Here is a 57,671-nt window from a genome sequence, read left to right as displayed (position 1 = left end):
CGGCTATCTGAGGCGAAGACTCAAGATCAACTAAAAAGCCCGTACCCGCTTCGTCCACCATCGCCTCATAAGCACCCGTCCGGCTGGCGATAATCGCTGTTCCGGACACCATGGCTTCTATGGGAACCAGGCCGAAGCCTTCATAACGGGCCGGCGCGCAGACGATGTCGAGTTGGCTATATAGAAGTGGCATTTGATCTGAACTGACTTCATCCAGAAAAAACACACGCTCCAGAACACCGGCCGCCGCCAGCTTTTCCCTGAGCCGGCGCGCAAACCCCTGGTATTGGGACGTCACTTTCCCGGCGATGACAGCACAGGCGTCTGGATGATTCGGCAAGGTTGCACAAAGCGCATTAACAAACAGGTCGGTGCCTTTCTCGGGTCGCACCCGCCCTACTATGCCCAGACGTAAGGTGTATGTGTTCCATGGTTGAGCCTGGTTGTTCTCGCTGGCAGAGCCATCTAACTCAAACCGCTCGATGTCTACACCATGCGGCACCACCGCCGCTATATTCTCCAGGCAATCGGCGGCCCGGTCACTGGTTGCGATAACGGCATCCATACGGGCGATCAATTGCCTCGGGTACCAACTATGGCGGCGAATGGCAGCGCTGGTAAACACCAGCTTTACCGGCATTCTCAATACATCCCGGGCCAGGATTCCCCAGAGCATTTCATTATTGCGGCGCACATGCCAGATGCGAAACGGTCGTCCAACGGGTGGGCGGGCCATTTCGCGGAAGCCTTTCCACAATGACCGGGCTGCCACATTACCCTCGGAGCGGCGAGCCAGAAACATCAGTTGATAGCGTTCGTCCAGTTTTGGTAGTACAGCACGAATAGACGCACTTACCCCGGTTATACGATGGTGCAGATCCGATAGAACCAGATCGCAGGATCTGGCCGCAGAATTACCCTCGGTGCGCTTTGGCAAGGTATTCCTCCGATTGCATTTCCTGCAAGCGACTGACAGTGCGTCTGAATTCAAACCCCAGCCGCCCGTCCTGATACAGGGACTCTATGTCCGATTCCGCACTCATCAGCAATTTGACCTGGCGATCATAAAATTCGTCCACCAGATTGATAAAGCGCCGGGCCTTGTCATCATTCTTGCCGTGAAACACAGGAACATTACTGATCAGCACTGCATGGAAGCACTGAGCGATTTCAATATAGTCGTTCTGGCTTCTCGGGCCGTCACACAGAGCATCAAAATCAAACCAGACGACATCCTCGCACAGTCGCTGAGTTTTTATATTCCGCCCCAGGACATCAAGCGTCTGCTGTTCTTCAACCTCTTCCAGGTCCGGTGCCAACTTTTCGAAACTGGACGCCAGCGACGCCTCTGCGTCGTCGTTGGCGGGTGTGTGGAAAATTTTCACCTGGGTCAGGGTGCGCAAGCGGTAATCAATACCACCGTCGACATTCATTACCTGTGTATGCTTCTTGACCAGATCAATGGCAGGAAGGAACAAGGCTCGCTGCAAACCGTCCTTATAGAGTCCATCCGGTTCAATATTGGACGTGGCAACCAGCGTCACACCGCGCTTGAACAACGCCCGCAGTAGGTTGGCGAGAATCATCGCATCGCCGATGTCGGAGACAAAAAACTCGTCAAAACACAGGACGCGAGCCTCACGACTGATTTCTTCTGCCACCCCCTCAAGCGGATTGGCCTGCCCGCGATGATCCTTCAACCCCCGATGCACGCGCCGCATAAAGTGGTGAAAATGCAAGCGCCGTTTGTCATCAAACGGCAGGGTGTCGAAAAAGGTATCCATCAAATACGTTTTGCCACGACCCACACCACCCCAAAAATACAGGCCGGTAACCGGTTCGTTTTGCTTGCGAAACAAGCGAACCAGGCGTCCGCTGAGGCTGGCTTCATCAGCTCGTTGAGCTACCAATTGGTCGTAAAGTTGCTGCAATGCCTTGACGGCTTCCTCCTGAGCCGGATCATGGGAGAAGCTCTCTTTATTCAGATCGGCCTGATAACGCGTCCAGGGTGTGCTCATCCGGTGCTCCGGGCAGGGTATGGAGGGGACGGAATTTTACGGGAACCATTTGCACAATCAATGACTGACAGGCACAAATGTTTCTCGCACCATGCATTTTTAAAGGCTTTATACTGACATCACTGCCCGCCAGGGCAGCACGACAGACACCTCGCTTTATCTATACTATGTCTGAGAAGAGGCTTAATGGAGAACACAATGCTGCAACTGGACTGGATCACCTTTATCGTCATTATCGTCATTGCGCTGTTCGCCGGTGCGGTGTTAAACCGCTTCTGGGGCAAGGCGCAGGGAGAGGATACGAATGGCCTGAAGCGTCAGCTGGAGGATCTAAAGCGTCAACATCAGAGCTACCAGATTAACGTGACTGAGCACTTTAGTCGCACCACCGAGCTGATTGACAATTTGAACCAGAGTTATGCCAGCATCCGGGACCACCTGAATCAGGGTGCCGATCAGCTGGTTGCACCGGAGTACCGCCTGGAATCAGCCCGAGCCGACGGCGAAGACCTTCAGGATCTGGCCCCCCAGCCTTCCCGCAGCACCGATGAGTTTGACATGCCCAGAGACTACGCCACCAAGACGCCCAAAGACATCGGCATGCTATCGGAGTCTTTCGGTTTTACCCGGGTGGACGAAGCCGCCGTCGCCGAGGACGCCCAGCCTGATACTCAAAAAGAATCTCCATCTAAAAAGTCGCGATAGATCTATTCCCAAATGATCTTAAAAGCCTGACAACAATAACAAAAAGCTTTGTTATAGTTCGCCCAGATCATTTCTGTACTGGACGGACTATGTCACACGACGTATTTACGCATCTCAAACAGCTTGAAGCTGAGAGCATTCACATCATCCGCGAGGTCGCTGCCGAGTTTGACAACCCGGTCATGCTGTATTCCATTGGCAAAGATTCCGCGGTCATGCTGCACCTGGCCCGCAAAGCCTTCTTTCCAGGCCGTCTGCCATTCAAGCTTATGCATGTCGATACCGGCTGGAAATTCAAAGAGATGTATGAATTCCGGGATCGGTTGGTCGAGGAGTATGAGCTCGATCTGATCGTTCATCGCAATGAAGACGGCGTGCGTCAGGGCATTAACCCGTTCGATCACGGCAGTGCCAAACACACCGACATCATGAAAACCCAGGCGCTCAAGCAGGCCCTGGACCTGCATCGTTTTGATGCCGCCTTTGGCGGTGCACGGCGCGATGAGGAAAAATCGCGGGCAAAGGAACGGGTCTATTCGTTCCGTGACCGCAACCATCGCTGGGACCCAAAGAACCAGCGGCCGGAACTGTGGAATATCTACAACGGTAAAATAAACCGGGGCGAGAGCATTCGGGTGTTTCCGTTGTCCAACTGGACCGAGCTGGATATCTGGCAGTACATCCATCTGGAGTCCATCCCCATCGTTCCTCTGTATTACTCAGCTGAACGTCCCGTTGTCGAACGCGATGGCATGCTGCTGAACGTCAACGACGACCGTATGAAATTGCGCCCCGGTGAAGAAGTTCAGCACAAACATGTGCGCTTCAGGACGCTGGGCTGCTATCCGTTGACCGGGGCAGTGGAATCGACGGCGACCACCCTGCCCGAGATCATTCAGGAAATGTTGCTGACCACCACCAGCGAACGCCAGGGCCGCGCCATCGACCACGATTCATCGGGTTCCATGGAGAAGAAAAAGCAAGAAGGCTATTTCTGATTCATCCGACCGATTTTGTTTGAGCGCCAACAGGCAACACCGGCGCAACGCATGAGGAACACAGACCAATGGCACACCAGTCAGATTTGATTGCTCAAGACATTGATGAGTATCTGAAACAACACGAACAGAAAGAGCTGCTGCGTTTTCTAACCTGCGGCAGCGTCGACGATGGCAAGTCCACCCTGATCGGGCGACTGCTGCACGACTCGAAAATGATCTATGAAGATCAATTGGCGGCAATCGAAAAAGACAGCCGCAAGTCTGGCACCACCGGCGAAAAAATTGATCTGGCTCTGCTGGTTGATGGCCTGCAGGCGGAGCGCGAGCAAGGCATCACCATTGATGTAGCTTACCGCTATTTCTCGACCAACAAGCGCAAATTCATCATTGCCGATACCCCTGGGCACGAACAGTACACGCGCAATATGGCGACCGGTGCCTCGACCAGTGATCTCGCGATCATCCTGATCGATGCTCGCTACGGAGTGCAGACGCAAACCCGCCGGCACAGCTACATTGCCAGCCTGCTGGGCCTGAAGCATGTGATCGTGGCCGTCAACAAAATGGATTTGGTCGAATTCAGTCAGGCACGCTTTGAAGAAATCCAAGCGGACTACCTGGCGTTTTCCGAGCAATTGAACTTGCCCGATATTCGCTTTGTGCCGATATCAGCACTCGACGGCGACAACGTAGTCACGCTGAGTGAGCGATCTCCCTGGTACCCGGGGCCTACATTGATCGAACTGCTGGAAACCCTTGAGATTAATCGCGACAGCGACCAAAGTCAGTTCCGGTTGCCAGTGCAGTATGTTAACCGTCCCGACCTCAACTTTCGGGGTTTTGCCGGTACTGTGGCATCAGGCGAAATCAAACCCGGCGATCAGGTCAGCGTACTACCGAGCGGCCTGTCGTCAACCGTTGAACGGATCGTGACCTTCGATGGTGACCTGACCCGGGCACACGCCGGCCAGGCCATCACACTGACGCTGACGGATGAAATCGACATCAGCCGCGGCGACATGCTGGTCGGTGCGAACCAGTCTCCCCTGGTCGCCCAGGCGTTTCAGGCCAAGCTGGTGTGGATGCACGACGATGCCATGGTGCCTGGTCGCCAGTATGACTTCAAAGTCGGCGCCCAAACCGCCACTGGCCAGTTTACCCGACTGGATCGTCAGATCGACGTGAACAGTTTGAATACAATAGCAACCGAGACCTTGCCCCTGAACGGCATTGGCGACGTCAGACTGCAACTGAACAAGACCATCGTTGCCGACCCGTACCGTAGCCATCGGGCGACGGGTGCGTTTATTGTGATTGACCGGCTGAGCAACATCACCGTCGGTGCTGGCATGATCGAAAGCGCGGCTGAAGTGTCAGACAGCCACCCGGTCAGTGAAACAGAGCGTCGGGCTCGCTACCGTCAGCAACCGGTTTCGCTGGTGTTGTCCGTCGACAACGCTGCCGAACAGGCCGTTAAAATCGAACGTGCTCTGTTCGATCTGGGCCATGTCAGCGTCATTATCCGGCCCGAGGATGCGCTGGCGGTGGCACCCTACCTGGAAGCGGCCGGTTTAATCGCCATCATCGCCGGTGAATCGGAAGCGCCTTTCGGCATCAAGATCAAGGACGCCAACCCCAGAGCGGTGATTGCGCTGTTGCGCGAAGAAGGTTTAATCGAAGACTAAACCTTGCGCGGGCTGCCGGGTTTCGCCGGCATCCCGCTCGGTCACGCCCTCGTTAAACCGGGATCGGCAAATCGATGAATTCGACAGAGAGCCCAAACCGCTGCGCGAGGTGCAAACCCAGCGCAGCGGGCCCGCCCCGCTCCGTCGCATGGTGACCTGCAGCAAAGTAATGGACGCCACTCTCACGGGCCAGATGCACCGTCGGCTCACTGATCTCACCAGACACAAACGCGTCAACACCCGCATCTATCGCCTGTTGCAGAAACCCCTGCGCCGCGCCGGTACACCAGGCGATGGTTTCAATCGGGTCTTCAGATTCACCAATGTGCAACACATCAAACTCCAGTGCCCCGGCCAGTTTCTGGCGCAGGCTCGCGCCGGTGTGTTCGCCGTCTACCTCACCCAGCATCACCAGGCTGTTATCAATCTGTCCGGTGACATTCCAGCCCATCAAGCGCGCCAGTTGAGTGTTGTTGCCGACCTCTGGATGCGCATCCAGCGGCAAATGGTAGGCATATAGATTGATATTGTTCGCCAGCAACGCGGCCAACCGATTACGTTTGATACCGGTCAGCGCCGCGGACTCCCCTTTCCAGAAGTAGCCATGATGAACCAGAATGGCATCGGCCTGACGATCGATGGCTTCATCGATCAGACGCTGGCTGGCCGTTACTCCGGTTACCAGACGACGGATGTCAGTCTTGCCCTCAACTTGCAGGCCATTAGGGCAATAATCGCTGAACTGCGGCACAGCCAGGTAGTCGTTCAGGTAGTCAGTCAGTTCGTCTCGGTGCAAGGTCATATCGATCAACTCTGCCGGGTAAAAAACGGACAGTCAGTGTACACCAATTCGATCAATCCGCTGAGCGAGCCCAGAGCTCGATGGATTCAGCAGACAGCGATAACGTCCAGCCCTGAACATCACAAAGCGCACCTTCCCCCGGCCTGGTGCTGCCAGTCGCACGACAGTGGCACCAGCGAATCAGACTGGAATCAGGCGGTCAGTAAATGCTGCTCCAGCGCCGCCAGCAAACGCTGATTCTCTGCATCAAAGGAGACCGTGATGCGCAAGCAATCCGCCAACAAGGGGTGGCTGCCATCGAGTTTTTTGATCAGAATGCCAGTCTCTTTCAACGCAGCATGCAGCGCCGCTGCGCGACCAGGCTCGGTACGCACCAGCAAAAAGTTTGCCTGACTGTCGAAGACTGTCAGACCCGGCAACGCTGCCAGCTGCTGCTGCAACAGACGGCGCTGACGCGTCAGTTCAGCGGTCTGATGTTCGAAAACATCAAAGTGGTCCAACGCAAAACGCGCCGATATTTGCGTCAGGTTATTGATGTTATAGGGCAACCGCAGCTTGTTAATCTGCTCAAGCCAGGCCGGGTCGCCGACCAGGATGCCGAGCCGTAATCCGGCCAGTCCAACCTTGGAGAGCGTTCGCATGATCAGCAGATTCGGATAATCGTCGAGCCAGCTCAGATAATCCGCATCGGTAAAGGCGGTGTAGGCTTCATCCATCACCACCAGGCCGGGTGTCGCTTCAATAATACGGCGCAGCTTTTCATCACCCCAGAGGTTACCGGTCGGATTGTTGGGCTGGGCAAGAAAAACCACCGCCGGTTGCTCGCGTTCAATGCGGCTGAGCATTAGCTCAAGGTCGAGTTCAAAGGCCGCCGTCAGTGGCACGCCGACATAGTCCATGCCCACAAAACGCGCAATCATCCGGTACATAACAAAGCTGGGTTCCGGCGCCAGCACCATACGATTCGCGCCGGAAACCGCCATGGCAATCAACTGAATCAGTTCGTCGGAGCCGTTACCAAGCAGAATGTCCCAGCTTGGGTCAATCTTCAAAACGGTACGCAGTGCGGTCTTGACCTCGGGTGCATCCGGATGGGGATACCGGTTCAGCTGAGCATTCGCCAAAGCCTCGTGCCACTGTGCCGTCAGCGAATCAGGCCAACCATAGGGGTTTTCCATGGCATCCAGTTTCAACATGCCGGTCGAATCTGGTACCGGATAGGCCGCCAGGCTTGCTATCTCGGGGCGAATCCAGTGATGAATCTGAGCATCTACCTGATCACGAACATCAGTCATTCACGCGCTTCTCCGCACTGCGGGCGTGAGCAGTCAGCAACTCGCCGCGAGCCAACACTGAGGCAACTGCACCCAGGGTTTTGGCTCCCTCAGCAGAGACGCCGATAATGGAGCTGCGTTTTTGAAAATCGTAAACACCCAGAGGCGAAAAGAACCGCGCTGTACCGCTGGTCGGCAAGACGTGGTTAGGCCCAGCACAGTAATCGCCCAGTGCTTCCGGTGTGTGACGCCCCAGAAAGATGGCGCCTGCATGGCGTATGCGGGGCAGCCAGGCTTGCGGATTTTCAATTGACAGTTCCAGGTGCTCGGGTGCAATGCGATTAATCAGCGCGACTGCGTCGTCCAGCGCATCAACTTTAATAAAGGCCCCGCGCGCGTTCAGCGAATCGCGAATAATATCGGCCCGCTCCAATGTCGGTAGCAGACGCCGAATGGCCGCTTCAACCGAGTCGAGATAGGTTGCGTCCTGACTGATCAGAATGGCCTGGGCATCCGGGTCGTGTTCGGCTTGAGAGAACAGATCGAGTGCTATCCACTCAGGGTCGGTTTTGCCATCACATACCACCAAAATTTCACTCGGACCGGCGATCATGTCGATACCCACTTTGCCAAACACCTGCTTCTTGGCGGTGGCGACAAAGATATTCCCCGGGCCGACAATTTTATCAACCGCAGGAACTGTGTCTGTCCCGTAGGCCAGCGCGGCGATGGCCTGAGCACCGCCCATCAGGAATACACGGTCTATTTTGGCAACGTGCGCAGCACCCAAAACGAAGTCATTAACCTGACCATCCGGTGCTGGCGTGGCCATTACCACTTCCGGCACGCCAGCCACTTTGGCAGGCATCGCATTCATGATCACAGACGACGCCAGCGGCGCTGTTCCGCCCGGTACGTAAATGCCCACCCGGTCCATCGCGGTGATTTGCTGACCCAGCAAGGTGCCATCCGCTTCGGTATAGCTCCAGCTCTCACTGAGCTGCCGCTGGTGATAAGACTCAACGCGCTCAGCGGCAATCCTGAGAGCTTGCTGCTGTTCGGCCGGCAATCGATTATAACCAGCCTCAATAGCGGCTGTGTCCAGCACCAGATCAGCCGCAGTGGAAACATCAAAGCGGTCGAATCGGCGAGAGTATTCCAGCAATGCCTCGTCACCCCGATGTCGGATTTGATCGATCACGGTGGCGACGGTTTGCTGCACGTCAGTGTCTGAAACAGACTCCCACGACAACAAGGCATCCAGTTTCTGGTTAAATTGACCGGCAGACGCCTCCAGGCGCCGTAACGTGATCTCGGACATGCGGTTCAAGCCTCTTGAGTTTTACCGACTTACCTACTCCACAGCACAGAGGCTGCAGCGGTCGCCCCGGATTATCAGGTCCGGACGACTGACGATTGCACGGCAGCGGCCAGGGTTTCAATAATGGGGTTGATGCGATCGTCTTTCAATTTGAGCGCCAGACGGCTGGCCACCAAACGACTGCTAATATCGGCAATATGCTCTTCAACCACCAGGCCATTAGCCTTCAGGGTGTTGCCGGTATCAACAATATCGACAATGCAATCGGCCAGTTTCATGATCGGGGCCAGTTCCATACCGCCGTAAAGTTTGATCAGATCCACCTGACGGCCCTGCTCTGAAAAGTACTGCTTGGCCACTCGCACAAACTTGGTTGCCACCTTCATTCGGCCGTTGACCTCAGGGGCATCCTTCAGCCGTGCGGTCATCAGCCGGCAACGCGCAATGTGCAGATCCAGCACCTCGTACATCTCTTCAGCACCGTGTTCCATCAGAACATCCTTGCCCGCCACTCCCAGATCAGCCACGCCATATTCCACATAGGTCGGTACATCTGTGGCACGAATCAGGATGAACTGCACATCGGGCCGGGTGGTCTCGAAGATCAGCTTGCGCGAGGTATTCATATCCTCGAGCGGCTCGATACCGGCGGCTGCGAACAACGGCAGGGTTTCCTTGAGAATGCGCCCCTTGGACAGGGCGATGGTAATGATATCCGACGGAGACGATTGACGGTTTTGCACTGCGTTGTCCTGTTTTTTGGATCCCGATTCTCGGCGTCAGAGCCCACAGCCGATTACGTCTGCTGCGGGCCCTGGTGGGGCAGGCGGTTTAGCCCGCGACCCGTTTAATAGTTGCCCCAAGTTGCTGCAACTTCTCTTCAATGCACTCATAACCCCGGTCAATGTGGTAGATCCGGTCGACCAGGGTTTCACCCTCGGCGACCAGACCAGCCAACACCAGCGATGCTGAGGCCCGCAAGTCGGTTGCCATAACCGGCGCTCCGGTCAGCTTGGCGCACCCGGTAATGACCACCGTATTGCCTTTGATCCGGGCATTAGCGCCCATCCGCTCCAGCTCATTGATGTGCATGAAACGGTTCTCGAACACCGTTTCTTCAACCGTTCCTACGCCATCGGCGATGGCGTTCAGCGCCGTGAACTGGGCCTGCATATCCGTTGGAAAGGCCGGGTATGGTGCCGTAGTGATGTTCACGGCCTTGACGCGCTGGCCGTGCATGTCCAGCACGATCCAGTCGTCGCCCTGGGTGATCTCGGCACCCGCTTCGCGCAGCTTGATCAGCACTGAATCCAGGGTGTCGGGATCGACATCACGCAGCTTCACTCGACCACCGGTAATGGCGGCGGCAACCAGATAAGTCCCGGCTTCGATGCGATCAGGCAACACGGAATAATCCGCTTCGTGCAGGCGCTCGACCCCCACCACCGTAATGGTGTCGGTGCCGGCACCGCTGATGTTGGCTCCCATGGCCATGAGGCACTGGGCAAGATCCACCACTTCCGGTTCTTTGGCGGCATTTTCGATCACGGAGGTCCCGTCGGCCAGGGCTGCGGCCATCAGGATATTTTCGGTACCGGTCACAGTAACCGTATCAAAGAAAATACGCGCGCCCTTCAGGCGGCCATTCGACCGAGCCTTAATATAGCCATCGGCCACGTCAATATCAGCACCCATGGCTTCAAGCCCGCGAATATGGAGGTCTACCGGTCTGCTGCCAATGGCACAGCCACCGGGCAATGAGACATTCGCTTCACCAAAGTGCGCCAGCAAAGGCCCCAGAACCAGAATCGACGCCCGCATGGTCTTCACCAGCTCATAGGGCGCCGTACAGTTTTTGATATTGCCAGCGCAGACCTCGACGCTCATGTCTTCGCCGACGGTGACATCAACGCCCATGCACCCGAGCAGCTCGATCATGGTGGTAATGTCGTTTAGGTGCGGCAGGTTGCGGACTGTAACCGGTTCTTTTGTTAGCAGCGTGGCGGCGATGATCGGCAATGCCGCATTCTTGGCCCCGGAGACGCGAATTTCGCCATTCAGGCGGCCACCGCCGGTAATCAACAATTTATCCACGACTCACTTCTCCTGGTCGGACCATTCTTCTGAGGTAAACAGTGCCATGGACACTGCATGAATGTCGCCCGACGTGATTTTTTCATTCAACACCCCGTAGACCCGCTGCTGACGCTGGACCGGGCGCTTGCCGGAAAACGCATCATCAATGACCCGGACCGTGAATTTGGCGCCTCCCCCATCGACTTCGACAGTTGCGCCGGGAAAAGCGGCGGCGAGCAAGGCCTTAACTTCGTCTGCGGACATGGTACTTCCTGCTTGGGTATGAATTTATTAAGGGGCGAGGATTATACGGAAAACGCAACCAAATCGAAATGACCTATCCCTCAAAACAAGGGCCGGCCTGAAATGGCCGGCCCTTGTTTATTGAAACTGATCCTCGTTAAAGGTTTCTGCTGTGGTGCGCTCCCATTCATCGATGGTCGCGTCCAGGTCCCCACCGGTATCGCGGTATATCTGATCAAACTGTGTCTTGAACGTCACGCCCAGGTTTACACCGTTTACGATCACATTTTGCATTCGCCAGTCATCGGCTTCACGACTGTAGTAAACGCTCTGGACCATAGGGTATTCCTGACCGTCCGGAGAGATCACGTTCAGATTCACCCGAGTATTGCGAACCGTATTTTCGCTTTCATTCTCACCGGGCAGCAATTCAACCTCGAATGAGCCAAAATTATACAACCCGCCCGCATAGGTATTGATCATGCTTCGCTTGAACACTTGAAGAAAGCGGACTTTCTGCGCCTGAGTAGACGATTCCAGCAATTCATTACCCATAATTCGACTGACGATAACGGTATAACCAATCAAAGGGTCCAAAACCCCTCCAACCTCCGCCAGATACGCCTGCCGATCCCCGCCGCCGCCTTCCTCGTTGTACTTTTTAACCACTTCCAGCACCGCATTAACGCCGTCCATAACGCTCTGCCCGGCAGGTTTGCTGGGTGTAAATGCTTGTGCCTGGCTAGCTGCCAAAACCACACCAACCAAGATGAATCCGCGTATCGCACCAACTATGTTCATAAAAAGGCTCCTTTTGTCCTTTATATTACCAACCTACAGCTTAGGCCTGAATACTGCCTGAATCGACCCCCCATCAGTCATAACCCTGTGTAAATAAAGAAAAAATTAACACTGCACCAGGCGGGCGTCGCCACTTTAGACTGGCAACTGATGTGGTATTCTATCGGTTTGATGACCGTGACCTAACCGTGTCCGACCTGACCAGGCAGCCCAAATAAGATGAAACCGCACGTTAACTATCTAACATCAGCACGTCGCACACTCGACCTTGAGATCGAAGCCCTGCGGGGCCTGACAGAACATCTTGATAGCGCCTTTGAACAAGCCTGTGAGCGGGTACTGGCCTGTAAGGGACGGGTAGTGGTCACGGGCATGGGCAAATCAGGGCATATTGGCAACAAACTGGCGGCCACCCTGGCCAGCACTGGCACACCGGCTTTTTTTGTTCATCCGGGCGAAGCGAGCCATGGTGACATGGGTATGATTACTGAACAGGATGTGGTCATTGCGCTGTCAAATTCCGGCGAAGTAGCCGAAGTAGTCACTCTGATTCCCTTAATCAAGCGGCTCGGTGCCAGCCTGATCGGTATGACCGGTAACCCCAACAGCACCCTCGGCCGTTCGGCCGACGCGCATATATACTGCGGTGTCGAGCAGGAAGCCTGCCCGCTCAATCTGGCACCGACTTCCTCCACTACAGCAGCTCTGGTCATGGGCGATGCCCTGGCCATCGCCTTGCTCGAAGCCAGAGGCTTTACCGCCGATGACTTCGCGTTTTCCCACCCCGGAGGTAGCCTGGGCCGTAAATTGTTGCTGAAAATTGGCGACATCATGCATACCGGCCCGGAAATCCCCGTGGTGGAGCCGGACACTCTGTTACGCGATGCGCTGTTGGAAATGACCCGTAAAGGCCTGGGTATGACGACCATCATCAGCGCCGAAGGGGACTTGCTGGGCGTATTTACCGATGGTGACCTGCGCCGCACCTTGGATCAGGGTATCGACATTCTGACCACGCCCATCCGCGCCGTCATGCACAGTGGCGCCTATACCATGCATCCAGAGCAGTTAGCTGCCCAGGCGTTGTATGAAATGGAAGAGCGCAAAATCACCTCACTGGTCATCGTTAACGCCGGTAAAACAGCTGGCGTTATTCACCTGCACGACATCCTTCGTGCCGGGGTTGCCTGATGGCTGGCCGGCGTCGCAGCCTGATCGTTGCCGCTAGCCTGGGGCTGATTGCCCTGGCGATCTGGTGGCAAACGGATCGGGAGCAGTCGCCCGGCCAGGCAAGGCTGGAGCTGCCCGAAAATGCGCCGGACCTTTATATTGAACGCCCGGACCAAACCCGATTCGATGCCGGGGGCCAGCCCGAATTACGGGCGCAGGCCACAACTCTCGCCTATTATGAAAACAATGGCGAAAGCCTGATGACAGCACCGGTGATGACGATTCTGACCAATCCGGACCAGCCCTGGCAGATTACCTCCGATCACGCCACCCTGTTTAACGACGGCAGCGTCAATTTTGAACAGAATGTTGAAGTGACCGAACAACAAGCCGTCGGGGGCATGCAGTTATACACGGACTGGTTGAGGGTCGAGCAGAATGGCCGCTTCGTCACAACGCCCAGGCCTGTTAAACTGCTACAACCTGGCCAGGAAGCCCGAGGTGTCGGTATGGACGCCATTCTGACCGGGGACGATTCCGACATAACGCTCAAATCAGAGGTATCGATTCGCTATGACGCGAACTGAGACAGCCTGGCCACTTGCTTACCCCTTTGTACGGTCGATGGTACTGGTGCTGACCTGTCTGGTCTGCCAGACAGCCTGGGCACTGCCCGGAGATCGCGATCAACCAATGACCATTACCGCCGACGAAGGCAACTTCAAAAGCAATCGCGGTGAGGCGACGTTCACTGGCAACGTCTATCTGAAACAGGGAACCCTCGAAGTATGGGCCAATACCCTCAATGTACGGCGCGATCCTGAAACCGGCGACATCACCTTTCTGGAAGCCATAGGCGAACCGGCGCGCTATCAGGAGCTGCCCAGTGAAGAGGATGGCCTGATTGAAGTACGCGGCAAGCGCATTGAGTACAGACCCGAAGAAGACCTGATCATCACCGAAGGCGAAGGCCACCTGACTCAGTCAGGTAGCGACATCGAAGCCGACTACATTCGCTATAACCTGCTCGATGAGTCCCTGGACGTGCGATCCCAGCGCAGTACCAACAACAATAAAGACGCACCTCAGGCCACCTGGACGCTGCAACCCGGAGCGATGGACTGAATGGCCCTGCTGGAAGCAAGAAACCTGGCAAAGAGCTACAAAAAGCGGCCCGTCGTGCGCGACGTTAGCCTCAGTGTTGAAAAAGGTCAGATCGTAGGCTTGCTAGGCCCCAACGGCGCGGGTAAAACCACCTGTTTCTATATGATTGTCGGTCTTGTGCCAGCCGACAACGGCGACGTTCTGATCGGTGACAAAAGCGTCACCCGGCTGCCCATGCATGCCCGGGCCCGACATGGCATCGGATACCTGCCCCAGGAAGCCTCCGTCTTTCGCAAACTGACGGTACAGGACAATATTCTCGGCGTTCTGCAAACCCGCAAAGATCTGTCCCGAGCCCAGCAGAAACAACAGCTGGAGTCTTTGCTCGGTGAATTTAACATTACCCATATTCGTGACAGCCAGGGTATGGCATTGTCGGGGGGTGAACGGCGACGTGTCGAAATCGCCCGGGCCCTGGCCATGGAGCCGGCGGTTGTCCTGCTGGACGAACCCTTTGCCGGCGTCGACCCCATTTCCGTCGGCGATATTAAAGCTATAATCCATCACTTGAGAGATCGCGGTATTGGCGTTCTGATCACCGATCACAACGTCCGGGAGACACTCGACATCTGCGAAAAAGCCTACATCGTGGGTAATGGCCACATCATTGCAGAAGGGACAGCGGAGGACGTTTTGAACAACGCCACCGTTCGTGAAGTGTATTTAGGCGACCAATTCCGCTTATAACCATGGCCAAAGGCACATATAACGCTCTATGAAGACCTCCTTACAACTGAAAATGAGCCAACAGCTGACCATGACGCCTCAGCTGCAACAAGCCATTCGCCTGCTGCAACTGTCGACTCTGGATCTGCAACAGGAGATACAGGAGGCACTCGAAAGCAACCCCATGCTCGAGGTCCGCGAGGATATCGATGAAAGCGGTGCGGCCGATTCAAAAAACAGCCAGTCAATTGACCAGAAAGCCACCAGCGACGCGGAAAACACAGCAAACTCTAACGAGGGTGATCAGCGTGAGCTGGAAATCGCCGAACACATACCGGACGATCTGGCCGTAGACAGCTCCTGGGATGACATTTACACCCACGCTCCCACCAGTCATGGCCTGCCGTCCGGCGACGACGATTTCAATTTTGAAAACGTCTACGGCACCACCGATTCACTTTGGGATCATCTCAACTGGCAACTCAATCTGACCACCATGACCGATCGCGACCGGCAAATAGCCGAGAGCCTGATCGAAAGCGTCAATGCCGAGGGTTACCTGTCTTCAAGCCTGGACGATATTTTCGAGGGCCTGACCGGGCATATGGCAAACCTCGATGACCCGCTGGAAATGGACGAAGTCGAGGCGGTGTTGCACCGTGTTCAGCATTTCGACCCGCCCGGCGTCTGCGCCCGCGACCTGGCTGACTGTCTGACCATTCAGTTAAACCAGATGAGTGAAGACACACCCTGGCGTGAGGCTGCCTTAACCGTCGTCAACAACTACCTGGATCTGCTCGCGTCACGCGATTACAGCCAACTGATGCGTAAATCCAAACTCAAAGAGCCAGAGCTGCGCGACGTCATTGCGCTGATTCAGAGTCTCAACCCCCGGCCTGGTAACCAGATCGAAAGCGGTAAAGAAGAATACGTAGTGCCCGATGTCATCGTTCGCAAAGACATCAAGAATAATCGCTGGCTGGTTGAATTGAACCCCGAGATTGCGCCCAAACTGAGAGTCAACGTCTCCTACGCATCCATGGTCAAACGGGCCGATTCAAGCAGCGACAACACCTATCTGAAAGACCACCTGCAAGAAGCCCGCTGGTTCATCAAAAGCCTGATGAGCCGGAACGAAACCCTGTTGAAAGTAGCCACCAATATTGTCGAACATCAGCGCGGTTTTCTGGAGTATGGCGAAGAAGCCATGAAACCCCTGGTATTACACGACGTGGCAGAAGCCGTTGAAATGCACGAGTCGACCATTTCACGGGTGACCACGCAAAAGTACATGCACACGCCACGAGGCATCTTTGAACTCAAGTACTTTTTCAGCAGCCACGTCAGCACCGACAGTGGCGGAGAAGCCTCAAGTACCGCTATTCGCGCCATCATCAAAAAACTGGTCGCTGCAGAGAATCCGCGCAAACCTTTGAGCGATGCAAAAATTGCGACACTGCTCGGTGACAAGGGCATTCAGGTGGCTCGCCGTACCATTGCCAAATATCGTGAGGCCATGATGATTCCTCCGTCAAATGAGCGTAAACGACTGATTTAAAGCAATTGATTAAAAAGGCCCAAGGTTGAAAGCGGTCAGCACAGGCGCCAAATTCTGCTTTAGGAGCTAGACTGAAAGAGGCAAAGGGAACCCGGATAATATTGCCCTGCTGACATCCTGATCACCGGATGCGGCAGATCCATCACTGCAAGAGGAGCGGACTATGCAAGTCAATATCAGTGGTCACCATGTGGAAGTTACCGAAGCACTGAACGACTATGTCGGTCAGAAACTGGACCGACTGGAGCGACACTTCGACCAGATTGGCAATGTACAAATCACCCTCAGTGTTGAAAAACAGCGACAAAAAGCCGAAGCTTCACTCAACATCAAGGGCGCCCAGATTCATGCGGACTCTGAACACGATGACTTGTATGCCGCTATCGATATGATGGCGGATAAACTGGACCGTCAACTGCTCAAACACAAAGAGAAGACAGTTGATCGAATGCACGGGAATTCACGTTAATCATGATACCTCTGGACCAAGTCCTGACCGTTGAACGCGCCTTTATCGGCGCGTTCGGCTCCAGCAAAAAACGCGTACTGCAAACCCTGGCAGAACGCCTGGCCAATGCAGTACCGGGCGTCACCGAACTCGATCTGTTCGATCAACTGATTGCCCGGGAACGACTTGGTTCCACCGGACTGGGACAGGGCATCGCCCTGCCCCATTGCCGACTGGCTAACATCGACCGTCCGGTTGCTGCCTTGGTTAAACTGGACGAAGCCGTCGATTTCGAATCACCGGACCGACAACCCGTCGATCTGATGTTTGCGCTGGTGGTTCCCGAAACCGCCACCGATGAACATTTGCAATTGCTGGCCGCTGTAGTGGAGCGGTTCAATGACACCGATACGGTTGCTGCCCTGCGTGATAGCCGGGATCCCGATGAACTCTACCGGCTCTTCTTCAAGGGATTCTGACCGCCATGGCGACGACGGCCACTCCATTCCGGCTGATATTAATCAGCGGTCGATCAGGATCGGGCAAAAGTACCGTCCTGAACGCACTGGAAGATGCAGGCTTTAACTGCATCGACAACTTACCCCCGGCTTTGCTGCCCGAACTGGTGAGATGGATGTCTGCCAGTACCGATCAGCCCAATACCGCCGTATGCATCGATGCACGGATGTCGCCTCAGGGGATATCCCGCTTACCCGAGATTCTGGCTTCACTGCAAACCGATCTGGTTCCGGAAATCCTGTATCTCGATGCCGATGAAACCATACTGTTGCAACGTTTTTCCGCTACGCGTCGCAAACACCCGCTGACCGATCAGCATCGCTCGCTGGCAGAGGCTATCGCTCATGAGGCTCAGCTGCTGGCACCAGTAGCGGCACTGGCCCAGTTGAAAATTGATACCAGCAGTTTGTCACTGCAGGAGCTGCGTGACCAAATTCGCTCCCGCGTTATTCGCAAACCTCGCGGCATCGCCCTCCAGTTTCTGTCGTTCGGGTTCAAGCACGGTCTGCCCCGCGATGCCGATCTGGTGTTTGATGTTCGCTGCCTGCCCAACCCCTACTGGGACAAATCGCTGCGTGTCTACACCGGCCGGGATGAACCCATTCAGGCATTTTTGCAGCGCGAACCAGCCGTCACCGAAATGTTCGAAGACATTCGCCGCTTTGTCGACCGCTGGTTGCGTCAGTATGAAGCTAATCAACGCGCTTACCTCACCGTTGCTATCGGTTGCACGGGCGGGCAACATCGCAGCGTTTACATTTGTGAACAACTCTATGGTACCTTCTCTGCCAAGTATCCAAGCGTTCAGCTCAGACACCGGGACATGGGGCACGACGAAGCGTGATTGACGAACAACTGACCATCATCAACAAGCTCGGCCTTCATGCCCGGGCGGCGGCTAAACTGGTCGGCATCGCCGGTCAGTTCGAGAGCCACATTGTGCTGGTCAAGAACGGTCGTGAGGCCGATGCCAAGAGCATTATGTCGGTGATGATGCTGGCCGCCAGTCAAGGCACTGAACTGACTGTTCGCATCGAGGGCCCGGATGCTTCCGAAGCCTGGGGGGCATTACTGACGCTGGTACAAAACCGCTTCGACGAATCTGAGTAAGCTGTTCTCCTGCCACTTTTGAGCCTTTTTCAAGACACGATGCCCGATTAACCCCTTTATCTGGGTTTTAACCAGCGGCTACACTCTCTTCTAAGCCCTCGTAAACCTCGCCTGCAGCCCAGGCACAGCCCTTCAGGGAAGTTGTATGGCCACTGCACTGAATCAGGACCAACTGGACCAACACCGGCTCACGCTTATCAATGCCCTCGATCAAGGCGACGCAGACCAGGTGCAACGCCTCTGCGACGAAGAACTGGCGCCGGTCGAAATCGCCCACATCATGGAATCCACCCCCGGGCGGGTGCGCGAACTGCTCTGGCAGTTCCTGGATGAAGACCAGCAAGGTGAAGTCCTGTCGCATCTGAACGACGATTTGCAGCAGGCTTTTCTCGGTCAGATGTCGGCTTACGAGATTCTGGAGACCACCCAGGATCTCGACCGCGATGACCTGGCCGACATGCTGCAACAGGTCTCGCCGCAGCTATCCAGCGAAGTTCTCGGTCTCATGCCGCCTGAAGAGCGGGCCAGGGTCGAAGGTCTGCTGGCCTACCCTGAAGATTCCGCCGGCGGCCTGATGAACACCGACATCATCACCGTTCGGGCCGACGTAAGGCTTGAGGCCGTGTTGCGCTATTTGAGACGACGGGAATTGCCCACTCAGTTGGATGCACTCTGGGTAGTCGACCGCCAGTTTATCTACGTCGGCACCCTGCCTCTGGTAAAACTGCTGACCCACAGCCCGGATACCCGGGTTCGGGATATTATGGACAGTGAGATCGAAGGCATTCCCGCGGCCACCGGTGAAAACCAGGTTGCGCAGATCTTCGAACGGCACGATCTGGTGTCTGCGCCGGTGGTCAATGACGACGGCACCCTGCTCGGGCGCATCACCATCGACGACGTCGTCGATGTAATCCGGGATTCGGCCGATCACACGGTCATGAGCATGGCTGGCCTGGACGAGGATCAAGACACCTTTTCGCCCGTCATCAAAAGCAGCCGCAACCGCGCCATCTGGCTCGGCCTGAACATGGTCACCGCCTTTATCGCCGCAACCGTGATGTCCCGCTTTGAAGCATCCATCGCACAGATTGTGGCCCTGGCTGTGCTCAGCCCGGTGGTTGCCAGCATGGGCGGAATCGCTGGCAGCCAGACGCTGACACTGATGATTCGTGGTATGGCGACGGGCCACATCAATCGGGACAATTTGCGCTGGCTGGTGCTTCGAGAGCTGGGCGTGGGTGCCCTGAATGGCCTGCTCTGGGCGCTGGTGATCGGTTCTATCACGCTATTCTGGTATAAAGACCCATCGCTGGCCGTCGTTATAGGCGCTGCGATCACGATAAACCTGATTGTTGCGGTTCTCGCTGGTGCCACCCTGCCCTTTCTTTTAAAATCACTGAACATCGACCCGGCGCTGTCCGGCAGTGTTATTCTAACCACCATCACCGACGTGGTTGGTTTCCTAACCTTCCTCAGCCTGGCCACATTCTTTCTGCTCTGAATCGTATTGGGCAGCCACCACCGTAGAGCGCTCATGACGCACCCTGAAGACGACAACACCGAATACGAACTGGTCAGCAAATCCGAAATGAAGCGGGAGATGCATCGCTGGCAGGCTCTGGGTGAGCGTTTGCTCACGCTGCGCCCCGACCAACTGGTCACCATCCCCATTACCGAGCGGCTGGCTCAGGCGCTGGAGGAAAGCAAACGGATCACCCAACGTGAGGCCCGTCGCCGGCACCTGCAACTGATTGGCAAGCTGATGCGTGACAACGACGTCGATGCCATTCGCGAGGCGATCGACCGGCTCGACCCCAGCAGCGACATCTACAAGCGCGATTTACAGCAGGCTGAAGCTTGGCGTGAGCGCCTGATTCGCGACGACAGCGCCGAGAGCGTCTGGTTCGAAACCTACCCGGATACCGACCGGCAGCCGTTCCGGTCGCTGGTGCGCGCCGCGCGCAAAGAACAACCGGACGACCCGGCAGCACCCATTCGTGGCGGTAAGAACAGTAAGGGGCTATTGCGCTGGGTTAAAGAGACCCTGGCCGAAAAATAATCATCCACCGTGATCCGGATGCAACCCGCTGGCGTAGATTGACCTGAGACCCCATGTACAGGTTTAAAAATGTCAGCGGCCAATGTAATCTCGATACTCTCATCGAAAAAAGCACGCACTATGACACAGACGAGCCAAACCGCCGACGAGTGGGCCAATCTGCTTGAGGCCGTGGCCCGGCGGCAGGACACCAAAGCCTTCGAGGCTCTGTTCAAACATTTTGCACCCCTGATTAAAGCCTTCGCCTTGTCCTCTGGTTTACACAGCCAGGGCGATCATCTCCCTGAGGAACTGGTCCAGGACGTTATGCTCTCCATCTGGCGCAAATCAGCGTCCTACGACCGGCGCAAGGCGGCACCGTCAACCTGGATCTTTACCATTGCCCGTAACCAGCGCATCGACATGCTGCGCCGGTTGAATAAATACCGGGCCGATGTCTCCGCCGATGCGATCTGGGATCTGGAATCCGACACGGAACTGTTCGGCGAGGTTCGCCAGTCACGCATTCAGGATAAGGTAAAGGCGGGTCTTTACGATCTTCCGGTTGATCAGCGCCAGGTCATGGCCAAGGTTTTTCTGGAAGACAAGAGCCACCAGGAGGTTGCCGATGAAATGAAGCTGCCTCTGGGTACCGTCAAGAGCCGGGTCCGCCTGGCCATGAAGAAGATGAAACTTTCGTTAGAGGCACTCGATCTATGAGTCAGTGGCACCCGCAAACCGATCAACTTGTGGAATTTGCAGCCGGTACCTGCCACACCGGCATGAGTGTGGCGATCTCCGTACACCTGCATTACTGCGCCCAGTGCCGCGTAGCATTGAGCGAACTGGAGAGCACCTCCGCAGTCCTGTTCGAACAACAGGCGGCCGTACCCGTAGCCGATTCCGCCTTTGACCTGTTGATGCAACGCATTCAGCACGAACCTGCGGCTGAACCGATGGTAAAACCGGTCAGTAGCCGGTTCCCCAAAGCTCTGGCCACCCTACTGCCTGAATCATTGGACGAGCTGAATTGGCGCCAGCCGATGAAGAATCTGCGCGTCAGTCACCTGATGACCGACGAAAGCGGCATGATCATTGGTTTGCACCACATGAAAGCCGGTGGCCGGGTGCCCAACCACTACCACCGCGGCGATGAAATCAGTGTCGTGCTCGAAGGCGGTTTTTCCGACCAACTGGGCTCTTATGGCGTGGGTGATTTCATTGTGCGAACGCCAAGTGACACTCACTCACCACGAGCAGACGCCCATGAAGACTGCCTGATGCTCTCGGTTGTGACGGCCCCGGTCAAGTTAACCGGTGCGCTTGGCTGGCTGTTGAACCCGTTCCTGAAAGCCTGATCCGCAGGAATAGATATCCCCCCAATAGCCCCGGCCTTGCCGGGGTTGTTTGTTTTTAATCCGGATGAACCGATTGCCGGTCCAGCACCTCAAACAGCGAGAAATAGGTCAGACCACTGTGCTGGCTCAGCCCGATTTCGCAGGTCCGGCTGGTAGAAATGCCATAGAGACAATCACCCACCGATCCGGCCAGATGACGCAGGGACGAGGCATTCAGCTCCGGTTGCGAGAAGCCCTTGTCACCGGCAAAGCCGCAACAGGCCATTCCCTCGGGCTGCACCCACTGTGGTACAACGGCATTCAACACCCGCTGAAAGCTGGCTTCTATCCCCTGTTTCTGCACGCTGCAGGTCGTGTGCACGGCAACCCGCCCTGGCTCGGGCTGGATAGCCAGCCGGTCCAGTAAAAACCGGTCAATAAAATCGACACTGTCATAAAACTGAATGCCACGTGCTTCAGCCTGGGTCCTTACCCGCAAACTGCAGGGGCTGGTATCCGCCAAAACCGGAAATCGACCGCCACTGGACACTTCCCACAGCTCATCGACCAGTTCCCGGCGCTGTTGCTCGGCAACCTCAACATGCCCTTTGGAATGAAACGGCTGGCCACAGCACAGACCACGGGTTGGCTGCGGCACCACCACCGCCAGACCCGCCTTGCGCAACACACTCAGGGCGGCGGCCGGTACCGGCTGGCGTCCGTCTCCCAGTGCCGGGCCCATGACCTGGGTTACGCAAGCGGCCCAGTACACCACGGTATCCAAATCGGCCGGCCGGGACTGACGGGTGGGCGCATAGACGGGCCTGGCAGCACCCGGTGTTGTCGCCGGCCACAGCGGCGTACGTCCACCACTGAGCCGCCGAATCGCCGCCGAATACCGCTCGAGCCTCTGGGCACCTGCCACCCGCTGCATGCCCTGGGCAGTCCATAACCCACCCCGTACCAATGTTGCCAGCGTCGCAAAGTGCCGACTCAAAAAACGGGCCAGACGATCAAAACGATGATTGTTGCGTTTGCGCAGACTCAGCACCAGTTCGCCGGTATTGATGCCCACCGGACAGCGCACTTCACACAGTCCGGTCGCCGCGCAAGTATCGATACCCTGGTAATTAAAGGCCTTCTGCCATGCAGGGTTAACCCCCTCATTCCGGCTCTGGCGCTGCAGTTCCCGGTACAGGGTGATGCGCTGACGCGGTGTCAGCGTCAGATCCCGGGACGGACATACCGGCTCGCAAAAGCCACACTCAATGCAGGTATCGATGATTGGATCGGCAGCAGGCAGAGCTTTTAAATGCTGAATATGAGCCTTGGGGTCGTCGTTGAGAATGACGCCGGGATTGAGAATTCCGGCCGGATCAAACACCTGCTTGATCCGTTTCATGAGGCCATAGGCGTCTGCACCCCACTCTTTAACCACAAAGGGCGCCATATTGCGTCCGGTACCGTGTTCGGCTTTCAAAGATCCACCCAAGGTGCCAGCCACAACCTCGGCGATATCCTGCATAAAGGCGTCGTAACGGGCGACCTCAGTGGCTTCCTCAAAGCTCTGGGTGAACACAAAATGCAGATTGCCCTCCAGCGCATGGCCAAAAATGATCGCCTCGGTATAACCATGACGATCAAACAGAGCCTGCAGGGCAGCAACACCTTCAGCCAGCCGCTCAACCGGAAAGGCCACATCTTCAATAATAACGGTGGTACCGGTAGCGCGCACCGCACCAACGGCGGGAAAGGTTCCTTTGCGCAGATTCCAGTATTGGGCGATGCGCAGACTATCGCGGGTAAATCCGGTACTGCGCCAGCCCTCCGTAAAGTGATCCAGAGTCGCCATAACCTGATCACAGTGTCCCGTCAACGCATCAGCCATTTCGGCACGAACGTCCACCAGCAGCACCCCGCCTTCAGGGGGTATCTGACGGGCGAAATCCGGCAGTCCGGGCATATGGGCCACCGACTCAATGGCGCGCCGGTCGAGCAGTTCGACCGCATCTACAGGGCAAGACCGCAGGGCGGTTACCGCCCGGGCACACAGATCAAGATCATCAAACCCGACCATTATGGAAGCCCGATGCGGCCAGTCCGGCACTGTATTCAAACTGACTTCACTGATGAAACCCAGCGTGCCTTCAGACCCCACCATCAGATGAGTCAGCATGTTGATCGGGTCATCAAAGTCGAGCAAGGCATTCAGACCGTAGCCCGTGGTGTTTTTCAACCGATATTTGTGGCGAACCCGTTCGGCCAGCGCTGTGTTCGCTTTGAGATCAACAGACAGTTCCGACAATTTATCCAGAAAACACTCATGCGTGGAGCGAAACTCGGCGATGCTGACCGGGTCACGGCTATCAATAATACTGCCATCGGCCAGTACAATGCGCATGCCAGCCAAAGTGTGATAGCTGTTGTGGCGAGTGCCACAGCACATGCCACTGGCATTGTTGGCAACAATGCCCCCCACCTTGCAACTGCCAATCGAGGCCGGGTCCGGGCCTATTTTACGACCAAAAGGTTTGAGGCGCTGGTTGATATCGGCACCAATCAGATTCGGCTGCAGGTGCACCCGCTCCCCCAACGGATCAATACGACAGCCGCGCCATTCATCAGTCAGTACCACCAATACCGAATCGGTGACCGCCTGGCCGGACAAGCTGGTACCGGCCGCACGAAAGGTGACCGGCACCTGACACAGTTGGGCCTGTATCAGCAGAAAGCTCAATTCGGCTTCAGTCTCAACGGCAACCACCAATTTAGGGGTCAGGCGGTAGAAGCTGGCATCGGTACCCAGGGCAAAACACCGCATCGGATCAGTCGTCAGACGCGATTCGGGAAAACGGTGTTTCAGTGCAAGAATTAAATGATCAATCGTCATAACCGGCCCTGTTCTGGCATTTTTTATTATCATCAAAGACTCGGAGTCAGACCTGCTCGGGTGCACGCTGCATCCATTGATGCTCAATGTCGTCTTCGAGATAGATCTCGCCAACCGCTTCGAAACCAAATGACTGATAAAATTTGACCAGGTGTGCCTGAGCCCCAAGCGCCATACCTGAGCCGGGAAACAGAACAGCCAGGGCGTTCACCGCTTCACGCATCAGCTCCCGGCCAAGGCCCTTGCCTCGGGCGTTGGCGCGCGTAACCACCCGGCCTATCGCAGGCCATTCCCCTGCTACACCGGGCGGCAACAACCGGGCCACAGCCACCAATTGACCAGCTCGGTAGCCAAGCAGATGCCAGGCCTGATCATCAAGTCCATCCGCATCCTGATAGGGACAGTTCTGTTCAACCACAAACACGGCTGCACGCAGTGCCAACACGTCATACAGCGTGCGTGCGTCGAGCTTCTCAAAGGACAGACACTGCCAAATACAATCCTCACGGGTTACCGGCTCGTAAATCACAGCTGACCCGCCACTTTCATTCGCGCCAGGGTGTCGACAATCGCCTGGGTATGGGCATCGAATTCCACATTCACGCGGTCCCCGACCTGGGCTTCACCAAAGGTGGTGACAGCGAGGGTCTCGGGTATCAGAAACACGTTGAATCGGTCGTCCCGAACCTCACCAATGGTCAGGCTACAGCCATTCAATCCCACATAGCCTTTGGGAAACAAATAACGACGCTGCTCAGCGGTGATGCCAAACCAGATAATGCAGTTATTTTCCGGGCGTTCAATATCAACAACCGGAAGGCAGTGGTGAACATGACCGGACATGACGTGACCACCGATGTCATCTCCGAAACGAGCCGCGCGTTCAACGTTGACCAGCTCGCCATCGGAGAGATCCGCCAGATTGGTGACTCTCAGGGTTTCCATCATCACATCAAAATAGGCCCGACCCTGTTCCAGCCGGGTCACCGTCAGACAAGCCCCATTCAGCGCAATACTGGCGCCAATCGACAGACCTTCACCTTGTTTGGCATTCAACGGCACCGATAGGGTCCACAACTGGGAGAGACGGGCCTCGATGGTTACCGGGGCCCGGTTTTGCACAATTCCAGAAAACATGAGATTCCTAGGGCTACGAAACAGTCGCCTGTTTTAAGGCTTTCGCACCCCAAAGGCAAGGACACTTCTGAATCATCACCCCTGGGTTCATACTAGTTTGCTGCGTAAAAAGGGCGTTGGTCGTACTCAGTCAGTTCATTGTGAGTAATCATTTCCGTCAACTCGCGAATGTACTCTTCACCGCGAATGGAATAGCCCTCCAGCCCCCATACCAACATCAATGCAGAGACCGGTTCGCCAAGGTAACGCAATTCTGAACGAATGTTGCGCAATTCCCGATAGGGCGGGTGGGTATTCACGTTCTGAAAATAGGCCGCCACCGACTCAGCAACATCGCTGAATACCTTGACTTCATAGTTCTCACCTTCAGGACGTCCGGCAGGCACCAGGCCACAGCCTTCTGCGAAACACCACTGTCCAAAGAGGTTATTGCCTTCCATTGCAAATCGGCTGGTGCCCCAGGCACTTTCGTTGGCCGCCTGAGCGAGCACCAGTGACGCCGGAATAATATCAACGCGGTTAAGCATCAGCTCGAAATAAGCATCGCTGCCAGGCGTTTCTTCCACCTCGTAGTCACGCCCCAGCTGGGCCAGGTAAGATGCCTGCCATGGCGCCGCAATCTCGCCCTGGGCCAGGTCGGTCTGCATCTGCAACAACCAGATCCTCTCGGCAACAATGCGCTGATTAACGCGCTGAATGATCGGGTTCAGAAATTCAAAAAAAACCTGTTTTTTGGTCGCAACGTCGTCAATACTTGCCATATCAGGCAATTCTAACTCCAACTTTTCCAGTTGTCCGGGCGCTTCGGCCCAGGCCAAGGCCACCGGCAATACCAGTAGCAGCAAAGCCACAACCCATTTCCTTGGAATCCACATAGTCGTTTCCACTATTCTTAATACTGTTGATGAATTAAAAGCCGCGTGAGTATAGGGTGCTCTGATTGTTTTTCAACCAATGCTATCCACGCTCAAGGACGGTTCGAGGCAGTGCCCGCCATTGGATCACTTCACCGTCCACCCACTGGAAGGTTTATACCTTGTCGACAATTTAAACGGAAAGAGTAAACAGTCATGAACAAACCAAGCCCCGCCCTGTGGACGCTGATCGCCATGCAAGCGTTGTCGATGTGTGCTCCGCCCATGGTTATTCTGATTGGCGGCCTGATCGGCACCCAGCTGGCGCCCAATCCACAGTTAGCCACGCTACCACTCTCAGTTTTGGTGGTCGCGACCGCCCTCAGCACCTTTCCGACGGCTATGATCATGCAGCGCCTGGGGCGTAAGGTGGGTTTTCTAATCGGCAACCTGGTGTCAATCGTCGCTTGCGGCCTCGCCATTTTGGCTATTTACAGTCACAGCTTCGCCTTACTGCTGGTTGCCACCGCCGGGCTGGGTTTCAACATGGCGTTTGTTAATCAATTCCGGTTTGCCGCCATGGAACGCGTTGCGCCCGAAGATCAGGGCCAAGCGGTTTCCTGGTTGCTGTTGGGTGGGATTTTCGCTGCGCTCGTCGGTCCTGAGCTCGGTGCACTGGGTGAATCCCTGCTAGGCGCTCCTTATGCTGGCGCGTTCCTGCTGCTGGCTGGGGTGCTGCTCGGGGTCACCCTCCTGATCCTTTTAGCATTTAAGGATCTGCCCTATCAGGCACCGGTCAAACAATCGGTTGGCAGGCCCTGGGGCGCGCTGCTGCAACAACCCGTCTTGTGGCTGGCCTTGCTGGCCGGAGCGGTTTCCTACAGTGTCATGACGCTGGTGATGACGGCAGCACCACTGAGCATGCACGATATGGATCAGCACAGCCTGCAAGCCACCAAAACGGTGATACAGGCGCACATTCTGGCCATGTTTCTGCCCTCACTGGCAACCAGTTGGTTGATCAAGCGCTTCGGTCCTGAACGCTTACTGATGCTGGGGCTGCTTATTTATGCGCTGATGATTATTGCCGGCCTCAGTGGTCGGGGTATTAGCCACTACAGCACCAGTCTGATTCTTCTGGGTGTTGGCTGGAATTTCCTGTTTGTGTCGGGCACCACACTGCTGCCCCGCGCCTATCAGGATTCGGAACGATTCAGGGTGCAGGCTGTTAATGAATTTCTGGTGTTTGGCGCCCAGGCTCTGGCGACGCTCGGGGCGGGATGGCTGCTGTTTCAATTTAGCTGGGAAGTGTTGTTGTATGCCACCCTGCCAGCATTGGTGGTCTTGTCAGCAACACAGATCTGGCACCGACACCATGTTAAAACCATGCAGGTCACCCCTCGGTGAGACTCGAGTGTTGCAGAAGGTTACGCAATAAGAAGTGGTGCAGCAGAGAAAAAGTGACTTCGAGGCCCAGTCCCGGGGCCTCTGTATTTAGGCTTGACGCATTAAGTGCTACCGTTTGGAGCGGATAATGTCGTCTTTCACCCGGATACGTTCCGGCTTTACCGCCGCACCTTGGCTATATATCCGCCAGGCAACAGCCCCTAGCAACATTGTCAACAACAGTACGGTCATCATTTACCCCTCATATCGGGTGTATTTGCCAACCTTAATCGGCGCTATCACCTTGGGTGATGAGCTAAAGTATAGCCTTATTGACCCTGGCAGCCAGTGAAAACCCATGTCGTTGTCGTGTAAATACCACAAAAAACAGCGCCAGAGCTTCTCTAGCGCTGTTTTGACGGACCAGACGCCGGAAAAGCAATCACCGGACCACCCTTACTGTCACTGATTTTGGCGACACCTTCCTGCTCTACCTCGTCAATCCGGGTAATAGAGTGCATGGGAATGAAACTGCGTTTTACGCCACTGAACTCTTTTTTCAACCGCTCTTCACCCGGATCGACCAGCAACTGACTGCGCTCACCGAAAATCAGCTCCTCGATTTCAATAAAACCGTACAAGTCGCTCTGATAGACCTGTTCACAATACACTTCGTACACCTTGTCCTGATTGATAAAGGACACTCTGTAAATGGCCTTGGGTTGTTTCATTGTCGGGTAACATCCTGACTGAAGCCTGTGTTTCACAGCAGCGAGACACCAACGCCCGCCACCTCAATGGTTCCCTAATATGGGCTCCGACCGAGCCGTATTCAATAGTCAGGAACACACTGCGATCAACGGCCTAAATTCTGCGCGCCAAATGGTTGGGTCGGGACCCTGTTATGCGTATAATCTGCGCCCCTTTCGAGCGTCGGTACGTGAAACGCTCTTGTTGAATATAACTGCAGGCTCATGACCAAGAAACTCTTTATCAAAACACACGGCTGCCAGATGAACGAATATGATTCGTCTCGCATGGCCGACCTGTTGGGCGACAGCCACGGTTACACCCTGACCGACAACGCCGATGAAGCGGACGTGTTGCTGCTGAACACCTGTTCAATCCGCGAGAAAGCGCAAGATAAGGTGTTCCACCAACTGGGCCGCTGGAAGAAGCTGAAGGCCAAGAACCCGCACCTGAAAATCGGTGTCGGCGGCTGTGTCGCGTCCCAGGAAGGTCAGGCGATATCCGATCGTGCGCCCTATGTTGATATGATTTTTGGCCCCCAGACCCTGCATCGTCTACCACAGATGCTGGATGCGTCTACAGGCCAGATCGCCAACGCTGCAGGCAACCGCATTGCTATGGTCGACGTGACCTTTCCGGAAATCGAGAAATTCGACCACCTGCCCGCGCCAAAAAGTGATGGTGTATCGGCGTTTGTATCAGTCATGGAAGGCTGCTCCAAATACTGCACTTTCTGCGTGGTGCCCTACACCCGGGGCGAAGAAGTCAGCCGTCCGTTTGACGATGTCATTACCGAAGTCGTCCAACTGTCAGAACAGGGTGTGCGGGAGATCAATTTTCTCGGTCAAAACGTCAATGCCTACCGGGGCCCGCGCCACGACGGCGGCGAGGCCGATCTAGCCGAACTGATCACCCTGGCGGCACGCATCGACGGCATCGACCGTATTCGGTTCACCACCAGCCACCCAGTGGAATTCACCGACTCTCTGGTCGACGCCTACCTGGATATTCCTGAACTGGTCAGCCACTTGCACCTGCCGGTACAAAGCGGCTCAGATGCCATTCTGAGCGCCATGAAGCGCGGCCACACCGCAGCTGAATACGCCGAGAAGATGGAGCGCATTCGGGTGAACCGCCCCGACATCAGCTTCTCGTCCGACTTCATCATTGGCTTCCCGGGTGAAACCGAGGCCGACTTCGAAGCCACCATGAACCTGATTCAAACCATTGGCTTCGACCACAGTTTCAGCTTTGTTTATAGCCCAAGACCCGGCACACCAGCAGCCACCCTGGAAGACACAACGCCCGAGGCTACCAAAAAACAACGCCTGGCGATTCTGCAAGACAGAATCATCCAGCAAGCGGCCCAGATCAGCCGTCGCATGGTCGGCAGCACCCAAACCATACTGGTCAGCGAGCGCTCCAAGCGCAACCCGGCCGAGCTGCAGGGCCGCACAGAAAACAACCGTCCAACCTTTTTTGAACACGATGACGACGAATTGATCGGAAAGTTCGTACAGGTCCGTATTACCGAGGCCTTTGCCAACAGCTTGCGCGGTGAGGTTATTAATACTGACCTGGCATATTGAAGGTCGGTGGTTGAATCGGAGGTTGAGCCTAACTTGAGGCAAGAGTCCGTGTCGGGCACCGGGTTGGCCTATCAGGGGTCGGCCGACACGGATTTCGGCACAAAGGTAAAATCAACCAGTAAAACGGTGGCTGAGTAACAATTAGTTACCACGGTAATCGACTTTTTGACATGGCAGGGATGCGGCGTATTCTTAGCTTATCTGCTGTTTACAGTACAACGTGAGAGGAACCAGAACACTTTGACTACCCCGTCCAATCTTGAGGCTGTGACAACAGCTTCCGATTTGCGGCACTTTGAGCTGCAACCCGATAATCCCCAGCGACTGGCCAGCCTGTGTGGTCTGGCCAACGACAACCTCCGGCAGATTGAAGATCGCCTAGACATTCGCGTCAATAACCGCGGCAATCGGTTTGAACTGGCCGGTGATGGCGGCAGCGTCGCGGCGGCCGAAGACATCATCAAGCGGTTATATCGGGAGACCAAGGGTGGCAAGGATTTGCTGCCAGATACGGTTAACCTCTATTTGCAGCAATCTGAAGTGGAAACATTTAGCGAGCTCGATGGTTCCCAGCTGCATGAGCACAAACTCTATGTGTTGCATACGCCCAAGTCGGTGGTTAAGCCGCGCGGCCCCAACCAGCGCGCCTATGTGCATAGTGTACTGACCCACGACATCAATTTTGGCGTTGGCCCGGCCGGTACTGGCAAAACCTTTTTGGCGGTTGCCTGTGCGGTGCATGCTCTGCAAAAAGACCAGGTCAAACGCATTATTCTGGTTCGGCCGGCGGTGGAAGCGGGCGAAAAACTGGGTTTCCTGCCCGGTGATCTTAGCCAAAAAGTAGACCCTTATTTGCGCCCGCTCTACGACGCACTCTATGAAATGCTGGGCCTGGAGAAAGTCGACCGTTTAATCGAACGCAATGTGATTGAAGTGGCACCGCTGGCTTACATGCGAGGTCGAACGCTGAGCAATGCGTTTATTATTCTGGACGAGAGCCAGAACACCACCAAAGAACAGATGAAAATGTTCCTGACCCGCATCGGCTTTGGTTCGACGGCCGTCATCAACGGCGACCCGACTCAGGTCGACCTGCCGCGCGGTAATCAGTCTGGCCTGGCGCATGCGCTGAAGGTGCTCGAGGATGTCAACGACATCAGCGTGACCCAGTTCGGCTCCAAAGACATTGTTCGTCACCCCCTGGTACAGCGCATCGTCGATGCCTACGACGCGCACGGAGACGACTGACCGCCACCATGAATGCCAACCCGGAATTGCTGCCCGACGTTGATCTGGATGTTCAGATCGCATCCGGAGCAGCGGACCTGCCCGACTCCGATCATCTGCTGCTGTGGGTTGCCACAGCACTGCAGGGCCAAAAAGACACGGCCTGCCTGACCATTCGGCTGGTGGATGATTCGGAAAGCCAGCAGCTGAACCTTGACTACCGGGGCAAAAACTCGCCTACCAATGTGCTGTCTTTTCCCTTTGAAGCACCGCCCGGCATTGACGACCCGGAAATTCAGGCCCTGCTTGGGGATCTGATTATTTGCGCACCGGTGGTCGCCCGCGAAGCGGCCGAACAGGGCAAGCCGGTTCAGGATCACTGGGCGCACATGGTGGTCCATGGTACCTTGCATTTACTGGGGTACGACCATATTGAGCCAACCGAGGCCGAGATCATGGAGTCACTGGAGCGCCAAATTCTGGCCAGGCTCGACATTGCCGATCCGTACTGGCTCGACTACCACTTGCCGACCGGCTCACCCGCCCTATAAAAGACGATTTGAGCCGGAACACACTAGCAGAGGACACGCACTAGCATGAGCGACGAACGACCCACGAGTAGCAACCCCGGTAGGAAATCCTGGCTGGAACGCCTGTCGGATGCCTTTACCGGGGAGCCCAAAGATCGCGACGATTTGCTCACTATTCTGAACAGTGCTCAGGAAAACGACATTCTAGACAACGAAGCCTTCAAAATTATCGAAGGCGCCCTGAATGTGTCGGACATGCACGTCCGGGACATCATGATTCCGCGTTCCCAGGTAGTCAGCCTGGAAACCAACGACAGTATTCAACACTGGCTGTCACTGATTGTGGAATCCGGTCACTCGCGCTTTCCCGTCTTGGGTGAAAACTCCGACGAAGTGGTCGGTGTGTTGCTGGCCAAAGACCTGCTGGGCCTCGGCCTGCAAACCCAGTTTGACCTCGACGACATGAAAAAGCGACTGAACACCATCATTCGCAACGTCAATTTCGTGCCGGAAAGCAAGCGCCTTAACGTGCTGCTCAAAGACTTCCGCAGCAATCGAAACCATATGGCCGTTGTTGTTGATGAATACGGTCAGACCGCTGGCCTGGTCACCATTGAAGATGTATTGGAAGAGATCGTCGGTGAAATTGAAGACGAACACGACGATACCGTCGATGCCAACATTCGCCCCAACGGTAATGGCGGCTTTCTGGTTCAAGCACTGACTCCGATCGAAGATTTCAATGATCATTTTTCAACCGAGCTAAGTGACGGGGAATTCGACACCATTGGCGGTATTGTCATGCACCAGTTTGGTAAGGTGCCGCAGCGTGATGAATCCATCACGATGGGCGAGCTACTGATCCGGGTTGTGAATGCCGATAACCGCCGGGTTCGTGCCTTTGAAGTTAACCGCCTGCCCCAAGCTGACTGATTCGAGCGGGTCCTGATCCGGGACCCGCTATCCATCTCTGCTTTGCCTGTCCGACGGATTGGACATCCCTGTTCTGAGCACTAAAGTGTGTGCAACTTGAATGAGGAATGCCTCCATGCGCATCGAAAAAGACAGCTTCGGCGAACTCTCGGTTCCTGACGACGTATTCTACGGCGCGCAGACAGCGCGAGCCTTATCCAACTTTGGCTTGTCTGACGAAGTCATGCCGCCTCGCTTTATCGAAGCCTGCCTCGCCATCAAGGCCGCTGCCGCTGCCGCCAATACCGAACTGGAGGTCATCGGAGGTGACACAGCCACTGCCATCCAGAAAGCGTGTCAGGCCGCACGCGAACACATCAATGACCACCAGTTCCCGGTCGACGTGTTCCAGACCGGGTCCGGCACCAGCACCAACATGAACGTCAATGAAGTCGTCGCCTACCTGGCCAGTGCGGCCAGTGGCCTCGACATCAACCCTAACGATGACGTCAACGCCAGCCAGAGCAGTAACGACACCATTCCTGCCGCCATTCAGATCAGCACCGCCCTGGCCCTGGAAGAGGATTTGTTGCCAGCCATTACCGCGCTGAAAAACAGCTTGAGCCAACAGGGTGAGACTCACAAAGACGTGGTTAAAACCGGCCGAACCCATTTAATGGACGCCATGCCGCTGACGGTGCAACAAGAGTTTTCTGCCTGGATCGAAGCGCTGGACAGTTGTCAGCGACGCATCAACCAGTGTTTGCCTCGCCTTAAAGCCCTGCCTCTCGGCGGCACCGCCATTGGCACCGGCATCAATGCGCCCAGGGGCTTTGCCGACTCGGCCTGCCGGCATCTGAACCATCAGACAGGCAACGACTTTTGCCCGCATAACAATGCCTTCTACGGCATCAGCACCCAGGATGTTGCCGTCGAGGCGTCGGGTTTGCTCAAAGGTCTGGCTACCAGCCTGATCAAGATCAGCAACGATCTACGCTGGATGAACAGTGGCCCGCTGGCGGGCTTGGGCGAGGTGCTACTGCCCGCTTTGCAACCAGGCAGCAGTATCATGCCGGGAAAAGTAAACCCGGTGATTCCGGAGGCGGTACTGATGGCCTGTTACCAGGTTATTGGTCACGACACCGCCATCACACTCGGGGCACAATCGGGGAATTTTCAACTTAATGTCAGCCTGCCGCTGATCGCCCGTAACCTGCTCGACAGCATCGCGCTGATGAGTCGCAGCTGCGAGCACCTGGCACACAAGGTGATTGACGACCTGAAAGTTAATCATACCGCCCTGGCCGAGCCCCTGCACCGCAATCCGATCCTGGTCACCGCCCTGAATCCAGTGCTGGGCTACCTGAAAGCGGCGGAAATCGCCAAAACTGCCTACGCCGACAATCGGCCGATCATCGACGTCGCTCAGGAAAAAACCGACCTGAGCCGGGAAGAACTGGAGACACTGCTCGACCCGGCCCGGCTGGCGCATCCTCACGAGCAGCACGACTGAGCCGCTAATCGTCGGTTTTATGGTGACCTTCAATGGTTCCAAAGGGCCGCGTCAGTACAATCAGGCGCGGTAGCAAGGTCAGTGATCCGAGTAGCGCCACGGCCATGGCCAATGCCGTTAACAGACCAAAATACAGAGTGGGCCGGAAATTCGACATCATCAGGATGGAGAAGCCCAGAATGATGGTCAGGGAGGTATAGAACATTGCCTTGCCAATGGTGTTATGGCTGCGCGCCAACGCCCTGACATAGTCGCCATCTTTGGCAAATTCGCGCTGGTAGCGAACCAGGTAATGAATGGTGTTGTCGACGGCCATGCCGATGGTGATACTGGCAATGGTTATGGTCATCATGTCCAGCGGAATGCCAAACCAGCCCATGATGCCCAGCACAAAAGTAGCCGCCAGCAAGTTGGGCGCCATCGCCAGCAGGCTGAGCTTGAAGCTGCGGAACAGAATCAGAAACATCAGCAAGATGCCTGTAAACACCACACCCAGTGTCAGAATCTGCGAGCCAAACAAGCTTTGCAACATATTGTTGTACAGCACCATCATGCCAGTCAGCTGCACCTGACCCGGTTCAAACCCCAGTTCTTCGACCGCATCACGCTCAATACGTTCAAGAAAAGCATTGCGTTTGAGGCCGTCCATCGAATCCAGAATGCGCACATTCAGTCGCGCCTGGTTGTGCTCAACCGACACGTAGGGGTCGATGACCAAATCGCGAAATTCACTGGGGATAACGGTATACAACAAGGCCAACTGTACGTTCGTCAGCGACTGATCATCGTTAAACCCTTCCGCGATCTCGATCATCGTCGCCAGCGACAAAACCTTGCCGGTTTCGGGTTGCGCATCCAGATAGCGATGCATCGCCTTGATGCGCGCTACTTTAGACTGGGTATACCAATATTTTTCAGGGTCTTCCTCAGCACCGAAATCATCTCTGAAACTGCCAACCGAGCTGCCCCCGCCAAAGCCTTCCTCAACAAACCCATCGTCTTCGGCAAAGCTTTCATCCACAAAGCCCTCATCGACAAAACCTTCTGGTTCAGGCTCCGTCGACGAACGGGCGCTTCGCGGCGCTGCGCTATCCTCAAAATTGATCAGCACTTCGAGTGGCGTGGTTCCACCCAGGCGTTCGTCGATGACCGTCATGCCCTGGTAGATATCCGTGCTCTGGTCGAAATAGTCGATAAAGCTGTTCTCCACCACCAGGCGGGTAATGCCCACTATGGTGAACGCCGCCAATACCAGGCTGGCAACCAGAACCGCATGGCCGGATTTGAGGGTGATACGCGCCAGCAATCGGGTGGTTTTACCGCCGGAAGCTTTTTCCGCCGTGCGCTGATCCTTACCAACCAGCAACAGCAGTGCTGGAAACAGAGAAAACGTTACGACAAAGGCACAGGCAATACCGAGAGACATCATCCAGCCGAAATTGATGACCGGTCGAATGCCACTGAACAACAGTGACATAAAAGCGACACCCGTCGTTAACGCCATATACAGACAGGGCACAGCAATGCGTTTTACCGACGTCATCACCAGTTCGGCCTGATCCCAATCGTGGTGTTTGCGCAGCAGTTCCCGGTAGCGCACGATGAGGTGAATCGACATCGACAGCGTTAAAATCAGCAACAGAGAAATAAAATTGCTGGAAATCACCGTCACCGGCCAGCGACCCAAACCCAGGATGCCCAGCATGGTTACCACCACGGCACCACAGCATAAGAGCGGCATAATCACCCAGCGCGGTTGTCGGAAAATCACCGTCAGGGTCGCGATCAGCAAAAACAGCACGCCCAGCCCAAAGGTGATCAGGTCGTTGCGCACGAAGGTGATGATGTCGTCCGCGATCATGGGCACACCGCCCAGAAACAATTGGGCATCGTCCTGATGCTGCGCCATAACCTCACGCACCGATGCGATCGTCTGGTGGACCATCGCGGCCCGACGATTGCTTTGCTCCTGCAGCATCACCTCGATGCGTTTCAGATCGGCCTCGATCGACTCACTGGCGTCTCCGGAGCTTGCCTGCTGAGTTAGCGAGGCTTCTAACGTCAGCAACTGATCCCGCGTCGTATCACGCGGCAGGTTAATTTGCAGTGCGGTGGTGTTTTCGTCCAGATTGAGCAGCAGATTGACGTAAAGTGGGCTATTGGCGAGCTCGGTGCGCGCCATCGCGACGTCGGTATCCGGGTCTTCCAGCGTCTTGATATTGGACACCAGTTCGGTCATTGGCACTGGTGGATTCGACAGCAGCGGTACGTCAAGAACCGTCAGAACAGAATCAACGCCCCGGATCTGGCGCAAATCGTCCCGCAGCGTCTCAAGCCCGGCCAGAGAGGCATCAGAAAACAGATGCGTTGGCGGGGTATAGGTCATTACCAGGAAATCCTGAGCCTGATAGCGTTCCGCAGTTTCACGGAACAGAGCCAAATCCTGGTCATCCTCCAGCAACAAGGCGTCCGCAGACGCGTCGAGACTGAAATGCCGGGCCTGAGTGGCCAGCAGCCCAATGACCACCACCAGCCCGATCAGCACCCAAAGGGTATAGCCTGTCAAAACGCGCTGGTAAAGCGTCCACATCCGCTGGCCCATATCAGGCTCCCTGTTAATGATCCAAAAACACGCCAGCCGTCTCGTCGACTGGCGTCACAACCAGCGGCGCACCCGCTGGCAATAGGCTGCGTAGGCCTGACCGTGTTGCTCCTGCAACCGCTGCTCCTCGGGCCGGACAAAGAGCCACTGCAGGGCAATCACAAACACCGGCAGCACCACCCATGACGATAGCGTACCCACCCAGATTGCCAGGCCAGCCGCGATCATCAGCTGCCCCAGGTACATAGGGTTGCGGCTGATCCGATAGACTCCGCGTTCGACCAGCGGCCCCCGGACCTCACCAAATTCGACCGAGGCTCCCGCGCGCTGCAGTTCCCGATCAGCGATCAGATTCAAACCAGCCCCGAGAATGATTGGAATCAGGCCAATAAAATTCCACGGATTCGGGAACAACAGCATCAGAGGCTTAATGAAATGCAGCGAAAATATGGCCAACATGACCAGCAGACCGAGCGCCGGGGGTAAAAAAGGCGGCTTGTGAGACATGAAACACCACTTGATGACAGATTCAAAGCCTTTAAAGGCAAGGTTTGGCGTTCAGGTCGGATCTGTTCTGAACTCATCCCAGTGTAAGGCGCCTGGATCCCGGTTACAGCCGTCGAAAGTCACCTTATTGACCGGCATGACCCAAATGGAAAGATTCCGCTTCATCCCGGCAACTCTGATAGCAATGACAAGAGGTAAGATGATCCATAACCAGTCCTGTTGCCTGCATAAACGCATAGCAAATAGTTGGCCCGACAAAATTGAAACCCCGTTGCTTTAGGGCTTTCGACATGGCGCGGCTCTCGTCAGTTTCGGTGGGTATTTGCGCCAGCTCCTGCCAGTCGTTGATCAGCGGCTTATCGCCTACAAAGCCCCATAGAAACCGGGCAAAGTCTTCACCGGCATCGCGCATGGCAACAAAGGCGCGAGCATTGCGAATCACGGACTGGATTTTCAGGCGGTTGCGGACAATACCCGAATCACCCATCAGGCGCTCGACATCCGCGTCGGTAAAGTGAACCAGAGCGTCGGGATCAAACCCGGCGAACGCCGCTTCATAACCCGACTGCTTGCGCAGAATAGTGATCCAGCTCAAACCGGCCTGTTGACCGTCGAGGCACAACTTGGCGAACAGTGACTGGCCGTCGGCCACCGGGCGGCCCCAGACTTCGTCGTGATAAGCCTGATACAGCGGGTCCTGGCCACACCAGCCACACCGGTTTAAGGCGGTTATGGTTATGCTGTCATCCCCGATCAAGTAAAGTCTCTCCTAGTCCGTTACTGTGTTTGGTTTACAGTAAAACGAGATTGTCCCGGTGCACCAGCTCAGGCTCGTCCACAAAGCCCAGAATAGACTCAAACCTGGCGGAAGGCTGGCGGCACAGGCGAACAGCATCATCGCGATCATAATTCACCAGACCCCGACCGACGGCAACGCCCTGCTCGGTCACCAGTGAAACACATTCACCACGGCGAAACATTCCTTTGGCGCTGATCACACCCACCGCCAGCAGACTCTTGCCCTGCTCGGTCAGTGCCCGCACCGCGCCAGCATCGAGAACCAGTTCGCCACGGGTTTGCAACTGACCGGCCAGCCACTGCTTGCGCGCTGCCAGTGGCTCAAGGTCCGGCGTTAGCTGAGTGCCCAGAATCTCGCCCTGGCGCAACCGCGTCAGCACATTCTCGTTACGACCGCCCGCGATCACCGTGACCGCACCACTGCGTGACGCCAGACTGGCCGCCCGTACCTTGGTCACCATACCACCGCGACCCAAAGTCCCGCCTCCAGTGGCCATTTGCCGCAATGCCGGGTCACTGGCCGACGCCTGGCTGATCAGGCGAGCATCCGGGTTATTTCTCGGGTCCGCGCTATAGAGACCATCCTGATCGGTCAGTAAAATCAATGCATCGGCTTCGACCAGATTCGCTACCAGAGCGCCAAGGGTATCGTTGTCGCCAAAACGAATTTCGTCCGTAACCACTGTATCGTTTTCATTGACGATGGGGATCACCGGCAACGGCAATAGCGCACGCAAGGTACTGCGCGCGTTCAGATAGCGACGCCGGTCAGACAAGTCCTCATGCGTCAGTAGGATCTGAGCGGTATGCAATTGATGGCGATGAAACAGGTCTTCATAGGTTTGCACCAACTTAGTCTGACCAACGGCCGCAGCCGCCTGCAACAACTCCATCGATTCCGGTCGCTCGCTCCAGCCAAGACGATGCATGCCAGCCGCCACCGCGCCCGAAGATACCAGAATTAACTCCACACCGCTGGCCCGCAGCGCCGCCATCTGGTCGACCCACTGACGGATGCGTACCACATCGAGACCGCGACCGTCATCGGTCAGTAAAGCCGATCCGATCTTAACCACCCAACGCTGCCCTGCCGTAATGGCCGGATGCCTAATCATGTCTTCAGACACGCCTGTATCCTTCTTCAATCTAACTTGACCCGACTTCGCTTGCGACATACCAAGCTGACCACATGGATCAGGGGGTATAGATCACCTCGACGTCATGATCATCATCGTCGTAGTCATCGTCATCGTCATCCGCCTGTTCAGCCTTGCGCTTGCTGCGCCGACGTTCGGCCAGTGTCTGGATGCGCTCACGCGCCTCACGCTCAACCTGATCCCGATGTTCGGTATCCGCCTCCAGCAAATCAGGATCAGCCGCCAATGCCGCGCGGAATTCTTCAAGCCAATTCATTAAATCACGCACCAGAGGCTGGGTTCCCTCGGCAGAAATAGCGGAAATCACATAAACCGGGCCGTCCCAGTCGAGTGCCGACACCACCGAATCCACCAGTGCCTGGCGCTCATTTTCAGGCACCATATCGATCTTGTTCAGCACCAGCCAACGTTCGCGCTGAGCCAGCGACGGACTGAACTGTTCCAGTTCATTGACGATAGCAACAGCGTTCTCGGCCGGTGTCGACTCATCGAACGGGTACATATCGACCAGGTGCAACAACACACGGGTACGCACCAGATGCTTCAAAAACCGAATGCCGAGCCCAGCACCATCGGAAGCACCGGCGATCAACCCTGGAATATCGGCCATCACAAAGGAGCGCAGCGCATCCACCCGCACCACACCCAGGTTAGGCACCATGGTGGTAAAAGGGTAATCAGCCACCTTGGGCTTGGCGGCACTGACGGCACGAATCAGCGTCGATTTACCGGCGTTGGGCAAGCCCAGCAAGCCGACATCCGCCAACACCTTCAATTCGAGACGCAGATTACGACTCTCGCCGGGTGAGCCTTTGGTAAACTGACGCGGTGCCCGGTTGGTACTCGACTTGAAACGAGTATTACCAACGCCGCGATGACCACCCTGGGCAACCTTAACGGTATCGCCCGCCTGGCGCAGATCGGCCAGCACTTCCTCGGTATCGGCATCGATCAGCGTGGTTCCTACTGGCACTACCAGCGTCACATCGGCACCCTTGTGGCCCGTCATATCCCGGCCCTTGCCGCCTTCGCCGGTCTCAGCGTTGTAACGGCGCACAAACCGGTAATCGATCAGCGTGTTCACGTTTTCATCGGCGCGAACAAACACACTGCCGCCGTGACCGCCATCACCGCCATCCGGGCCGCCTTTTTCAATATACTTTTCCCGCCGGAAGCTGACACAGCCATTGCCGCCTTTGCCGGCTTCCACGGTAATTGTGGCTTCGTCTACGAACTTCATCTGATCAGCCTCTGGGGAATAAAGGCCAGCTCACCTGAACCGGCCCCGAAAAATGGGTTGTTTGCTCGGCGGCTATTGCCACAAAGCGTCAATATAGCATTTGTACAAATCGCACAGGCTCCTGACATTGGAGCAAGGGTTAGAACTAAAGTTCCGGAGTTCGGGTTGCCAAAGTGGCATTGGCCCGCACCGGCTACCGGGTATGCTCTTGCGGGGTCGGCGTAGATCCATCCATGGAGCCTAGGCCGCAGCATCCATGCTGCGGACTACCCCGCAAGAGCATACCCGGCACCCGCCGCTTGTCTCGCAAGGCGAACACCAAAACTTGAGTTCTAAGTCAGCGCCGGCTTTCGAGGCAACCACCATATTTAGTGCAGGGTACCACCCTTCGAACAGCCATAAAAAAAGCCCTGCAAGGCAGGGCTTTTTAGAGTGTGTCAAAGTGCCAATCAGGCAACGATGTTCACAAACTTGCGGCTATGCTCGCCCTTGGTAACAAATTCGACCTTGCCGTCTGCCTTGGCAAACAGGGTGTGGTCTTTACCGATACCAACGTTGGTGCCAGCGTGAAAACGGGTACCGCGCTGACGGATGATGATGGAACCGGCTGTGACAGCCTGACCACCGAAAGCTTTAACGCCAAGGCGTTTGCTCTGGGAATCGCGACCGTTACGAGTACTACCACCTGCTTTCTTGTGAGCCATGGTTTCTCTCCGTTATGCTGAAATACCAGTGATTTTAACTTCAGTGAACCACTGACGGTGGCCCATTTGCTTCATGTGGTGCTTACGACGTTTGAACTTCAGGATCTTCACTTTCTTGTGACGACCATGAGCAACCACCTCGGCGGTTACCTTGGCACCCGCAACAACCGGCGCGCCAATGTTCACTTTCTCACCGTTAACCACCAACAGGATTTTATCAAAATCAATGCTAGCACCGGTCTCGGCTTCAATTTTTTCCAGCTTCAGCGTCTCACCTTCGCTGACGCGGTACTGCTTGCCACCACTTACGATTACAGCGTACATGTATCTCTCCAATGATTAAAACCAATCCGACCTGCAGCGATTCATTACTTAACCTGTGTCTAAAGGCAACGCCTACGCTGGGAGCACCCTATGACAGGGAATGAAGCAGGTCGATCAGGGCGCGCAATAATACGGATTTCCACACCGGGAAGCAACCCCTCATAATTGTTCAAACACCCGCCCTGGTTCCCGGTTCTTGACACGACGGCAGGGGCTACCTAGCATCGCCCGCTGGCGTTCATCACAAAGACCCCCCGCATGGATCAAAAAGCTGTATTTGCCACCGTCAGTCAGGAATTCGAGGCGGTCAACCAGACCATTCTGTCACAGCTGGAATCCCGGGTGCCGCTGGTTGAAAAGATTGCCGATTACATCATCAGCAGTGGTGGCAAACGGCTGCGTCCCTTGCTGACGCTGCTGGCTGCTGGCATCAGCGGTGGCATTGAGACCCGGCATTACCAATTGGCGACCGTCATCGAATTTTTGCATACCGCCACCCTCCTACACGACGATGTCGTCGACACATCCGACCTTCGACGCGGCCGACCCACCGCTAACGCGCGCTGGGGCAACGCACCCAGCGTACTGGTCGGCGACTTCCTCTACGCCCGAGCGTTTGAACTGCTGGTCGATATCGGCGCCATGCCGGTGATGAACCGCCTGGCGGTGGCCACCCGCACCATCGCCGAAGGCGAAGTGATGCAACTGATGAACGTGCGCAACCCGGACGCGACCGAAGCCCAGTATATGGATGTGATCAAGGGCAAAACCGCCATATTGTTCCAGGCTTCCAGCGAGACTGCCGCCCTGATCAATAGTCAGCCGGATGCCAATATTGAAAAACTGGCGGCCTACGGTCTGAACCTGGGTCTGGCGTTTCAGCTCATCGACGACGTGCTGGATTACGATGGCAACACCGAAAAGCTAGGCAAGAACGTTGGCGACGACCTGGCAGAAGGCAAACCCACTCTGCCCCTAATCCACGCCATGCAACACGCCAGCACCGACGAAGCCCGGCTGATTCGCCAGGCAATTCGTAAAAGCGGCCTGGACGATCTCGATGCCATCATCGACATTATCCACCGCTGTGGTTCAATCGACTACGTGCGCAACAAGGCGCTGGCACACGCCTCACTGGCGCGTAAGCAACTCGAGGGTTTTAGTGATTCGATTTACAAAACCGCCTTGCTGAGCCTGACCGACATCGCGATTCAGCGCGATACCTGAGCCCAGAATAGATCAGGCGCCAAAGGCCCGATCCTGACCCGGCTGACGTCAATAAGACCGACAATAACAGACTAGCAATAGTCCACTGCCGGTTCAGTTTCCACCATTCACGACCCACTGAATTGCAACTGCTCTCGCGTTGAATCAATCAGCTCGCGCAATTGTCGCTCGGTCAGTGCCGCACCGTTTGACAGCCAGGGTTCCCAGAAAGAACGCGCCGGCATTAAATGGTCATCGGTCGCTGGCCGAAAATCTTTACGATCCAGTGCATCGATGCGCCTCAAATACCCCAGCATTTCCAGCCCGGCGACGTTGGCAACCATGTCTTCGGCACTGAAACCCGAACTACGCGTTTCAGCGTCCGACCACTCTTTGTAGGTAGCCAGCTCCAGCGCGGCGTCCGGGCTCATCTGCGTACCCAGCCACATGGCAAGGGTATAATGGCGCGCCAGATCATAGCGCCCATGCAGGGTCAGGCGCTGACTGGATAGCCTGGGCAAATCGACACCCGGTTGCATGCCCGATACCGACCCCAGCGTGGCATAGGACAGCGCACCAAACACAGCACTGCCATCTTGTTCAAAATCCAGATTCGGGCGTTGAGCCAATGCAATCAGGATGTCCCGCAGGGGAATCCGCTGGCGGCCATCGGTGGCAAAGAAGCGACTAATCCACTCAACTTCCTCAACCAGGCGCTCACGCTGCGCGGCGTCTGACCAGAAAGGCGCAAAATCCGAGAGCCAACCTGACAATTCAGGGTCATTCCACTCCGTTGAAAACTGCAAGCTTCCATCACCCAGCTCCACCACCGGATTCAACGTCTGCCACAGTCGCTCGGCGTCGATCACAGCCGGCAGCTGCGCCAAACGCCCGTTTAACCGACCCACCACCCAGTCAGGCATAGCCACACTACTCACCCACAATCGTTGCAGTCTGAAGGGTTCGCTGGGCGTCCAGGTCAGTTGCAGGGGTAACAAGCGATCCAAAACCCGGGTCGGATACCAGGCCTCCAACTGCAGGCTGTCCGGCGTGATGCGGGCTCTGAACTGGGTATGAGTCAGTGCTGGCTGGGTCGAGGCCAGTAAAATAGCCAGTTTCTGCACATCGTCTTGCTGTACCGTCAGCGAGACCGCCTGACCCGCCTGCAGCCGCGCAGGATGGTAGTCATCCAGCCACTGGCGATATTTGCTCAGATCGGAAAAGGGTATGATCGTTCGAGGCGCGCTGTCACCCGGTACCGTTAACAACCAGGCAATTAAAACCAGCGCCAACAACAGGGCAAACACCCCCATGGCCAGGCGCCGCACCCACTTCACGAAGACGCCCCGGTATCGGATGTCTCCGACGGGGGATCAAAACTGAGTTTCAGTGCATCCTGAACACCGCGTCGCCAGGGCAGCTGCTTGATACCAAAGGTTGCCAGAATTTTTCGGGTGCTCAATTCAAGGTTCTGCGGTCGCAGACTCTCATCCTGTCCCTGTGGGTAGATGGCCTCGACCGATTCCACTTCAACATCGATACAGGACTTGGTCGCCTTAACGATGGCTTCAGCGAAAATATGCCAGTGAGTCACGTCACTGCCAGCGTAATGGTATGTCCCCCACAGAGGAGGCTCCACATCGCAGTCGACTTGCTCCAGCATGGCCACAATCACCCGCGCCAGATCGGTCGCGGCCGTGGGACACCCTCGCTGGGTATCTAAAACCTGAATGACATCGTACTGTTGCGCCCCGGCAACAATATGGGTCAGAAAATTACGCCCGTCGGCACTGAACACCCAGGATGAACGCAGAATCAGATGGCGTTCGCACTGGTCACGCACAGCTTGCTCCGCCAGCAAAAAATCACGGCCAACCGCTGTTATCGGCTGCGCCGCATCCTGCTCGGAATAAGCCGTCGCCTTATTGCCATCAAACACCTGCTCGCTCGATACTTGCAACAAGGCAGCACCGGCCTGCTGACAGGCCTCTGCGAGCACAGCAACACCCTGATCTATCAGGTGCGGCCAGCGGGAATCGACCGTAACCTCAGGCTCCAGATCATTGTGAACATAGGCATTGATGACATAGTCGGGCCGGTGCTGCTTTAGAAGCGCCGCTACGGCGACTGCATCCGTCAGATCCAGTTCCGCATCGGGAACCAGAACAGCCGTGATTTCCCGGGCCGACGCCAATCGACCCAGTGCACGCGCTAACGGCCCCTCGGCGTCAGTAACCAGTAATTTCACCTTGGTACAGCCTTAAAACGGGATATCGTCGTCGAAATCGTCAAAATTATTGGCAGGTTGATGACCCGTCTGCGGCGCCGGCTGACTCGGAGCAGGGGCTGGAGACGGCTTGCCACCAAAGCCCCCCTGTGGCTGGCCACCGCCAAACCCACCTGAGGACTGAGGTGCATTGCCCTGATAGCCGGCATTTTGGCCGCCCTGACCAGAAAATCCGCCGCTCTGAGCTGCACCCGGGTTGTCACTGCGCCCGCCGATAAACTGCATTTCGTTGGCCACAATTTCAGTGCTGTATTTTTCAACACCATTCTGGTCCTGCCATTTGCGGGTTTGCAGGCGGCCCTCAATATAAACCTGAGAACCCTTACGCAGATAAGTCGCCGCGTTTTCGGCCATGCGGCCAAAAATCACGATGCGGTGCCATTCGGTGCTGTCGGTCCGGTTACCCTGCTCGTCACGAGGGCCCAGTTCATTGGTGGCCACATTGAGGTTGACCACCTGAGTTCCCGAGGCCGTTGCCCGCACATCAGGGTCTTGTCCCAGACGCCCCAGAATGATGACTTTGTTTACTGTTCCGCGTGCCATAGTTGTTGCATCCTATTCTGTAAATGTCGTTTCAGGGCGGATACTCGGTGCACAAGCTCCGTTTTTGTCCTGAGTCAGTGTTCGCTATCGTTGAACCGGTCGTGCGATAAATCAAGGGCACTGCACTTCATGACGATAAGGTCAGGAACGCAGCGACAGGTTAGGGTCGTCACTGACGGCCTCGCGGCCAACCGCTTATACCGCAACCTGACCACTCCGGTCACGCACACCCAGCACCCATAGTAACACTATCCACACCAGCATCACTGAGATGCCGATCATAGCAATACCCGCCATACCAAAGCTCTGGTAGGCCCAGCCGCCACAGAGGCCGCCAAAGGCGGCACCCAGAAATTGCCCGGTCGAAAAGACGCCCATGGCGGTTCCCCGGGCATGCTCGGGCGCGCGCCGGCTGATCAGCGACGGCAAGCTGGCTTCGACAAAGTTAAAGCCCACAAAGAACAACCAAACCATACCAATACTCAACCAGGCCATTGAGCTTACACCCAGTGCCGCCAACGCCAGAATGATGAAGACCCCGGCCAGCGCCAACAACGGCCGATGCGCTTTGCGGTGCTCGGCAATGGCAATCATCGGCACCATACCAAGGAAAGACAACACCATAACCGGGGCATACACCCAGCCCAGCTGGTCGCCCATTACGCCCTGCTGAACCAGCGCCACTGGCAAACCGACGAACATCATGGTCATGGTCAGGTGCAGTACAAACACACCAAGGTTTAACGGCACCAGCTGCCGGTCACGGACCACCCGCCCCAACTGGCTGCCCTGCCAGCGGCGCTCTTCATGCACTTTCGCCGGTGGCGGCGCCGGAAGCCAGTACACAATAACCAGACCGCCCAAAGCCATCAGTGAGGTCGCCCAGAACACCCCGGACAACCCAAAAGCACTGGCGATAACCGGGCCGACAATCACCGCCAGCACAAAGGAGCCACCAATAATGGCACCGACAATGGCCATCGCCTTGGTTCGTTCCTCAGAACGGGTATAATCGGCCAGCAAGGCCAGAATAACGCTGGCAATGGCACCCGCACCCTGCAAGGCACGGCCGATAACCACACCCAGAACATGGTCCGAAAGTGCGGCAACCACCGAACCGAGGATAAATACGCCCAGTCCTGCAGCAATAACCGGCTTACGCCCAAAACGATCCGATAACATCCCCAGCGGAATCTGCAGTACGGCTTGAGTTATGCCGTAGATTCCGAGCGCAATGCCCAACAGCACTGTGGTGGCACCGGCCAGGGACTGACCATAAAGCGTCAAAATCGGCAGCACCATAAACAGCCCAAGCATGCGCGAGGCATATAACAGTGCCAGGCCCGTCAGCGCCTTTTTTTCCAGAGTATTAAAAGCCATATACCGGCAGTGTCCGTAAAGCCCCAGGTTCAGTACCTGAGCTTATCAATTGAGTCAAATAACCAGTGTCATTACAAAGTCGCGCATGGTACCAGAATTGGTTCCCGTTATGCTTGCCACATACAGCATTTTTCAGTGGGTCTTGAATACGCAGACTAGGTAACCACAGTTGACCAGCGCTGGGCACCGGGTGCAGAGCTGACGGGCGTCGAGCCCCATGGATGGGGCTCGCCGAGCTTACAGGGAAGTACTTGCAGCGTCCCGTCAGGTCTGTACCCGGGGCCCAGCGCGAGTTGTAGCCACAGCAATCAAAGCAACCACCGTCGAACTTGGGTTCTGTACGTTTATACAGTAAACTGCAGCGCTTGCGTAACTGCCCAGGCAGGCAGCCGCAACCATCATCGCAACAGCCGGAAAAAGAGGAAGGCATGGACAAGATTTCCGTCCAGGGGGCTCGCACCCATAACCTGAAAAACATCGATGTGGACATCCCGCGCGATAAACTCGTCGTTATCACCGGCCTGTCCGGGTCAGGCAAATCGTCACTTGCCTTCGACACCCTCTATGCAGAGGGTCAGCGTCGCTATGTCGAATCCCTGTCGACCTACGCCCGCCAGTTCCTGTCGATGATGGAAAAGCCCGATGTCGACCACATCGAAGGGCTGTCTCCGGCTATTTCCATTGAACAGAAGACCACCAGCCACAACCCGCGCTCTACTGTGGGCACCACCACTGAAATTTACGACTATCTGCGCCTGCTTTACGCGCGGGTGGGCGAACCGCGCTGCCCCGAGCACGATGAACCGTTGGAAGCCCAGACCATCAGTCAGATGGTCGACCAGGTGCTGGCGTTGCCCGAGGGCAGCAAGCTGATGATGCTGGCGCCGATCATCGATGATCGCAAAGGCGAGCACTTGCATGTGTTCAATGAACTGCGTGCCCAGGGCTTTGTGCGGGTACGGGTCGATGGCACCGTAATGGACCTCGATGAAGTGCCCGAACTCGATAAAAAGCGAAAGCACAGCATCGAAGCCGTGGTTGACCGCTTTAAAGTCCGGGACGACTTGAAACTGCGTCTGGCGGAGTCCTTCGAAACCTGTCTGACGCTGTCTGGCGGCATTGTTAAAATGGTCTACATGGACGGCGACGGATCGGACATGCTGTTTTCCAACCGCTTTGCCTGCCCGGTCTGCGGCTACTCCATCACCGAACTTGAACCGCGCATGTTCTCGTTCAACAACCCGGCCGGCGCTTGCGAGCAATGCGACGGCCTGGGCATGAAGCAGTATTTCGATGGCGGTAAGGTGGTGCGTGATGCGGCCCTGTCGCTGGCTGAAGGCGCGATACCCGGTTGGGACAGACGCTCAGTCTATTATTTCAGCCAGTTGCAATCGCTGGGCGAGCATTACAGCGTCGATATTGATCAGCCGTTCACAAACCTGCCCAGGCGTTTTCAGCGCTATGTGCTGGACGGCACCGGCAAAACAGAGATCGATTTCTCCTACGTTAACAGCCGCGGAGCCAGCTACTCGCGCAGCCACGCCTTTGAAGGCGTTATGCCGAATATGGAACGACGCTATCGGGAAACCGACAGTCAGATGGTGCGCGAGGAACTGTCCAAGTTCCTGACCGAGCAGGATTGCCCGGGCTGTCACGGCAGCCGCCTCAAACAAAGTGCGCGTCATGTGTTCGTCAAAGGCATCAACCTACCTGAAGTCACCCACATGGCCATTGGCGACTCCCTCACTTATTTCCAGGAACTGACGCTGACCGGATCCCGCGCCCAGATCGCCGACAAGATTCTGCGTGAGATCGTCCAGCGTATGACCTTTCTGGTCAATGTCGGGCTCGATTATCTGACCCTCGACCGCAGCGCTGATACCCTCTCCGGTGGTGAAACCCAGCGTATTCGCCTGGCCAGCCAGATCGGCGCGGGCCTTGTTGGCGTGATGTACATTCTGGATGAACCCTCGATTGGCCTGCACCAGCGCGACAACGACCGCTTGCTGGAAACCCTGACTAACCTGCGGGATATGGGTAACTCCGTGCTGGTGGTCGAGCACGATGAAGACGCCATTCGCGCGGCCGACTTTGTACTCGATATTGGCCCGGGTGCCGGCATCCATGGGGGGCATATTGTTGCCTCGGGCACGCCGGCCGACATCATGGCCAACCCCAATTCACTGACCGGTCGGTACCTCAGCGGTAAGCAACGCATCGAAGTACCCAAGAAACTGACCCAGATGGATCCGAAGCGGGTGCTAACGATCACCGGAGCTCGGGGTAACAACCTCAACGATGTCACCCTGAACGTACCGGTCGGGCTCTTTACCTGCGTCACCGGTGTATCCGGTTCCGGCAAATCGACGCTGATCAACCAGACCCTGCACCCGCTGGCAGCAACCGTGCTGAACAAAGCCACCACCCTGACGGCAGCGGCGCACGACAGCATCAGTGGTTTGGAACACTTCGACAAAGCGGTCGACATTGACCAGAGCCCAATCGGCCGAACCCCGCGTTCGAACCCGGCGACCTACACCGGCATTTTCACGGCCATCCGCGAGCTGTTTGCAGGCACGCAGGAAGCGCGGTCACGCGGTTATCAGCCAGGCCGGTTCAGCTTTAACGTCAAAGGTGGCCGCTGTGAAGCCTGTCAGGGCGATGGCCTGATCAAGGTGGAAATGCATTTCCTGGCCGACATCTACGTCCCCTGCGATGTTTGTACCGGCAAGCGCTACAATCGGGAAACGCTCGATGTCCGCTACAAGGGCAAAAACATTCACGAAGTGCTGGAAATGACCATCGAAGAGGGCCACGCTTTCTTCAACGCCATTCCGGCGCTGTCGCGCAAGCTGCAAACGCTGATTGATGTCGGCCTGACCTACGTCAAGCTCGGCCAAAGCGCGACCACCTTGTCAGGCGGTGAAGCCCAGCGTGTCAAACTGGCGCGGGAGCTTTCCAAGCGGGATACCGGCAATACGTTGTACATTCTGGATGAACCAACCACCGGTCTGCACTTTCACGACATCAAGCAACTGCTGGCCGTGCTGCATCGCTTGCGCGATCACGGCAATACGGTCGTGGTGATCGAACACAATCTGGATGTCATCAAAACAGCCGACTGGCTAATTGATTTGGGCCCGGAAGGCGGCAGCCGTGGCGGCTACATCATCGCGGAAGGCACGCCAAAAGAGGTGGCCAATAACAAGGCCTCAATCACCGGAAAGTACCTGAAACCACTGCTGAAAGCTGGCGCCAAAGCACTGGAAACGGCCTAAAAGAACCCCGTTACCGGGGTTCTTTTGCCTTGGCCTGGTTCCAGAATGCATCCAGGCTATCGAGACTGTGGCCGGACCAATCTACACCGCTGACCTGGACCTGCTGCTCAACCTGACTGAACCGACTTTCAAACTTGCGCGCGGCTTTACGCAGCGCCTGTTCCGGGTCGACATCCAGATGGCGGGAAAGATTAGCGATCACAAACAACAGATCGCCGAGTTCTTCCTCAGTATGGGCGGCATCGCCCGAGGCAGCGGCGGCACGCAATTCGGCCAGTTCTTCATCGACTTTATTGAATACACCACTGGAATCCGGCCAATCGAATCCAACACGGGCAGCCCGTTTCTGCAGCTTGCGGGCGCGCAGCAAACCGGGCAATGAGCGCGGCACATCGTCCAGCAGCGAGGTAACCCGCCCGCTGCTCTGTTTCTCGACGTCTTTCAACTGATCCCACTGACCGGTCACCGTACCGGCATCGGTTTGCTGAGTCGGATCTATCTGGCTGTCGAGCGTCCCGGCCGGGAACACGTGAGGATGACGGCTGATCAGCTTGGCGACCAGATCGTGAATCACATCATCGAGGTCAAAGCGTTGTTCTTCAGTCGCAATCTGGGCATAGAACACCACCTGAAACACCAGATCGCCCAGCTCTTCGCGCAAATGCTGGTAATCACTCCGCTCGATGGTATCGATCACCTCATACACCTCTTCCAGCGTATGCGGAACAATTGACTCGTAGGTCTGTTCCAGATCCCAGGGACACCCTGTGCCTGGCGTACGCAACCGCTGCATCAGTGTCTTCAGATCGTGATAATCGTATCGTTGAGTCAAATTCGTCTGCCTGTTCCTGTCTCAAGTTCCGGGGTTCGGGCTCTTTGGGTGGCTTTGGCTCGCGCCGGATACCGGGTATGCCCCTGTGGGGTCGGCGTAGATCCGTCCATGGAGCCTAGGCCGCAGCATCCATGCTGCGGACTACCCCACAGGGGCATACCCGGCACCCGCCGCTAGTCTACTCGGCAAACTCTGAAACTTTAGTTCCGGTGTACCCCTAATGCTTCACACGCGGCATCACCCGCCGTACATCAGCCACGTTGGCGATTTTCGACAACTGGGCCATGACTTTTCCCAGAGAATCAATGTCTTCGATCTCCACGGTCAGCCGCATGTCTGCCTGGCTTTCATCCTTATTCGACAGGGTGTTAACCGAAGTCACGTTGATGTTGCTGTTGGCCATGATCATCATGATGTCGCGCAGCAAGCCAGTTCGGTCGTAAGCCAGAATATTGAGCTCGACCGGATAAGTCCGCCGGGTCTCGCCACCCCAGCTGACTTCGATAATGCGTTCCGGCTCTCGGTCTTTCATCTGCAGCAGATTCACACAGTCCTGCCGGTGAATCGAAACGCCCCGGCCCAGGGTGATGAAACCGACCACCGGATCGCCCGGTACCGGCTTACAGCAGTTGGCAATCTGCGTCATCATATTGCCCACACCGTGAATCACCAGATCGCCACTGGGTTTCAGTTCACTGGCCGTCGACAGCTGAATTTCATCCGGCCGTGCCGGGTTGACCATGGCTTCCGCCGAATGCACCACCTGCATCAGACGCAAATCGCCAGCCCCAACGGCCGCGCACATATCATCAGCCAACTGAAAGTTCACCCGTTTGGCCAGTTCATCCATATCCAGTTTGGGCAGGTTGAAACGCTGCAACTCGCGCATCAGCATGGCTTTGCCATCACGCAGGTTCTCGGTCCGGTCCAGCGACTTGAACCAGTGACGAATTTTGGCGCGCGCCCGGGAACTGTGTACATAGCCGAGGTCGGGGTTCAGCCAGTCGCGGCTGGGCGCCGGATCCCGACCGGTCAACACCGATACCTGATCACCGATTTTGAGACGATGGGTCAAGGGAACAATACGCCCGTTCACCTTGGCGCCCCGGCAGCGGTTACCGACATCGGTGTGGATCTTATAGGCGAAATCGATCGGCGTAGCACCCTTGACCAGATCAATGACGTGACCTTCCGGCGTCAGTACATAGATGCGGTCAGTCGCGACATCCGCGCCCCACTCTTCCACCATTTCCTGAATATCGCCGAGTTCATCGTGCCATTCGAGCACCTGGCGCAGCCAATTGACCTTCTCTTCATAGCCGCGCGAATGCGCCTTGCCTTTGGCATCGGTGCCCTTGTACACCCAGTGCGCACAAATACCCAGCTCGGCATCGTCGTGCATCTCATGGGTTCTGATCTGCACTTCAACCACCTTACCTTCCGGCCCGATGACCGCGGTGTGCAAAGAGCGATAGCCATTAGACTTGGGTGAAGCGATATAGTCATCAAATTCGCGGGGAATGTGGCGCCATAAAGAATGAACGATGCCGAGCACGGTGTAGCAATCACGCACATCCGGCACCAACACGCGAAACGCGCGGATGTCGTACACTTGGCTGAAGCTAATGTTCTTGCGTTTCATTTTTCGCCAGATCGAATAAATGTGCTTGGCCCGGCCCTGAATCTCTGCCTTGATCGCGGCTTTGCCAACCTCTTGCTGAATTATGTTTTGCACGTTCTCAATATAACGCTGCCGATCCAGGCGCTTTTCGTCGAGCAGCTTGGCAATCTTTTTATAGTCCAGAGGTTCGATGTAGCGAAATGAGAGATCTTCCAGCTCCCACTTCAGATGCCCCACCCCGAGCCGGTGCGCCAGGGGGGCATAGATATCAAAAACCTCACGCGCGACCTTATAGCGGCGCTGGGCCGGTGCGTTCTTGACCGCTCGAATAGCACAGGTCCGCTCCGCCAGCTTAATCAGTGCGACGCGGACATCATCGATCATCGCCACCAGCATCCTGCGCACCGCTTCGCCCTGGGTTTCGTGCTGGCCCAGCACGGCACGGCGTGTCGACTTATGCTTGGTATGGATGGCGGCCATGCGCAAGACGCCTTCGATCAGCATGGCCACCTGCGGACCAAACTGGTCGCGCACGGTATCCAGCGGCAACTCTTCCTCGCGCACGGTTCGATACAGGATGGCCGCGATGATGGCATCCTGATCCAGATTCAGTTCAGAAAGAATTTCGGCCATTTCCAGGCCGGTTCGATAGGCCGACTCGCCCTCGCCCCAGTGGTTCTGGGGCGTTTCAGTTTCCTGCTCGGCCAATCGGGCAATGCGGCAGGCACGCAACAATTCTTCCCGGTCAAGCAAGGGGTTTTGCTGTTCCACGCGGACCAGCCAGGACTCCAAGTCCACTGTTCCGTCACTGAATACGGGTTGATCTTCGCGTACCTTAACCATCAGTTACTCGTTTGTTATTCAAATCGTTGCATAGCCAAACTATGCCCGGACATCCTGTCATGGGTACCCCCGGAAAGGGGCGCACCTTAGCCATTGAACCTCGCAGACGCAAGCGATGTTCCGCCAATGCCTTTCGCCTTAGCCAGTTTCGGGCCAGGTTGTTTCAGTTACTCAAATTCCGGAGTTCGCTCAGGAGACAAGCACCGGGTGGCGGGTATGCCTCTGTGGGGTAGTCCGCAGCAGGGATGCTGCGGCCTAGGCTCCATGGACGGATTTACGCCGACCCCACAGAGGCATACCCGCCACTCGGTGCGGACCAACGCCTATGAGTTGACCCGAACTCCGAAACTTGAGTTAGTTAAACACCCCAGTCGACAAATAGCGGTCACCCCGGTCACATATGATGGCCACTATGACCGCATTCTCAAGGTGTTGACTGAGGCGCAACGCACCGGCAACGGCTCCACCGGATGACACACCAGCAAAGATCCCCTCTTCGGCTGCCAGACGGCGCATGGCAACCTCGGCTTCGTGCTGATTGATGTCCAATACCTGATCCACCCGGCTGACATCGAATATTTTTGGCAAGTAAGCTTCGGGCCAGCGCCGAATGCCCGGTATCTGAGACCCCTCATCCGGCTGCAAGCCTATGATCTGTATAGCCGGGTTTTGCTCTTTCAGGTATCGGGATACGCCCATAATCGTGCCCGTAGTGCCCATCGATGACACAAAATGGGTCACCTGACCGGCGGTGTCGCGCCAGATCTCCGGGCCGGTACTTTCATAGTGCGCCAGGGGGTTATCCTGATTGGCAAACTGGTCCAGCACACGGCCTTTGCCGTCTGCCTGCATCTGTAACGCCAGGTCCCGCGCGTACTCCATGCCCTGCTGCTGGGTCACGCTGATGATTTGAGCCCCATAAGCGCGCATACTGGCACGGCGCTCCTCGCTGAGATTCGCTGGCATGATCAGGATCATCTTATAGCCTTTGATCGCCGCAGCCATCGCCAGTGCGATACCGGTGTTGCCACTGGTGGCCTCGATCAGTGTATCACCGGGTTTAATGTCACCCCGATCCTCGGCATGACGAATCATGCTGATGGCGGGTCGGTCTTTGACCGAGCCCGCCGGATTATTACCTTCCAGCTTGAGCAGAATGGTGTTGTTCGTCGCACCGGCCATGCGCTGCAGACGGACCAGTGGCGTGTTGCCGACAAAGTCTTCAATCGTCGGATATGAGGGCATTGGCTGCTTCCTATCAAAAAAGTGCCGCTATGATACTGCGTTCGGGTGCCGGTGCGTAATAGCGCCTCCTTTTATCCAGCAACACCAACGTTATATGGCGCCTGGACGAGTACCTCTAACACCGCCCGAGGCGTGCTCTGGCGCTGGGTTTCAATTGACCGCTTGCCATGGGCCGATTACAGTTCCTTTACTACAAAGACAGGCAGTCACATGATTTCCACGGGCATTCAAAACCGTATCCTTTTTATCGCTCTGGCGCCGGTACTGGTCTTTGGTATTGCCTTTACGGCCTGGTTTACGAAAAACGATATGGACCAGCAGACCAACGCCTTTAACAGCCGTACCGAAACGGCGGTGAACCGGCTGGCGGACGCCTTGTCGTTACCCTTGCAGGCAGGTCGCACCGAGTTGGTTCATGCCCTGTTGCGCCGCGCCCTGAACGAGCGCGATGCTCGTGCGGTTCGTTTGTTTGACCCCTTTGGCAGCGAGTGGCTGGAATCTGGCCCGACCATGCAGGGACCGGCCTACCCCTATTCCATCCAGGACACCAACCGCCTCACCCGCTACCGCACTCAAGGGACACAACGCTACCTGATCCCGATCTACCCACCGGCCGACCTGCAGCTGCGCATGAGCACTTCCGCCCCCACGGGCTGGCTGGAAATTGAGTTTGATTACGCCAACACCCAGGTCGCGCATTACCGGACCTTGTTGATTAACCTGATGATTCTGACGCTCGGCCTGATCGCTGTTTCCGGGCTGGCTGTCTGGCTAAGCCGGGAAATCAGCCGCCCGGTACGCAATATGATGGCTACCGTCGACGCGATTCGCGAGGGCAACCTGGACGCCCGGGTCGACCTGGAAGCGAACGGCGAACTGCATGATCTGGAAGTGGGCATCAACTCCATGGCAGAAACCTTGCGCGACGCCTATGAAGAAATGCAGAACAGCGTCGAGCAGGCCACCGAAGATTTGCGCGAAACACTGGAAACCATCGAAATCCAGAACATCGAACTGGATATGGCCCGGCGCGAAGCGCAACAGGCCAATCAGGTAAAAACCGAGTTTCTGGCGAATATGAGTCACGAAATTCGCACACCGCTCAACGGCATTATCGGCTTTGCCCGCCTACTGGCCAAATCCAACCTGACACGCAAGCAGGAAGACTACATTTCCACCATTCTGTCGTCTTCACAGGGCCTGCTGACCATCATCAATGACGTACTCGATTTCTGTAAGATCGAAGCAGGCAAGCTAATGCTCGATAACCGCAGCATGAACCTGCGTGAAACCATCGAGGATGTGTTGGTGATGCTGGCCCCGGCCTCTCAGGCCAAGCAACTGGAAGTGGTCAGCCTGTATTACTCCGATGTACCAGAGCAACTGATTACCGACCCGCTTCGGCTCAAACAGGTACTGACCAACCTGGTTAACAACGCCATCAAATTCACGCCCAAGGGCAGTATTGTCGTACGCACCATGATCGAACAGGCCCAGGGCAACAAACTGATGCTCCGCATCAGCGTGACCGATACCGGCATTGGCCTGTCCAAAGCCGAACAGAAAGCCCTGTTCCATGCCTTCACCCAGGCCGATTCATCAACTGCCCGCGAATTTGGCGGCACCGGTCTTGGGCTGGTCATCTCCAAGCGGTTGGTGGAGCAGATGGGCGGCGATATTGGCCTGGAAAGCCAGAAAGATGAAGGTTCCACCTTCTGGTTCAACATCAAAGCGGAAGTGGCCCCGGCCATTCAACAGCCACCCAAACTAATAGACCTGAGTGGTTTCACGTTGGCCATCGTCGAACCGCGCGAGATGTCGCAACTGGCGTTTCGTCATCAGGCCGAACAATGGGGTATGGACTGCCTGGTGATGAGCAAGCTGGATGACCTGCACCAGCACCTGAAGCAACCCGATACGGTACGCCCGGACATGGCCCTGGTCGATGTCAGTGGGTTCGACAACGACGACTCGCTGTACCGCCAGATACTGCATATTGAACGGGAATTGCACTGCCCGACACTGGTATTGGCCACAACACGGGATGAGGACATTAGCTACAAACTGCTGGAGCAAGGTGCCAAGCACTATTTATCGACCCCGGTACGCTACAACCAGCTTTACCAGACGCTGGTAGCCATGCTTCGCCCGGAAAAAGCCGGGCAAATTGAAGAAAACACATCGCTGGCTCTGGGCCTGATGCGCTCCACCGTTAGGGTGTTGGCGGTCGACGATAACCCCGCTAATCTGAAACTGATCATCACCCTGCTGGAAAGCATTGGCGTCCAGGTAGACGGGGCACGGAACGGAGAAGATGCGGTCGACGCTGTGCAGCGCAATCAGTACGACCTGATTTTTATGGATATTCAGATGCCGG

General features: G+C 56.1%; 53 protein-coding genes (1 of these 53 running past the window's edge). 25 read left to right on the top strand and 28 right to left on the bottom strand.

Annotated features, from left to right (window positions below):
* A protein-coding gene (locus WEB54_RS16475) for a glycosyltransferase family 4 protein (RefSeq protein WP_368056735.1) crosses the window boundary here: on the bottom strand, nt 1-937 show its 5' portion. 158 nt of this gene lie to the left of the window's left edge; 937 of the gene's 1,095 nt are visible here — the first part of the coding sequence; it begins with the start codon at nt 935-937; the stop codon falls past the left edge of the window.
* The gene (zapE, locus tag WEB54_RS16470; protein WP_368056734.1) at nt 915-2,018 is read right to left on the bottom strand and encodes a cell division protein ZapE; all 1,104 of its coding nucleotides are present in this window, start codon (nt 2,016-2,018) and stop codon (nt 915-917) included. The genes WEB54_RS16475 and zapE overlap by 23 nt, the downstream gene beginning before the upstream one ends.
* Before the next feature lie 186 nt (nt 2,019-2,204).
* Here zapE and WEB54_RS16465 point away from each other — a divergent pair, with 186 nt between their 5' ends.
* The 3 genes from WEB54_RS16465 (at nt 2,205) to cysN (ending at nt 5,409) form a co-directional block, all read left to right on the top strand.
* Entirely contained in the window at nt 2,205-2,723 is a 519-nt protein-coding gene (locus tag WEB54_RS16465) for a YhcB family protein (protein ID WP_368056733.1), read from the top strand.
* A gap of 89 nt (nt 2,724-2,812) precedes the next feature.
* A complete protein-coding gene (gene cysD, locus WEB54_RS16460; protein WP_368054136.1) occupies nt 2,813-3,721 on the top strand; it encodes a sulfate adenylyltransferase subunit CysD in 909 nt (302 codons plus the stop codon).
* Between the two features lie 68 nt (nt 3,722-3,789).
* A complete protein-coding gene (gene cysN, locus WEB54_RS16455; protein ID WP_368054138.1) occupies nt 3,790-5,409 on the top strand; it encodes a sulfate adenylyltransferase subunit CysN in 1,620 nt (539 codons plus the stop codon).
* A 52-nt stretch (nt 5,410-5,461) separates the two neighbouring features.
* On the opposite strand, the gene WEB54_RS16450 is transcribed toward cysN, so the two are convergent.
* The 7 genes from WEB54_RS16450 to WEB54_RS16420 all read right to left on the bottom strand — a co-directional run bounded on the left by WEB54_RS16450 (nt 5,462) and on the right by WEB54_RS16420 (nt 11,926).
* Nucleotides 5,462-6,211, bottom strand: coding sequence for a Nif3-like dinuclear metal center hexameric protein (locus tag WEB54_RS16450; protein ID WP_368054140.1), 750 nt, complete (start codon nt 6,209-6,211; stop codon nt 5,462-5,464).
* 191 nt (nt 6,212-6,402) lie between these two features.
* Nucleotides 6,403-7,506 (bottom strand): histidinol-phosphate transaminase, encoded by a 1,104-nt coding sequence (gene hisC / locus WEB54_RS16445; RefSeq protein ID WP_368056732.1) that lies wholly within the window; start codon nt 7,504-7,506, stop codon nt 6,403-6,405.
* Complete coding sequence (gene hisD / locus WEB54_RS16440; RefSeq protein ID WP_368056731.1) at nt 7,499-8,806, bottom strand: histidinol dehydrogenase; 1,308 nt, start codon at nt 8,804-8,806, stop codon at nt 7,499-7,501. Before hisD ends, hisC begins: the two co-directional genes overlap by 8 nt.
* A 74-nt stretch (nt 8,807-8,880) precedes the next feature.
* Complete coding sequence (gene hisG / locus WEB54_RS16435; RefSeq protein ID WP_368054190.1) at nt 8,881-9,519, bottom strand: ATP phosphoribosyltransferase; 639 nt, start codon at nt 9,517-9,519, stop codon at nt 8,881-8,883.
* A 118-nt stretch (nt 9,520-9,637) separates the two neighbouring features.
* Nucleotides 9,638-10,900: a UDP-N-acetylglucosamine 1-carboxyvinyltransferase gene (murA, locus tag WEB54_RS16430; RefSeq protein WP_368054146.1), complete on the bottom strand. Its 1,263-nt coding sequence runs from the start codon at nt 10,898-10,900 to the stop codon at nt 9,638-9,640.
* 3 nt (nt 10,901-10,903) lie between these two features.
* The gene (locus tag WEB54_RS16425) at nt 10,904-11,146 is read right to left on the bottom strand and encodes a BolA family protein (protein ID WP_368054148.1); all 243 of its coding nucleotides are present in this window, start codon (nt 11,144-11,146) and stop codon (nt 10,904-10,906) included.
* A 117-nt stretch (nt 11,147-11,263) separates the two neighbouring features.
* Nucleotides 11,264-11,926: a phospholipid-binding protein MlaC gene (locus WEB54_RS16420; RefSeq protein ID WP_368056730.1), complete on the bottom strand. Its 663-nt coding sequence runs from the start codon at nt 11,924-11,926 to the stop codon at nt 11,264-11,266.
* Nucleotides 11,927-12,145: 219 nt separating this feature from the next.
* Here WEB54_RS16420 and WEB54_RS16415 point away from each other — a divergent pair, with 219 nt between their 5' ends.
* The 13 genes from WEB54_RS16415 (at nt 12,146) to WEB54_RS16355 (ending at nt 21,960) form a co-directional block, all read left to right on the top strand.
* Nucleotides 12,146-13,117 carry a KpsF/GutQ family sugar-phosphate isomerase gene (locus WEB54_RS16415; protein ID WP_368054152.1) on the top strand — a complete coding sequence of 324 codons (972 nt, stop codon included), beginning with the start codon at nt 12,146-12,148 and terminating at the stop codon, nt 13,115-13,117.
* On the top strand, nt 13,117-13,683 hold the full coding sequence (gene lptC / locus WEB54_RS16410) for an LPS export ABC transporter periplasmic protein LptC (protein WP_368054154.1): 567 nt from the start codon (nt 13,117-13,119) through the stop codon (nt 13,681-13,683). The genes WEB54_RS16415 and lptC overlap by 1 nt, the downstream gene beginning before the upstream one ends.
* Nucleotides 13,670-14,221 (top strand): lipopolysaccharide transport periplasmic protein LptA, encoded by a 552-nt coding sequence (gene lptA, locus WEB54_RS16405; protein WP_368054156.1) that lies wholly within the window; start codon nt 13,670-13,672, stop codon nt 14,219-14,221. Before lptC ends, lptA begins: the two co-directional genes overlap by 14 nt.
* Entirely contained in the window at nt 14,222-14,947 is a 726-nt protein-coding gene (gene lptB / locus WEB54_RS16400) for an LPS export ABC transporter ATP-binding protein (protein WP_368054158.1), read from the top strand.
* Nucleotides 14,948-14,975: 28 nt separating this feature from the next.
* A complete protein-coding gene (locus tag WEB54_RS16395; protein WP_368056729.1) occupies nt 14,976-16,484 on the top strand; it encodes an RNA polymerase factor sigma-54 in 1,509 nt (502 codons plus the stop codon).
* Between the two features lie 163 nt (nt 16,485-16,647).
* A complete protein-coding gene (gene raiA / locus WEB54_RS16390; protein WP_028669370.1) occupies nt 16,648-16,953 on the top strand; it encodes a ribosome-associated translation inhibitor RaiA in 306 nt (101 codons plus the stop codon).
* 2 nt (nt 16,954-16,955) lie between these two features.
* A complete protein-coding gene (locus tag WEB54_RS16385) occupies nt 16,956-17,411 on the top strand; it encodes a PTS sugar transporter subunit IIA (RefSeq protein ID WP_368054162.1) in 456 nt (151 codons plus the stop codon).
* Between the two features lie 5 nt (nt 17,412-17,416).
* Nucleotides 17,417-18,295 (top strand): RNase adapter RapZ, encoded by an 879-nt coding sequence (gene rapZ / locus WEB54_RS16380; protein WP_368054164.1) that lies wholly within the window; start codon nt 17,417-17,419, stop codon nt 18,293-18,295.
* A complete protein-coding gene (locus WEB54_RS16375) occupies nt 18,292-18,561 on the top strand; it encodes an HPr family phosphocarrier protein (protein ID WP_368054166.1) in 270 nt (89 codons plus the stop codon). Before rapZ ends, WEB54_RS16375 begins: the two co-directional genes overlap by 4 nt.
* A 145-nt stretch (nt 18,562-18,706) precedes the next feature.
* Complete coding sequence (mgtE, locus tag WEB54_RS16370; RefSeq protein ID WP_368054168.1) at nt 18,707-20,065, top strand: magnesium transporter; 1,359 nt, start codon at nt 18,707-18,709, stop codon at nt 20,063-20,065.
* A gap of 33 nt (nt 20,066-20,098) precedes the next feature.
* Nucleotides 20,099-20,623 (top strand): ribosome biogenesis factor YjgA, encoded by a 525-nt coding sequence (gene yjgA / locus WEB54_RS16365; protein ID WP_368056728.1) that lies wholly within the window; start codon nt 20,099-20,101, stop codon nt 20,621-20,623.
* 120 nt (nt 20,624-20,743) lie between these two features.
* Nucleotides 20,744-21,322, top strand: a complete 579-nt coding sequence (locus tag WEB54_RS16360; protein WP_368054172.1) for a sigma-70 family RNA polymerase sigma factor — start codon at nt 20,744-20,746, stop codon at nt 21,320-21,322.
* Nucleotides 21,319-21,960: a ChrR family anti-sigma-E factor gene (locus tag WEB54_RS16355; protein WP_368054174.1), complete on the top strand. Its 642-nt coding sequence runs from the start codon at nt 21,319-21,321 to the stop codon at nt 21,958-21,960. Before WEB54_RS16360 ends, WEB54_RS16355 begins: the two co-directional genes overlap by 4 nt.
* A 55-nt stretch (nt 21,961-22,015) precedes the next feature.
* On the opposite strand, the gene WEB54_RS16350 is transcribed toward WEB54_RS16355, so the two are convergent.
* From WEB54_RS16350 to WEB54_RS16335, 4 genes are all read right to left on the bottom strand, one after another.
* Nucleotides 22,016-24,829 (bottom strand): FAD-binding and (Fe-S)-binding domain-containing protein, encoded by a 2,814-nt coding sequence (locus WEB54_RS16350; protein ID WP_368056727.1) that lies wholly within the window; start codon nt 24,827-24,829, stop codon nt 22,016-22,018.
* Nucleotides 24,830-24,875: 46 nt separating this feature from the next.
* Nucleotides 24,876-25,358 (bottom strand): GNAT family N-acetyltransferase, encoded by a 483-nt coding sequence (locus tag WEB54_RS16345; protein ID WP_368056726.1) that lies wholly within the window; start codon nt 25,356-25,358, stop codon nt 24,876-24,878.
* Nucleotides 25,355-25,966, bottom strand: coding sequence for a riboflavin synthase subunit alpha (locus WEB54_RS16340; RefSeq protein WP_368054180.1), 612 nt, complete (start codon nt 25,964-25,966; stop codon nt 25,355-25,357). The genes WEB54_RS16345 and WEB54_RS16340 overlap by 4 nt, the downstream gene beginning before the upstream one ends.
* 92 nt (nt 25,967-26,058) lie before the next feature.
* The gene (locus WEB54_RS16335) at nt 26,059-26,817 is read right to left on the bottom strand and encodes a glucosaminidase domain-containing protein (protein WP_368054182.1); all 759 of its coding nucleotides are present in this window, start codon (nt 26,815-26,817) and stop codon (nt 26,059-26,061) included.
* A 219-nt stretch (nt 26,818-27,036) separates the two neighbouring features.
* On the opposite strand from WEB54_RS16335, the gene WEB54_RS16330 reads away from it, so the two are divergent.
* Nucleotides 27,037-28,227, top strand: a complete 1,191-nt coding sequence (locus WEB54_RS16330) for an MFS transporter (protein ID WP_368056725.1) — start codon at nt 27,037-27,039, stop codon at nt 28,225-28,227.
* A gap of 383 nt (nt 28,228-28,610) precedes the next feature.
* On the opposite strand, the gene WEB54_RS16325 is transcribed toward WEB54_RS16330, so the two are convergent.
* Nucleotides 28,611-28,937: a DUF1820 family protein gene (locus tag WEB54_RS16325; RefSeq protein ID WP_368054186.1), complete on the bottom strand. Its 327-nt coding sequence runs from the start codon at nt 28,935-28,937 to the stop codon at nt 28,611-28,613.
* A 243-nt stretch (nt 28,938-29,180) separates the two neighbouring features.
* Here WEB54_RS16325 and miaB point away from each other — a divergent pair, with 243 nt between their 5' ends.
* From miaB to WEB54_RS16300, 5 genes are all read left to right on the top strand, one after another.
* Entirely contained in the window at nt 29,181-30,545 is a 1,365-nt protein-coding gene (gene miaB / locus WEB54_RS16320) for a tRNA (N6-isopentenyl adenosine(37)-C2)-methylthiotransferase MiaB (RefSeq protein WP_368054188.1), read from the top strand.
* A 240-nt stretch (nt 30,546-30,785) separates the two neighbouring features.
* Entirely contained in the window at nt 30,786-31,793 is a 1,008-nt protein-coding gene (locus WEB54_RS16315) for a PhoH family protein (RefSeq protein ID WP_368053640.1), read from the top strand.
* Between the two features lie 8 nt (nt 31,794-31,801).
* The gene (gene ybeY / locus WEB54_RS16310; protein WP_368053638.1) at nt 31,802-32,323 is read left to right on the top strand and encodes an rRNA maturation RNase YbeY; all 522 of its coding nucleotides are present in this window, start codon (nt 31,802-31,804) and stop codon (nt 32,321-32,323) included.
* A 45-nt stretch (nt 32,324-32,368) separates the two neighbouring features.
* A complete protein-coding gene (locus tag WEB54_RS16305; protein ID WP_368053636.1) occupies nt 32,369-33,235 on the top strand; it encodes an HlyC/CorC family transporter in 867 nt (288 codons plus the stop codon).
* Nucleotides 33,236-33,350: 115 nt separating this feature from the next.
* Entirely contained in the window at nt 33,351-34,727 is a 1,377-nt protein-coding gene (locus tag WEB54_RS16300) for a class II fumarate hydratase (protein WP_368056724.1), read from the top strand.
* A gap of 4 nt (nt 34,728-34,731) precedes the next feature.
* On the opposite strand, the gene WEB54_RS16295 is transcribed toward WEB54_RS16300, so the two are convergent.
* The 7 genes from WEB54_RS16295 to rplU all read right to left on the bottom strand — a co-directional run bounded on the left by WEB54_RS16295 (nt 34,732) and on the right by rplU (nt 42,059).
* A complete protein-coding gene (locus tag WEB54_RS16295) occupies nt 34,732-37,329 on the bottom strand; it encodes an RND family transporter (RefSeq protein WP_368056723.1) in 2,598 nt (865 codons plus the stop codon).
* Nucleotides 37,330-37,383: 54 nt separating this feature from the next.
* Complete coding sequence (locus WEB54_RS16290; RefSeq protein ID WP_368056722.1) at nt 37,384-37,836, bottom strand: isoprenylcysteine carboxylmethyltransferase family protein; 453 nt, start codon at nt 37,834-37,836, stop codon at nt 37,384-37,386.
* Between the two features lie 124 nt (nt 37,837-37,960).
* A complete protein-coding gene (locus WEB54_RS16285; protein WP_368056721.1) occupies nt 37,961-38,593 on the bottom strand; it encodes a DNA-3-methyladenine glycosylase I in 633 nt (210 codons plus the stop codon).
* Nucleotides 38,594-38,627: 34 nt separating this feature from the next.
* Nucleotides 38,628-39,749, bottom strand: coding sequence for a glutamate 5-kinase (gene proB / locus WEB54_RS16280; RefSeq protein WP_368055282.1), 1,122 nt, complete (start codon nt 39,747-39,749; stop codon nt 38,628-38,630).
* Nucleotides 39,750-39,828: 79 nt separating this feature from the next.
* The gene (cgtA, locus tag WEB54_RS16275; RefSeq protein ID WP_368055278.1) at nt 39,829-41,031 is read right to left on the bottom strand and encodes an Obg family GTPase CgtA; all 1,203 of its coding nucleotides are present in this window, start codon (nt 41,029-41,031) and stop codon (nt 39,829-39,831) included.
* Nucleotides 41,032-41,480: 449 nt separating this feature from the next.
* Complete coding sequence (rpmA, locus tag WEB54_RS16270) at nt 41,481-41,735, bottom strand: 50S ribosomal protein L27 (RefSeq protein ID WP_368056041.1); 255 nt, start codon at nt 41,733-41,735, stop codon at nt 41,481-41,483.
* Nucleotides 41,736-41,747: 12 nt separating this feature from the next.
* On the bottom strand, nt 41,748-42,059 hold the full coding sequence (rplU, locus tag WEB54_RS16265) for a 50S ribosomal protein L21 (protein WP_213679241.1): 312 nt from the start codon (nt 42,057-42,059) through the stop codon (nt 41,748-41,750).
* Nucleotides 42,060-42,317: 258 nt separating this feature from the next.
* On the opposite strand from rplU, the gene WEB54_RS16260 reads away from it, so the two are divergent.
* Nucleotides 42,318-43,286 carry a polyprenyl synthetase family protein gene (locus tag WEB54_RS16260; RefSeq protein WP_368056720.1) on the top strand — a complete coding sequence of 323 codons (969 nt, stop codon included), beginning with the start codon at nt 42,318-42,320 and terminating at the stop codon, nt 43,284-43,286.
* Nucleotides 43,287-43,393: 107 nt separating this feature from the next.
* Here WEB54_RS16260 and WEB54_RS16255 read toward each other — a convergent pair whose 3' ends face one another.
* The 4 genes from WEB54_RS16255 to WEB54_RS16240 form a co-directional block, all read right to left on the bottom strand.
* Nucleotides 43,394-44,602, bottom strand: a complete 1,209-nt coding sequence (locus WEB54_RS16255) for a hypothetical protein (RefSeq protein ID WP_368056719.1) — start codon at nt 44,600-44,602, stop codon at nt 43,394-43,396.
* The gene (locus tag WEB54_RS16250; protein ID WP_368056035.1) at nt 44,599-45,513 is read right to left on the bottom strand and encodes an NAD(P)-dependent oxidoreductase; all 915 of its coding nucleotides are present in this window, start codon (nt 45,511-45,513) and stop codon (nt 44,599-44,601) included. Before WEB54_RS16250 ends, WEB54_RS16255 begins: the two co-directional genes overlap by 4 nt.
* 12 nt (nt 45,514-45,525) lie before the next feature.
* On the bottom strand, nt 45,526-46,095 hold the full coding sequence (locus tag WEB54_RS16245; RefSeq protein ID WP_368056034.1) for a single-stranded DNA-binding protein: 570 nt from the start codon (nt 46,093-46,095) through the stop codon (nt 45,526-45,528).
* A gap of 195 nt (nt 46,096-46,290) precedes the next feature.
* A complete protein-coding gene (locus tag WEB54_RS16240) occupies nt 46,291-47,475 on the bottom strand; it encodes an MFS transporter (protein ID WP_368056718.1) in 1,185 nt (394 codons plus the stop codon).
* 428 nt (nt 47,476-47,903) lie between these two features.
* Here WEB54_RS16240 and uvrA point away from each other — a divergent pair, with 428 nt between their 5' ends.
* Complete coding sequence (gene uvrA, locus WEB54_RS16235; protein ID WP_368056717.1) at nt 47,904-50,753, top strand: excinuclease ABC subunit UvrA; 2,850 nt, start codon at nt 47,904-47,906, stop codon at nt 50,751-50,753.
* 10 nt (nt 50,754-50,763) lie between these two features.
* Here the strand turns inward: uvrA and mazG are convergent, their stop codons facing one another.
* From mazG to cysM, 3 genes are all read right to left on the bottom strand, one after another.
* Nucleotides 50,764-51,585, bottom strand: a complete 822-nt coding sequence (mazG, locus tag WEB54_RS16230; RefSeq protein WP_368056716.1) for a nucleoside triphosphate pyrophosphohydrolase — start codon at nt 51,583-51,585, stop codon at nt 50,764-50,766.
* A 217-nt stretch (nt 51,586-51,802) separates the two neighbouring features.
* Entirely contained in the window at nt 51,803-54,049 is a 2,247-nt protein-coding gene (gene relA / locus WEB54_RS16225) for a GTP diphosphokinase (RefSeq protein ID WP_368056715.1), read from the bottom strand.
* A gap of 354 nt (nt 54,050-54,403) precedes the next feature.
* Nucleotides 54,404-55,294, bottom strand: coding sequence for a cysteine synthase CysM (gene cysM / locus WEB54_RS16220; protein ID WP_368056714.1), 891 nt, complete (start codon nt 55,292-55,294; stop codon nt 54,404-54,406).
* Nucleotides 55,295-55,504: 210 nt separating this feature from the next.
* Here cysM and WEB54_RS16215 point away from each other — a divergent pair.
* Nucleotides 55,505-57,671: ATP-binding protein (locus WEB54_RS16215; protein ID WP_368055322.1), on the top strand; the 2,167-nt coding region annotated here is incomplete at its 3' end.

Origin of the sequence: Saccharospirillum sp. (genome assembly GCF_040881935.1) — a bacterium.
GTDB lineage: Bacteria > Pseudomonadota > Gammaproteobacteria > Pseudomonadales > Natronospirillaceae > Saccharospirillum.
This window is presented reverse-complemented; position numbering and strand designations above follow the sequence as displayed.

What these genes read in the sequence shown, in the direction of transcription:
- WEB54_RS16395 (WP_368056729.1), top strand. Translation starts at nt 14,976, where the DNA reads ATGAAGACCTCCTTACAACTGAAAATGAGCCAACAGCTGACCATGACG.
- WEB54_RS16330 (WP_368056725.1), top strand. Translation starts at nt 27,037, where the DNA reads ATGAACAAACCAAGCCCCGCCCTGTGGACGCTGATCGCCATGCAAGCG.
- WEB54_RS16295 (WP_368056723.1), bottom strand. Translation starts at nt 37,329, where the DNA reads ATGGGCCAGCGGATGTGGACGCTTTACCAGCGCGTTTTGACAGGCTAT.
- zapE (WP_368056734.1), bottom strand. Translation starts at nt 2,018, where the DNA reads ATGAGCACACCCTGGACGCGTTATCAGGCCGATCTGAATAAAGAGAGC.
- mgtE (WP_368054168.1), top strand. Translation starts at nt 18,707, where the DNA reads ATGGCCACTGCACTGAATCAGGACCAACTGGACCAACACCGGCTCACG.
- hisC (WP_368056732.1), bottom strand. Translation starts at nt 7,506, where the DNA reads ATGACTGATGTTCGTGATCAGGTAGATGCTCAGATTCATCACTGGATT.
- relA (WP_368056715.1), bottom strand. Translation starts at nt 54,049, where the DNA reads ATGGTTAAGGTACGCGAAGATCAACCCGTATTCAGTGACGGAACAGTG.
- lptA (WP_368054156.1), top strand. Translation starts at nt 13,670, where the DNA reads ATGACGCGAACTGAGACAGCCTGGCCACTTGCTTACCCCTTTGTACGG.
- WEB54_RS16240 (WP_368056718.1), bottom strand. Translation starts at nt 47,475, where the DNA reads ATGGCTTTTAATACTCTGGAAAAAAAGGCGCTGACGGGCCTGGCACTG.
- WEB54_RS16450 (WP_368054140.1), bottom strand. Translation starts at nt 6,211, where the DNA reads ATGACCTTGCACCGAGACGAACTGACTGACTACCTGAACGACTACCTG.
- WEB54_RS16420 (WP_368056730.1), bottom strand. Translation starts at nt 11,926, where the DNA reads ATGAACATAGTTGGTGCGATACGCGGATTCATCTTGGTTGGTGTGGTT.
- rpmA (WP_368056041.1), bottom strand. Translation starts at nt 41,735, where the DNA reads ATGGCTCACAAGAAAGCAGGTGGTAGTACTCGTAACGGTCGCGATTCC.
- WEB54_RS16425 (WP_368054148.1), bottom strand. Translation starts at nt 11,146, where the DNA reads ATGTCCGCAGACGAAGTTAAGGCCTTGCTCGCCGCCGCTTTTCCCGGC.
- WEB54_RS16355 (WP_368054174.1), top strand. Translation starts at nt 21,319, where the DNA reads ATGAGTCAGTGGCACCCGCAAACCGATCAACTTGTGGAATTTGCAGCC.
- raiA (WP_028669370.1), top strand. Translation starts at nt 16,648, where the DNA reads ATGCAAGTCAATATCAGTGGTCACCATGTGGAAGTTACCGAAGCACTG.
- miaB (WP_368054188.1), top strand. Translation starts at nt 29,181, where the DNA reads ATGACCAAGAAACTCTTTATCAAAACACACGGCTGCCAGATGAACGAA.
- rapZ (WP_368054164.1), top strand. Translation starts at nt 17,417, where the DNA reads ATGGCGACGACGGCCACTCCATTCCGGCTGATATTAATCAGCGGTCGA.
- ybeY (WP_368053638.1), top strand. Translation starts at nt 31,802, where the DNA reads ATGAATGCCAACCCGGAATTGCTGCCCGACGTTGATCTGGATGTTCAG.
- cysD (WP_368054136.1), top strand. Translation starts at nt 2,813, where the DNA reads ATGTCACACGACGTATTTACGCATCTCAAACAGCTTGAAGCTGAGAGC.
- WEB54_RS16325 (WP_368054186.1), bottom strand. Translation starts at nt 28,937, where the DNA reads ATGAAACAACCCAAGGCCATTTACAGAGTGTCCTTTATCAATCAGGAC.
- lptB (WP_368054158.1), top strand. Translation starts at nt 14,222, where the DNA reads ATGGCCCTGCTGGAAGCAAGAAACCTGGCAAAGAGCTACAAAAAGCGG.
- WEB54_RS16340 (WP_368054180.1), bottom strand. Translation starts at nt 25,966, where the DNA reads ATGTTTTCTGGAATTGTGCAAAACCGGGCCCCGGTAACCATCGAGGCC.
- cysN (WP_368054138.1), top strand. Translation starts at nt 3,790, where the DNA reads ATGGCACACCAGTCAGATTTGATTGCTCAAGACATTGATGAGTATCTG.
- WEB54_RS16300 (WP_368056724.1), top strand. Translation starts at nt 33,351, where the DNA reads ATGCGCATCGAAAAAGACAGCTTCGGCGAACTCTCGGTTCCTGACGAC.
- WEB54_RS16415 (WP_368054152.1), top strand. Translation starts at nt 12,146, where the DNA reads ATGAAACCGCACGTTAACTATCTAACATCAGCACGTCGCACACTCGAC.
- proB (WP_368055282.1), bottom strand. Translation starts at nt 39,749, where the DNA reads ATGATTAGGCATCCGGCCATTACGGCAGGGCAGCGTTGGGTGGTTAAG.
- lptC (WP_368054154.1), top strand. Translation starts at nt 13,117, where the DNA reads ATGGCTGGCCGGCGTCGCAGCCTGATCGTTGCCGCTAGCCTGGGGCTG.
- WEB54_RS16350 (WP_368056727.1), bottom strand. Translation starts at nt 24,829, where the DNA reads ATGACGATTGATCATTTAATTCTTGCACTGAAACACCGTTTTCCCGAA.
- yjgA (WP_368056728.1), top strand. Translation starts at nt 20,099, where the DNA reads ATGACGCACCCTGAAGACGACAACACCGAATACGAACTGGTCAGCAAA.
- WEB54_RS16360 (WP_368054172.1), top strand. Translation starts at nt 20,744, where the DNA reads ATGACACAGACGAGCCAAACCGCCGACGAGTGGGCCAATCTGCTTGAG.
- WEB54_RS16245 (WP_368056034.1), bottom strand. Translation starts at nt 46,095, where the DNA reads ATGGCACGCGGAACAGTAAACAAAGTCATCATTCTGGGGCGTCTGGGA.
- rplU (WP_213679241.1), bottom strand. Translation starts at nt 42,059, where the DNA reads ATGTACGCTGTAATCGTAAGTGGTGGCAAGCAGTACCGCGTCAGCGAA.
- cgtA (WP_368055278.1), bottom strand. Translation starts at nt 41,031, where the DNA reads ATGAAGTTCGTAGACGAAGCCACAATTACCGTGGAAGCCGGCAAAGGC.
- WEB54_RS16305 (WP_368053636.1), top strand. Translation starts at nt 32,369, where the DNA reads ATGAGCGACGAACGACCCACGAGTAGCAACCCCGGTAGGAAATCCTGG.
- cysM (WP_368056714.1), bottom strand. Translation starts at nt 55,294, where the DNA reads ATGCCCTCATATCCGACGATTGAAGACTTTGTCGGCAACACGCCACTG.
- WEB54_RS16465 (WP_368056733.1), top strand. Translation starts at nt 2,205, where the DNA reads ATGGAGAACACAATGCTGCAACTGGACTGGATCACCTTTATCGTCATT.
- WEB54_RS16260 (WP_368056720.1), top strand. Translation starts at nt 42,318, where the DNA reads ATGGATCAAAAAGCTGTATTTGCCACCGTCAGTCAGGAATTCGAGGCG.
- WEB54_RS16385 (WP_368054162.1), top strand. Translation starts at nt 16,956, where the DNA reads ATGATACCTCTGGACCAAGTCCTGACCGTTGAACGCGCCTTTATCGGC.
- WEB54_RS16290 (WP_368056722.1), bottom strand. Translation starts at nt 37,836, where the DNA reads ATGTCTCACAAGCCGCCTTTTTTACCCCCGGCGCTCGGTCTGCTGGTC.
- uvrA (WP_368056717.1), top strand. Translation starts at nt 47,904, where the DNA reads ATGGACAAGATTTCCGTCCAGGGGGCTCGCACCCATAACCTGAAAAAC.
- hisD (WP_368056731.1), bottom strand. Translation starts at nt 8,806, where the DNA reads ATGTCCGAGATCACGTTACGGCGCCTGGAGGCGTCTGCCGGTCAATTT.